Genomic DNA, 57,671 nt, shown 5'->3' on the forward strand with positions numbered 1-57,671 from the left:
CTAGCTAATGCGCCGCGGGCCCATCTGTAAGTGTCAGCCGAAACCGACTTTCAGCTTTTCCTCATGAGAGGAAAAGGATTATCCGGTATTAGCACCGGTTTCCCGGTGTTATCCCAGTCTTACAGGCAGGTTGCCCACGTGTTACTCACCCGTCCGCCGCTAGACTCCGAAGAGTCTCGCTCGACTTGCATGTATTAGGCACGCCGCCAGCGTTCGTCCTGAGCCAGGATCAAACTCTCCAAGAAAGTTGATTAGCTCATTTGTTACGTTGGCTTAGCTTCTTAAAAGAAACTAAAATTTATTGTTTGTTTGCACGATTTTGTTTGTTTAGTTTTCAAAGAACAATTTCTCCATCGCCCGTAAGCGACTTAATAAATATACCATCCGTAAAAATAAAAGTCAACGATTTTTCTATTCTTTTTTTACTATAAGTATCTTTTAAATATTTTATTCCGATAACATTATTTCCACCGACCAGAGAATATAAAAAAGGGAACACACCTAGTGTGTCCCCCATCCAAACTTATTCTTCATCCTCTGTAGTTATCACATCGGAATGTTCTTCCACAGTATCGGTAGAATCATGTTCAAGGTTTTCTTCTTCCTCTTCTTTTTCTACCTTAGCCACTGTAGCTACAAATTCATCTTCACTTTCCTTCATGCTTATAAGCTTCACACCTTGAGTGTTTCGGCCCATCTTAGAAATTCCACCAACATCCATCCGGATAAGCACACCGCCAGTGGTAATCAGCATGAGATCCTCTTCACCAGTAACCGCACGCATCGAAACAAGATCACCATTTTTTTCGGTCACGTGGCAGGTTTTGATCCCTTTTCCGCCTCTGCCTTGGATACGGTATTCAGATGCAGTTGTCCGTTTTCCATAACCATTTTTGGTAACAATAAGGACATCATTGGTTTCCTCTAAAACTTCCATGCCAACCACTTCATCATCACTAGCTAATGAAATACCTTTCACGCCTGTAGCAGTTCTACCCATCGACCGGACATCTGTTTCAGGGAAACGAATAAGCATTCCCTTTTTGGTACCAATAATAATATCCTTACTGCCATCCGTTAAGCGAACAGAGATTAATTCATCTCCTTCGCGCAGACTTAAAGCAATTAAGCCATTGTTACGGATATGGGCAAACGATGTTAATGGGGAGCGTTTTGAGATTCCTTCTTTGGTTGTAAAGAATAAGGACCAGTCATCCACAAATTCCTCCACTGGAATGATGGCATTGACCCATTCTCCTTTTTCAATCCCAAGAAGATTAATAATCGGAATTCCTTTAGCTGTACGGCTGAATTCCGGTATTTCATATCCTTTTGAACGATATACTTTACCTTTGTTAGTAAAGAATAGGATGGTATCATGTGTTGAAGTTGTCATTAAGTGTTCAACAAAATCATCCTCATTGGTTCCCATTCCTTGGATTCCACGACCGCCGCGTCGTTGGGCACGATAAGTGGAAACTGGAAGTCTCTTAATATAACCATTATGAGTCAAGGAAATGACGATATTTTCTTGTGGGATTAAATCCTCATCCTCAATGTTTTCAATTCCACCTGAAACAATTTCTGTCCGGCGTTTATCATTGAAGCGCTCTTTGATTTCCAACAATTCTTCGCGGATAATTTCAAGAACTTTTTCATCATCAGCTAATATAGCTTTTAATTCAGCAATCAACTTCACCAGGTTTTGATATTCTTCTTCAATCTTTTCTCTCTCTAAACCTGTTAAACGCTGTAAGCGCATATCAAGGATAGCTTGAGCTTGCTTTTCAGAAAGATTAAAGGTAGTCATCAAGCCTTCTCGAGCGATTTCAGTCGTTTGTGAACTACGAATCAAATTAATTACTTCATCCAAGTGATCTAACGCAATCCTTAAACCCTCTAAGATATGAGCACGTGCTTCCGCTTTACGTAGTTCAAATTCAGTTCTCCGGCGGATAACCACATTTTGATGGTCTAGGTAATGGACTAAGCATTGTTTAAGTGTCAACACTTTTGGATGTCCATTAACTAGGGCAAGTGTGTTAATTCCGAAACTAGTTTGTAATGCTGTATGTTTATATAAATTATTTAAAAGAACGTTGGCATTCGCATCTTTACGAACTTCAATAACAATCCGCATACCATTACGGTCGGATTCATCTCGCAAATCAGTAATGCCTTCGATTTTTTTATCGCGGGCTAATTCAGCTATTTTTTCAACTAATCTCGCTTTATTTACTTGATATGGTAATTCATTAACAATGATAACTTCTTTACCATTTGCTTTTTGTTCAATGACTACCTTAGCACGAACTGTAATGGACCCTCTGCCTGTTTCATAGGCTTTACGAATACCGCTTCGGCCTATGATAATACCTCCGGTAGGAAAGTCTGGACCAGGAATAATTTCCATGAGCTCTTGTGTAGTAATTTCAGGGTCACGACTAATCGCTAACACTCCATCGATTACTTCTCCAAGTTGGTGCGGCGGGATATTGGTTGCCATTCCAACAGCGATTCCTGTTGTTCCGTTAACTAAAAGGTTAGGGAACCTGGCTGGTAGAACAACTGGCTCTCTTTCCTCTCCATCATAGTTATCTTGATAATCAATTGTATCCTTGTTTATATCTCGTAATAACTCCATCGAGATTTTCGACATTCTTGATTCTGTATAACGCATGGCAGCAGCAGAGTCACCATCGACAGAACCGAAGTTTCCATGTCCATCGACAAGCATATAACGATAGTTAAAGTCTTGTGCCATCCGAACCATTGTTTCATAAACAGCAGAGTCACCATGTGGATGATATTTACCGATTACATCCCCAACGATACGAGCTGATTTTTTATAGGGCTTGTCTGAATGCATTCCAAGATCGTGCATAGCATATAGAATACGGCGATGAACTGGTTTCAATCCATCCCGAACATCTGGAAGGGCACGAGAAACGATAACGCTCATCGCATAGTCAAGAAAGGAAGCTTTCATTTCCTTACTGATATTAATCTCTGTTACTTGAGAATTTGGTGTGTCAGCCATACTTGTTACCTCCTTTCACCTTTGCTTTATATATCTAAATTCTTCACGTATTGGGCATTTGCCTCAATGAAATTACGACGTGGTTCTACTTTTTCGCCCATTAACATATCAAAGGTTTCGTCCGCTTCAATCGCATCTTCAAGGCTGACCTGCAGCATACTTCTTCTAGCAGGATCCATCGTTGTTTCCCATAATTGTTCAGGATTCATCTCACCTAAACCTTTATATCGTTGAATATTGGGCTTTGGTGAAGCTGGCAGCATCGCAAAGATTTGTTCGAGTTCTTTATCATTATAGGCATACTCAATTCGTTTACCTTGCTGAACTTTATATAGCGGCGGCTGGGCAATATAAACATAACCAGCCTCTAATATTTTTCTCATAAAACGGTAAAAGAACGTTAGAAGGAGCGTCCGAATATGGGCACCATCCACATCAGCATCAGTCATAATAACAACTTTGTGGTATCGTGCTTTCGAAATATCAAAATCTTCACCGATTCCTGTTCCAATTGCTGTAATCATCGCTCTAACTTCATTGTTAGATAGGATTCTATCCAGACGGGCTTTCTCCACATTAAGAATTTTCCCCCGAAGTGGCAAAATTGCTTGAAAGTGGCGATCACGGCCTTGTTTTGCCGACCCGCCAGCGGAATCACCCTCAACGATATACACTTCACTTTCGGCAGGGTCTTTTGAAGAACAGTCAGCTAATTTTCCAGGTAAACTAGAAACCTCTAATGCGCTTTTTCGGCGGGTCAGTTCCCTAGCTTTCTTTGCCGCAAGCCTTGCACGCGCAGCCATTAGACCTTTTTCGACGATTTTTTTGGCCACTGCTGGATTTTCCAACATGAATTTATCAAAGGTACTAGCAAAGACGGCATCAGTGATGGCTCTTACCTCAGAATTCCCTAACTTTGTCTTGGTTTGCCCTTCAAATTGTGGATCAGGATGTTTAATGGAAACGATCGCCGTAATTCCTTCACGAACATCTTCCCCAGAAAGATTGGTATCATTGTCTTTAATTAAGCTGTTTTTACGCGCATAATCATTGATCACTCTTGTTAAAGCCGTTTTAAAACCAGATTCGTGCGTTCCGCCTTCGTACGTATGAATGTTATTGGCGAAGGAATAAATATTCTCTGTATAGCCTTCATTATATTGGAGTGCGACTTCAACACTAATTCCATCGCGTTCTCCCTCCATGTAAATCGGTTCTTCATGGATTACTTCTTTTGTACGGTTTAAATGCTCTACATATGATTTAATACCGCCTTCATAGTAGTATTCATTCCGTTTATTTTCAACACGCATATCTTCAATTGTTATTTTTATTCCCCTGTTAAGGAATGCAAGTTCACGAAGACGAGTAGCAAGAATGTCATATTCATAGACCAAGGTCTCCGTAAATATCTCACCATCTGGTTTAAAGTGAGTAATCGTACCCGTTTTATCAGTAGTCCCAATTACCTCTAATTCAGAAACAACCGCGCCTCGTTCAAATTTAATACGATGGATTTTCTCATCACGGTGGACAAAAACCTCCAGTTCCGTAGACAGGGCATTAACCACGGATGCACCTACCCCATGCAGTCCTCCAGAAACTTTATAGCCTCCGCCGCCAAATTTACCTCCTGCATGAAGAACAGTCATAATAACTTCAACTGCAGGTCTGCCCATCTTTTCTTGAATATCAACCGGAATCCCACGGCCATTATCTTTAACTGTAATGCTATTATCGTCCTCAATGATGACATTGATTTCATCACAGAAACCTGCTAATGCCTCGTCAATACTATTATCTACAATTTCCCAAACAAGATGATGAAGCCCTTTACCGCTTGTTGAACCAATATACATCCCTGGTCTTTTTCGAACAGCTTCAAGTCCTTCAAGAACCTGTATTTGATCCGCACCATATGCTTGTTCCACAGCCTTTTGTTCCAAAGTCATGCTTGTTCACCTGCACCTTCTGACAAAAATATATCTATATAATCATTATAAAACATGTAATAAACTTCAAAATTCATTTATAGTCATTTGATTTGAACGTTTCTTTAAAGTACCAGAAGAAATCGGGGATAAGTAAACATTGTCATTTGTGACAATGACTGATTTAAAGGGGTTTTTAGATAGATTAATTACCTTTTCCTTTCGAGACTTGAGGAATTCTTCAACGAGCGGCGAGTTGTTAACACTCTCTTTATCCAAGATAGAAATAATATCCCTTGCTCTAATATTAATATCTTCCCCGATATGGATATACATGGTTCACCTCAATTAACTTTCTTCATCCTTCCGGCTTCAACGATAAATGTTGAGGCCTCCTTTAATGTTTGATGATCTATTCCCTCGACACTTGTGGTTGTCACAAATGTCTGTACCTTCCCTTGGATCGTGTTAAGCAAATGAGATTGCCGGAAATCGTCTAACTCTGATAAAACATCGTCTAAAAGTAAAATTGGATATTCTCCAATCTCAGCATATATTAATTCAATTTCAGCAAGTTTCAAGGATAATGCCGTGGTACGCTGCTGACCTTGTGAACCAAAGGTTTGCACATCTCTACCGTTGACAGTAAAAATAAGGTCATCCCGATGGGGACCAAACAGGCTTGTTCCTCGTTCAATTTCCCTCGTTCTAACCTTGCTGAATTTTTCTTCAAAGCATGCTATCATCTTCGACAAATCTTGCTCTTCTAATACCTCTACAGACGGTTTATAGGTAATTTCGAGTGTTTCCAGACCTCTTGATATTCCTTGATGAATAGGTTTGGCCCAATTTTGTAAGAGACGGAGGAATTCAAACCTTTTTGTGACAATCTTCACAGCCATCCCTATAAATTGTTCCGTTAAGATTTCCAGCATCGTTTGATCTGTCTGTTTTTTTATCTGCAGCATTTTTAGATAATGATTGCGCTGCTGAAGTATTTTTTGATACTGACTCATATCATGTAAATAAATCGGCGAAACTTGTCCAATTTCCATATCAATAAAACGCCTGCGGACTTGCGGGCTGCCTTTTACTAAGTTAAGGTCCTCTGGAGCAAACATAACCACATTCATATTACCTACATATTGACTTAATTTCCGCTGCTCAATATGGTTGGATTTCGCTTTTTTTCCTTTTTTGGAAATAATTAATTGCAAAGGTAATGAACCGTGTTGTTTTTGAACCCTACCCTCTATTTTAGCATAATCTTGGTCCCAGCGAATAAGTTCTTTATCATTGGAAGTACGATGTGATTTGGCCATCGCTAAAACATAAATGGATTCCATCACATTGGTTTTTCCTTGGGCATTTTCACCCAGAATCACATTTACTTTGTTTTCAAATTCTACGAACAACTCTTCATAATTTCGATAATTGGTGAGCGCTAATTTTTCAATATACATAGGAAAACATCCTTTAGCTGAGCTATTCAATAAATTACTTTGTAATTTACTCAATAAATTACTTCTTAATTTACTCGGTAATGACAAACTCTCCAAAGCCAGGAATCTTGATTTTGTCACCGGAGCGCAGCTTTCTTCCTCTTCTTTGATCTTGTTCACCGTTAATAAATATTTCATGTTCGCTTAAAAACCATTTTGCCATGCCGCCAGTTTGTATTACATCAGCCAGTTTTAAGAATTGACCTAAGGTAATAAATTCTGTATCAAGCTTAATTTTTTCAGGCAAATCGTCACCCTCGTTTCTAAAATGGTCTCAATACTTTATTTTACTAAAAAATTGACAGAGTTACAAAGAAAACTAAAAGAAAGCCACCATAGTTTGGTGGCATGGAGTATTAAGTATATAAAATTAGTATGTTCGGACTGGTAAGATTAATTGTAAAATCGTTTCGTCATGAAGCGGGCGAATAACGAAAGGACGCATAGCACCAGTAAAGCTCACCCTAACATCTTGCCCTTCAAGTGCTTTTAAGGCATCCATCATATATTTTGCACTAAAGGAAATCTTTAATTCCTCTCCTTCAATTGCTTCACTTTGAATCTCTTCGACAACTTTCCCAACCTCTGGAGTGTTTGAAGAAATTTCAATGAGTCCACCTTCAATTGTCGAAAGTTTGACAACATTATTTCTTCCTTCCCTTGCTAATAGAGACGCACGATCGATTGCATGTAAAAATTCCTTTGTATTAACAGTCACATCCGTTTTACTTTCACTTGGGATCAGTCTCGACGTATCTGGATAATTTCCTTCTAACAATCTTGAGAAAAATAACAAGTGCTTCGCTTTAAATAAAATTTGATTTTCAGTGATAACAATATCAATTAGTTCATTGCTATCATCAATAATTTTACTAAGCTCATTTAAGCTTTTTCCTGGAATTACGACATTATAATTTTCGTTAGTAGGCGTTTCAATCTTCGCCTTCCTTAGGGCAAGACGGTGGCTATCTGTTGCAATACAGTTTAACTCCCCATTTTCAACGCGCCAGTTTACACCTGTCAAGATGGGGCGTGTTTCTGAGGTGGACACTGCGAAATGTGTTTGTCTGATCATCGCTTTTAATAAATCGGTGGCAATATGAAATTTATTATTTTCTTCTATTTGTGGCAGGTGAGGATATTCTTCTGCATCAAGACCGATTAAGTTAAATTCAGATTTCCCTGAGCGAATGACCGTTTGAAGAGAGCCTAGTACTTCAATTTCTACTGAATCAGTCGGTAGTTTTTTGACGATTTCACTAAAGACTTTCGCTTGAAGTACAATCGAACCTGCTTGTTTGACTTCAATAATTTCATTACCAGCATCCTCTTTAGGAATAAACGATTCAATCGAAATATCTGAATCACTTCCTGTAAGGGTAACACCTTCAGTTGTCGCTGTAATTTTAATCCCCGTTAAGATTGGGATGGTGGTTCTTGATGTAACAGCCTTCATCACATCTTGAACACTCTGGACTAATCGATCTCTTTGGATGATAAATTTCATCGCCTTTAATCCTCCGTTTTAAGCATATTTTTGTTATTAAAAACATAATATATTTTTTAAAAAAAAGAGTAGAAGTACTAGTAGGGCCTGTTAGTATGTGGATAACTCATTATTTCAACGGAAACACAGCCTATCCACATGTGGACAGACTGTGTGTAAATACTAAGAAGTTATGCACATAATTCAGTCGTGTTTTAGACCTTCAAAAGTTCATGAAGTTCTTTCATTTGTCTTTGCAGTTGGGCATCAGATTGGAGAAGCTTAGAAATCTTTTCGTGCGCATGAATAACTGTAGTATGATCGCGCCCGCCAAACTCTTCTCCTATTTTCGGTAAAGAATAATCCGTTAATTCACGAGATAAGTACATCGCAATTTGTCTAGGAAACGCGAGAGACTTTGTCCGTTTTTTTGCTTTGAAATCTTCCAGTTTAATACTAAATAGTTCCCCAACCGTCTTCTGAATATCCAAGATTGTGATCACTTTAGGCTTAGAACTAGGAATGATGTCCTTTAAAGCTTCTGCTGCAAGATCCGCATTGATATCCTTATTGATTAAGGAAGAGTAGGCAACCACGCGGATTAGCGCACCCTCAAGTTCACGAATGTTGGAGTCAATTTGATTAGCAATATATAGCATGACTTCGTTCGGAATATCCAGACCTTCTGCCTTTGCCTTTTTTCTAAGGATGGCAATCCTGGTTTCTAAATCAGGCGGCGTAATATCAGTTATCAAACCCCATTCAAATCGGGACCTGAGCCTGTCCTCTAATGTTGGAATTTCTCTTGGCGGCCGGTCGCTTGAGATAATAATTTGTTTACTTTCCTCATGGAGTGCATTAAACGTATGAAAAAATTCTTCCTGGGTTGATTCTTTTCCAGCTAAGAATTGAATATCATCTATAAGTAAAATGTCAACATTTCGATATTTATTGCGAAAATTCTCCGCTTTATTGTCTCGAATCGAGTTAATAAACTCGTTAGTAAATTTTTCGGATGATAAATAAACGACTTTTGCTGCAGGGTTATGATCTAAAACATAATGGCCAATTGCATGCATTAAGTGCGTTTTTCCTAATCCCACTCCTCCATAGATAAAGAGGGGATTGTATGCTTTTGCAGGTGCTTCAGCTACGGCGAGTGATGCGGCATGGGCAAACCGGTTGCCTGAGCCAATTACAAATGTATCGAAGGTATATTTTTGATTTAAAATACCTTGAGGAAATTCCCCATGGTCATCGTCCTTTTTTACCTTTTTGGGAGGTAATTGCACATCATTATCTGCATCTTTTTGATTTTGCGGAATTATAAACTTAACAGAAAGCTCTTCGCCGGTAATTTCATAGAGAATTCCAGAGATCAGCTGCGAATATCGCTCTTCCAGCCAATCACGAGCAAACTCATTGGGAGCAGTTATGATCAGCAAATCACCTTGAAGGGAATGGGCCTTGGTGGACTTAAGCCAGGTGTCAAAGCTTGGTTTGCTAATCTTTTTCTCTATATTGGCTAATGCAGCATGCCAAAGATCCGCAATATTTTCCAAATAATATCCCTCCTTTGTTGCTTTTTTTTAAATTTATCAAAACTGGCACTTTCGGCATTACTGTCTAACTCCAATAAATATCTTTTATGACGGAGTATTCTCATCGTAATCGGGAAACTCATCGACTTATCGTCCGGGTAAAATACGGTTTATACCTGCAGTACAACCTATTAATTTATAAATATACGAATTATTGAATGTGGATAATAAATAATAAGGAAGTAAAATGGAGTTTCGACAATATCCACTTCTTGTGGACAACTTTTTTAAGTACCGTCGGATAAACTATCCACATGATATCCACAATTTGTGGATAACGTATTAGTGTGGATAAAGTTATTCAGAGTGAAAACACAAATATAATATCAAATAATTGCCTAAGGCGCAATGCCTTTTCGTAGTTTATCCACAACTCTAACAATATGTGCACAGAAATTGTCCACAAATAGATATTTTGTGCAAAACCTGTCAATATCTTGTGTGGAGAGTGAAAAAAATGTCGAAAAATTATCCACAAGATATCGGTACCCTTCTGGGGCAGGGCTGGATAAATTATCAGAGTCAAAACTTTAGAATTTCTCTTTCATGGATCAGACCATTTCTTATAGGTATAGAATTTCTGGAAATTAGCAATTTCATGTTCAATAAAATTTGGAAATGGAAACAATAGTGAAGAGTAGTTGACAATTTTATGGTGACGTCTTTATAATAAGTAGGACTGTCATTTAAACTTGATAGCTATTCCTCAGGGAGGTGTCATATAATGAAAAGAACATATCAACCAAATAGCCGTAAACATAGTAAAGTTCATGGCTTCCGTAGTCGCATGAGCTCTGCTAATGGCCGTAAGGTTCTAGCACGTCGTCGTCTTAAAGGAAGAAAAGTATTATCAGCATAGACCACTGAAAAGTCAGTGGTCTTTTTTCTAATCCGACTGAGGGTGTTTTTTATGAAAAAAGAGCTACGTATTAAAAAAAATAAAGAATTCCAAGCAGCATTCCAAAAGGGTTACTCTTTTGCCAATCGGCAGTTTGTTGTCTACTCCTTAACAAAAGAGGGACAAGATCATTTTCGAATCGGTCTGTCTGTAAGTAAGAAGATTGGAAATGCTGTAACAAGGAATCGGATCAAACGGTATGTAAGACAATCTATCTTTGAGTTGAATGAGCAGTTGGCGACAGGAAATGATTATGTCATTATTGCCAGGAAACCTGCAGCTGAAATGGATTTTTTTGAGGTGAAAAAAAGTTTAACCCATGTTCTTAAAGTCGGGAAGGTTTTGAAAAAGTGACGGTAAGGACATAAATGCGAAGGAATTCGCCTGAAAATTTGCATCATTAATGAAGACAATTCCTTTGCGTAAGTGATAAAATACCTTTGAAATCTTACAAAAAAATAATACATAGAGTGGTTTTACTATCTTTATTGTAAGGAGGAAATTTTGGTTGAAAAGACGAATATTACTAGTGATTGGCTTACTTTCTGTCTTTATCCTGCTGACAGGATGTAGTGAAATAAAGCAGCCGATTACTTCGGAGAGTACAGGCTTTTGGAATGAGTACATTGTGTATCCATTATCCTGGTTGATTAAAGAAGGGGCACTTATTCTTGGGGGAAGCTTTGGGTTATCGATTATTGTTGTAACGATTGTCATCCGCCTTGCCATCTTGCCGCTTATGATCAAGCAGACAAGAAGTTCGAAAGCGATGCAAGCCTTGCAGCCAGAAATGAAAGCACTTCGTGAAAAATATAGCTCTAAAGATCAAAAAACGCAGCAAAAATTACAACAGGAAACGATGGCCCTATTTTCAAAACATGGTGTCAATCCAATGGCTGGCTGTTTTCCATTAGTCGTGCAAATGCCAATTTTAATTGGTTTTTACCATGCAATCTCACGAACAAGAGAAATTGCTTCAGATAATTTCCTCTGGTTTGACCTAGGAGATAAAGATCCATACTATATTTTGCCAATTGTTGCAGGTATCACCACTTTTATTCAGCAAAAATTGATGATGGCTGGCCAAGAGCATAACCCACAAATGGCGATGATGCTTTGGATGATGCCGATTATGATTGTTGTTTTTGCCTTTAATTTCCCTGCTGCACTTTCCTTATACTGGGTAGTCGGAAATATTTTTATGATTGTGCAAACTTATTTTATTAAAGGACCGGATCTGAAAACGGCGAAAGCATCCGGTAATGCGGGAGGAGCAAAAAAGTGAAACAGGTAACTGCTACAGGACAGACTGTCGAAGAAGCAGTAAAATCAGCTTTAGCTCAATTACAAACCAGCAAAGACCGCACAGATATTGATATTATTGATCAAGGTAAAAAAGGGATTTTCGGTATTTTCGGTTCACGTCCGGCTGTGGTAAAAGTAACTGTCATCATTGACCCCATTGAGGAAGCAAAGAATTTTCTTACTCAAGTAAGTGAACAAATGGGGGCCCCTGCGGAAATAGAAATCAAACGTGAGGGGAAACATGTTCATTTGATCATGACGGGAGAAAAGATCGCCTTATTGATTGGAAAGAGAGGGCAAACGTTAAATTCGCTTCAATATTTGACACAATTAGTCCTCAATCGTTTTTCAAATCATTATTTAACCGTGATTCTGGATGCGGAAGATTACCGGAAAAGAAGAAATGAAACACTTGTTCAATTAGCTCATCGACTAGCCGGGAAGGCTCTTAAGTCGGGAAAAGATGTAACTTTAGAACCAATGCCTTCTTATGAGCGGAAAGTTATTCATGCTGCATTATCAGATAACAAACGTGTGAAAACATTTTCTGATGGATCGGAACCACATCGCTTTATTGTGATTTCTCCAGCGAAAAGGTAATATGATAAGTCATCTAAACATCCTATCGAATGATAGGGTGTTTTTTTGCTGCTGTAAAAGATGCCGAAAAAAGAAGTTGTTGATAACTTAAATCTTCTCTCGTTTTTCGTTTTATTGTTATTCACATGTGGATAAGTTAAAATAATAATGGGATAAAAGTGAATTGTGGATAGTTTAAGGTCGAGAAGGTTTACTTTTTCAACAGATAATGATGTGGTATTCTAGTGTTTTGGCGAAAAAAATCATTTTTTATATAGATAACAGTTTTTAGTGTGAGGTGAAGGAAATGGAATATGATACGATTGCGGCCATCTCCACTCCGATGGGGGAAGGAGCGATTGCCATTGTCCGCTTGAGTGGGGATGATGCGTTTGAAATTGCAGACAAGCTATTTAGAAGTATCGGTGGGAAGAAGCTGACTGAAGCAGCCACCCATACGATTCACTATGGACATCTGATCGAACCAAAATCGAAACAAGTGGTCGAAGAGGTTATGGTTTCTGTGATGAAGGGTCCGAAAACTTTTACAAAAGAGGATGTAGTGGAAATAAACTGCCATGGCGGAATTGTTTCTGTGAATAGAGTCCTTCAGTTAGTGTTAACGAATGGAGCGAGACTTGCTGAACCAGGCGAATTTACAAAGAGGGCTTTTTTGAATGGACGAATTGATTTATCGCAAGCGGAAGCAGTCATGGATTTAATCAGAGCAAAAACAGATCGGGCGATGAATGTAGCGCTAGGACAAATGGAAGGCCGCTTATCGAAGTTGATTCAGAGACTCAGACAGGAGATTTTAGAAATCCTGGCTCATGTTGAGGTTAATATTGATTATCCGGAATACGACGATGTGGAAGAAATGACCCATAAAATGCTGTCAGAAAAAGCACATTTTGTCAGGGAGGAAATCAAAAAACTGTTACAAACATCGGAACAAGGGAAAATTTTACGAGAAGGATTGTCAACGGCGATTGTTGGCCGCCCAAATGTAGGAAAGTCTTCGCTCTTAAACAGCCTTGTTCATGAAAATAAAGCGATTGTAACGGATATTCCTGGAACAACAAGGGATGTCATTGAAGAATACGTGAATGTTCGCGGCGTCCCCCTTCGGCTTTTAGACACTGCAGGGATAAGAGAAACAGAGGATATTGTCGAACGAATTGGAGTTGAGCGCTCCCGTCAGGTTTTACAAGAAGCAGATTTGATTTTGCTAGTGTTAAATTATGCGGAGCAACTGAGTGCAGAAGATGAAAAGCTTTTTGAAGTAGTCAAAGGAATGGATGTCATCGTTATTGTTAATAAAACAGACTTGGAGCAAAAAATCGAGTTTGAGAAGGTATACGCTTTAGCGAAAGAACACAAGGTTGTTACCACTTCCTTACTTGAAGATCGTGGTGTCGATGAGTTAGAGGAAGCCATTGCTTCATTATTTTTTGCAGGATCGATTGAAGCTGGTGATATGACCTATGTTTCCAATAGCCGCCATATCGGCTTATTAAGCCAAAGCTTACAGTCAATCGAAGAGGCGATTGAAGGAGTAGAAATGGGGACACCGATAGATATTGTTCAAATTGATTTAACGAGAACATGGGAATTACTTGGCGAAATCATTGGTGAAAGTGTTCATGAAAGCCTGATCGACCAACTATTCTCGCAGTTCTGTCTAGGTAAATAGAAAGAGGAGTGACAACATGCAATACGAAGCAGGAAATTTTGAAGTCATTGTCATCGGGGCAGGACATGCCGGTTGTGAAGCGGGCCTAGCTGCCGCTCGAGTTGGCGCAAAAACATTGATGATCACCATTAATCTCGATATGGTAGCCTTTATGCCATGTAACCCATCAGTTGGAGGCCCTGCTAAGGGAATCGTTGTTCGTGAAATTGATGCGCTTGGCGGAGAAATGGGTAGAAATATTGATAAAACCTATATCCAAATGAGAATGCTGAACACAGGTAAAGGGCCGGCCGTACGAGCATTACGGGCCCAAGCGGATAAATTTGCTTATCAGCATGAAATGAAAAAAACCATTGAAGAAGAAGAAAACATGACCCTCATCCAAGGGATGGTTGAAGAATTAATCGTTGAGGATGGCGTTTGTACCGGCGTTATTACTAAAACGGGAGCTGTATACCGTTCTAAAACAGTCGTTATTACAACCGGCACATTCTTACGTGGTGAAATTATTATTGGTGACTTGAAGTATTCGAGTGGTCCGAATAATCAACAGCCATCAATCAAATTATCTGAGCATCTAGAAGCACTAGGATTTGACCTGGTCCGCTTTAAAACGGGAACGCCGCCGCGCGTCAATAGTAATACCATTGATTACAGCAAAACAGAAATCCAACCGGGTGATGATCAACCTAGAGCATTTTCTTATGAAACAACGAAATATATTACGGACCAACTGCCATGCTGGTTAACCTATACAAACGAAGAAACGCATCAAATTATTGATCAGAACCTCCATCGCTCACCAATGTTTTCTGGAATGATTAAGGGAACAGGTCCGCGTTACTGTCCGTCGATTGAGGATAAAGTGGTCCGCTTTAATGATAAGCCGCGCCATCAAATTTTCCTTGAGCCTGAAGGAAGGAATACGCAGGAAGTATACGTGCAGGGGTTGTCAACAAGCTTACCGGAGGATGTTCAGCAGCAAATTCTAAAATCAATTTCCGGACTAGAAAATGTGCAAATGATGCGTTCCGGTTATGCGATTGAATATGATGCGATTGTTCCTACACAGTTGTGGCCAACACTTGAAACAAAGGTCGTTAAAAATTTATATACCGCCGGTCAAATTAATGGGACATCTGGCTATGAAGAAGCGGCAGGTCAAGGCTTAATGGCCGGGATTAATGCGGGCTTAAATGCACTTGGCCGTGACCAGTTAGTATTAAGTCGTTCCGATGCGTATATTGGGGTGTTAATTGATGATTTAATTACAAAAGGGACAAATGAACCTTATCGTTTGTTAACATCACGCGCGGAGTACCGCCTGCTTTTGCGCCATGATAATGCGGATTTACGGTTAACTGAAATCGGCCATCAAATTGGACTGATTCGTGACGACCGTTACGAAAGATTCTTGGCTAAAAGAGAGGCCATTGAGACGGAAAAGCAGCGCCTAGAGTCGACGTTCCTAAAGCCAACTCCAGAGGTTCAAGAAATGATCCGAAGCATTGGCGGCAGTGAATTAAAGGATGGAATCCGGGCCTCTGATTTATTAAAAAGACCAGAGATGTCCTATCATCAACTTGAAACCATTTTCCCTAGTGAAGTTGCGTTAGATGAAGATGTAAAGGAACAGGTGGAAATTCAACTAAAATATGATGGATATATTACCAAGTCCTTGCAGCAGGTTGAACGATTAAAGAAAATGGAAGATAAGAAAATTCCCGAGAATATTGATTATGATGCCGTCTCCGGACTTGCGACGGAAGCTAGGCAGAAATTAAAGTTAGTCAAACCGCTATCCATTGCCCAGGCATCCCGGATTGCCGGTGTAAATCCGGCCGATATTTCCATCTTGCTTGTCTACCTAGAACAAGGCAAGATCGCAAGGGTTTCGAATGAATAATTATGTGAGGAAGATAACTGAATGATCATCGAACAATTTGCAGCAAATTTACAGGAAAAGGGGATTACCCTTACAAGTGTGCAGCTCGACCAATTTGAGAAGTATTTTGAAACATTGGTTGAATGGAATGAAAAAATGAACCTTACAGCGATTACCGATAAAGCGGAAGTGTATTTAAAGCATTTTTATGATTCCATTACCGCTTCTTTCTATTTTGATTTTACAAGGCCGTTCCATCTTTGTGATGTTGGAGCAGGTGCAGGGTTCCCGAGTATTCCATTAAAAATTGTTTACCCTCATATTGAGGTGACGATTGTAGATTCATTAAACAAACGTATTTCTTTTTTAAATCATCTAGCTAAAGAATTAAATTTAGAAAACGTTCATTTTATTCATGATCGTGCGGAAACCTTCGGGGTCAATCCGGAGTTCCGTGAAAATTTTGAGGTGGTAACGGCAAGAGCGGTAGCAAGAATGTCTGTGTTGAGTGAGTTTTGTTTACCCCTCGTCAAAGTAGGCGGTCATTTTATTGCCATGAAAGCTGCCCATGCCAAGGATGAATTAGGAATGGGCCAAAAGGCAATCACCACGCTTGGCGGAAGATTAGAGGAAATGTTTACTTTTACGCTGCCAATGGAAGAAAGTGAACGGAATATTCTCATCATAAAAAAGGAGAAACAAACACCAAAGAAATATCCGCGTAAGCCAGGGACACCAGGAAAGACACCGATTGAGTAAGAAAAACAATTTTGGAAAACTAACAATTTTTAGAGCAAACATGTTATTCTAGGCAGGAAGAATTGAACTAGGTAGAGAATTAGTAATAGGGAGTTTCGTAAAGGTGGTGTTGGGGATGAAACAATCATTTACACGCTTTTTTGGCCTCGGCGATAAGGGACAACCAGAGGTTGAACAAGAACTTGAAAAAGAGCTGATTACGGAAAAAAACGAGGAAATAAATAAAATACCAATTGACCATATAGTTCCAAACCGCTTTCAGCCTCGGACGGTTTTTGATGAAGAGAAAATTGAAGAATTAGCGCGAACCATTCACATTCATGGTATTATTCAACCGATTGTTGTGAGAGAATTTGCCATTGGGCAATATGAAATTATTGCTGGAGAACGCCGTTTTCGGGCGATGAAAAAGCTCGGTTGGACCGAAGCCCCGGCGATTATCAAAAATTTATCGGATACAGAAACAGCCTCTGTTGCATTAATCGAGAACCTGCAGCGAGAAGAGCTATCCCCCATTGAAGAAGCGATGGCCTATGGAAAATTGCTGGAATTACACAACTTGACCCAGGAGGCCTTAGCACAACGTCTTGGGAAAGGGCAGTCAACGGTGGCTAACAAGCTCCGTCTTCTTAAATTACCGCAGCCGATTCAAGAGGCATTATTATCGAAGGTAATTACAGAGCGGCATGCCCGTGCCTTAATCCCTCTAAAGGATCCTGAAAAACAAGTTGCATTGTTAGCAGAAATTATCGAAAAGAACTTTAATGTTAAGCAAACCGAGGAACGTGTCGTTAAACTGCTGGAACAAAAAAATGAAAAGCCAAAACCGAAACGGAAGGCTTTCAGTAAAGATATGAGAATTGCTGTCAATACAATTCGCCAATCCTTATCAATGGTAACGGACAGCGGAATTAACCTCGATGCTGAGGAAGAAGAATTTGACGAATTCTACCAATTTACAATCCGTATTCCAAAGAAAAAATAATAGATAAATAGATACAAGAACCAAGCATTCCGAATGTTTGGTTCTTTTTATTTGAGGAAGTTTCCCTATTAGTGGTAATGTTTGGATATGAGGTGTCCTCTACCCGCCAATCTAGCGACCTGCCAACAAGTAGACATTTGAATAATTTAAGAAAAAATCCAACAACCTAACTGTTTCATGCTAAAATAAAGGAATGGAATTTTACTTTTGCAATCAAGGTTAAATTAGCCAAATGAACAATATTTTTATAAAATTTAAGAGAATAGCAGAATAAAACTTTGAGAGAATAAAAGGGTAGGTGACATCGTGGGCAAAATTCTTGCAATCGCGAATCAAAAAGGCGGAGTCGGAAAAACGACTACCTCTGTCAACCTAGGTGCCTGCTTAGCATATATTGGAAAACGTGTCCTGCTAGTAGACACGGACCCGCAGGGAAACGCAACAAGCGGGATTGGTATTGAAAAGGCAGAAGTTGACCAATGCATATATGATGTTTTAGTAGATGATGTAGTAGCAAATGATGTCATTAAATCTACATCAGTCGAAAATTTGTATGCAATCCCAGCCACCATTCAGCTGGCAGGAGCAGAAATTGAATTGGTACCGACCATTTCAAGAGAAGTTCGTTTGAAGCGTGCACTAGAAGAAGTGAGAGACCAATTTGATTATATTATTATTGATTGTCCGCCATCGTTAGGTTTATTGACCCTTAATGCCTTAACAGCTTCTGATTCCGTCTTAATTCCAGTTCAATGTGAGTATTATGCGTTGGAAGGCTTAAGTCAATTATTAAGTACGGTAAGACTTGTTCAAAAGCATCTGAATCAGGATTTAAAAATTGAAGGCGTTTTATTAACCATGCTTGATGCACGGACCAATCTAGGCATTCAAGTCATTGAAGAAGTGAAAAAATATTTTCAAGATAAAGTGTATAAAACCATAATTCCAAGAAATGTACGTCTAAGCGAAGCTCCAAGTCATGGTGAACCGATTATTACCTATGATGCCAAATCCCGTGGTGCTGAGGTGTATTTAGATTTAGCAAAGGAAGTGGTCTCGAATGGCTAAAGGTTTAGGAAAAGGCCTTAATGCATTTTTTGCGGATGCTAGTACAGAGGAAGTCGTTCTAGAAATCAAACTGAGCGAATTGCGTCCCAATCCATATCAGCCTCGTAAAACCTTCCAACAAGAGACAATCGATGAATTAAAAGAGTCGATCATCGAGCATGGAATCCTGCAGCCACTCGTGGTTAGAAAAAGTATTCGTGGCTACGAAATAGTAGTAGGTGAGCGGCGTTTCCGTGCAGCGAAAGAGGCAAAACTTGAAACTGTCCCCGCTGTAGTCCGGACACTTTCGGAACAGCAAATGATGGAATTGGCCGTCCTCGAAAACCTGCAAAGGGAAGATTTAAATCCGATTGAAGAAGGACTAGCCTATCAATTGTTAATGGAAAAGTTAAAGTTGACACAAGAAGAGGTAGCGAAGCGCCTAGGGAAAAGCCGACCGCATATCGCCAACCATATCCGTCTCCTATCCCTCCCTCAAAAGATTCAAGAATTAATCTCAGGCGGGAAAATATCGATGGGCCATGGACGTGCCTTATTAGGACTTCGCCAAAAAGAGAAACTGCCAAGCCTAGTCGAAAAAGTAACCAAAGAAGCATTGAATGTCCGTCAGTTAGAAAAACTGATTCAACAAATAAATGAAAATGTTCCACGTGAAACGAAAAAGCCAGAACCGAAGAAAGATGTGTTTATCAAGGAACGGGAACATGTCTTGCGGGAACGGTTTGGGACGACGGTTAATATTAAACAGAACAAGAATAAAGGTAAAATTGAAATTGAGTTCTTCTCTAAAGAGGATTTAGAACGAATTTTAGAGATGCTCCATCAGGAGGATCCTTTATTATAAACCATCGAACGGTGGTTTATTTTTTTTTACTTATATGATAGTTTAAAAGAAATATATTTCGAAGGTCGAAAAAAGGTGGATGTAAGATGTTTTTATTAGGAACACTGGTCAATGGGCTTTTAATAGTTGTAGGCACACTTCTTGGAAAGTTGTTAAACCGGATTCCAGAAGGAATGAAAGTCACTGTCATGTATGCCATCGGCTTATCTGTCATGGTGTTAGGCTTACAAATGGGTTTAAAGAGTGAAAATTTCCTCATTGTTATTATTAGCCTCGTTGTTGGAGCGGTGGCTGGTGAAGCGTTAAAACTGGAGGATAAATTAAATGATTTAGGATTATGGCTGGAAAAGAAAGTCGGCCCTTCTAATGGTAAAGGCAGTATCTCAGAAGGATTTGTTACAGCGACATTAATCTTTGTGATTGGGGCAATGGCGATTATTGGCGCGCTTGATAGCGGCATCCGCGGTGATCATGATGTGTTGTACACCAAATCGTTAATCGATGGATTTACGGCGTTAATTTTAACGACAACATTGGGAATTGGGGTTATTTTTTCAGCGATTCCGGTTGTCCTCTATGAAGGGGGCATTGCCCTATTTGCGACCCAGATTGACCGATTTGTCCCGCAGGCATTAATGGATCAGTTTATTGTTGAGATGACAGCAACAGGCGGTATCATGATTTTTGCGATTGGCTTAAATTTAACGGGCATGGTGAAAATTAGAGTAGCCAATCTCCTGCCTGGAATTGTCGTCACGGGGCTGATTGTATCAGTTCTTTATAATTATCATTTGTATGTTCAATAAATGAAGCAAAAAAAGAGCATTCGGTCTGATCCGGTTTGCTCTTTTAATTTGTCTTCTCTTCTTCGAGCCAATTTAAGTTTAATTCTGTCCAATTTTGCTTAGAGTAGAGCAGACTTGCTTGATAGATGCCATTGGCGATGGTTTTTGCCATTTTCATCACAAGATTTAAGCGGGTGTTTTGTAAGACAAAAAACTCCATAAAGCCGCTGACATTGACGATGCCTGTGATATGTATATCACCGACCGCTGGCAGTTCCTTGTTTACTCCTGCCCCTGGTTTGACAGGACCATTCCCTACTTGAATCACGCCGACATTTTTAACCCTTCCCAAACAAGCATCAATACCAATGATGTAGGGGTCATCATGTTTTGCTTGGATTTCTTTTAATTTATCAGCCAGATTTACGGCGTGAATCGGTTCATCTAATGTCCCGTACACATAGAATGCTCGCAGGTCCTTTTCTTCTAGAAGTGTTCCAACAAGCGGCCCTAATGAATCTCCCGTGGAACGGTCGGTACCAATACAAACAAAGACAATTGGGCGGCTTGTCACAGTAGGAATAGTAGCAAGTAATTCCTCAGCGAGATTTTCAGCCGCATGTAAATCATCATGGCTGATTCTTGTCTTTGTCCTTCTGTCAAAAAAACTGGTCTTTAGATTCATTAAGTCACTCCCTAACCGTAATAAGTCTTACTATTATACGGAATTTTCAGTAAATCTATACATAAAGCGGGTAAAAAAGGAAAATTCATAATGCTATTAACTGCATAAAATAATTGCTAAAATAGAAATGGCAAAAAGGTTTTAGAGGATGGTGTCTAAATGACTCTTACACAAAAGGGAATGCAAAAATTACTTGATAAATTTCAAAATGAAGATACATGGCTGGCTCTAGGCGAAGGGCTGTTAAAAATTATTGCGATTTTAATAATTACCAATATCTTGATTCGTATTGGAAAATTAATGATCCATAATATTTTTAAAATTAGAAACCTCTCCCCGCTTAGTACTTCTGAACGGCGAGAAGAAACACTCTCCCGGCTGCTTGATAATGTCCTTTCTTATGTCGTTTATTTTATTGCTTTTATGATGATTCTTTCTGTGTTAGGAATTGATGTAAAAGCACTAATTGCCGGGGCTGGAGTGGTTGGTTTAGCCGTAGGTTTTGGAGCGCAAAGTTTAGTCAAAGATGTTATCAGCGGTTTTTTTATTATTTTTGAGGATCAATTTTCCGTAGGTGACCATGTTCGCATCGGTCAATTTGAAGGAAATGTCGAAGCAATAGGGTTAAGAACGACAAAAATTAAAAGTTGGACCGGGGAACTGCATATTTTACCAAATGGCAGTATTATTGAAGTAACCAACTTCTCCATTAATAACAGTATCGCCGTTGTAGATATTGCTATCGCCTATGGGGAGGACATTGCTAAGGCAGAAAAGGTAATTGAGGAAGCAATTCAGTATATGCAAGCTCAATATGAGGAGTTAGTTAAGCCTCCTGAGTTATTAGGAATTCAAACAATGGGCGCAACAGAGATTGTCTTACGCGTTGTCGCCGAAACGCAGCCAATGAAGCAGGCTGGCGTTTCCCGCATGATTCGCAGGGATATTAAGCTTCAATTAGACGAAAATGGCATTAAGGCTCCAGATCCCAAAGTGGTCATGTATGGCTCTGGACAACCTAAATAAGGGGTGGATGTGGCATGGAAGAAAAGGAATTTGCTTTAAATGATGTTGTTGAGATGAAGAAACAGCACCCTTGTGGAACAAATCGCTGGAAAGTCATCCGCATGGGGATGGACGTTCGCATTAAATGTGAAGGATGCGGTCATAGTGTCCTCATTCCGAGGCGAGAATTTTCAAGGAAAATGAAGAAAATTTTGGTGAAGCATGAAGAGTAGTTCATGCTTTTTTTATGAAAAGCGGAAGTGCCCGTCTAGCGAAGTACACTAGCTGCTGGGTACTGGAGCCAGACAGTATTCAAATTTCAAAGAAAAGTAGAAATAGAGTTTTTGCATATAGGGGGTGGGAATAGTGGCACAAATACGTCAAGCAGCATGTCCATTAAATTGCTGGGATAGCTGCGGATTTCATGTAACAGTCGAAAATAATCGCGTCACAAAAGTCGAAGGAGATCCCTCTCATCCAATCACCCAAGGAAAAATTTGTGGGCGGGGACGGATGCTTGAAACAAGGACAAATTCCGGGCAGCGGTTGCTGCATCCATTAAAAAAAATCAACGGCCAATTCGAGCAAATCTCTTGGGAGCAGGCACTGAATGAGATAGCGGATAAACTCAGGGACATAAAAGAAACACACGGATCAACGGCCGTTTTACACAGCCATGACTATGCAAATAATGGATTATTAAAAAACCTCGACCAGCGTTTCTTCAATTGCTACGGCGGTGTTACTGAGCTTTACGGTTCACTTTGCTGGGGGGCAGGCATTGAAGCGCAGCAATGGGATTTCGGGAATGCTTATAGCCATGGACCTGATGATGTTTACAATAGTAAAAATATTATCGTCTGGGGACGCAATGTTGCCCGTACGAATATGCACTTTTACGAAAAGCTGCTAAAGGCGAAAAAACGCGGTGCAAAACTGTTTGTAATTGATCCCATTTTTAATGCCACAGCAAAAATTGCTGATGAATATATCTCGATTAAACCTGGAATGGATGGGTTATTAGCAGCAGGAATTATCAAAGAGTTGCTTCGCTTAAGGGTAGAGGATCGGAAGTTTATTGAGGAATCGACCGTTGGCTTTGAGAATGTGCATCAACTCCTGGGCAGTGTTACTTTAGAAGAAATAAGTGAAATGACTGAAGTGCCTTGTGAAGTGATGACCCACTTAGCGCATGTCTATGCGGACAAACCCACTGCAACGTTCATGGGCCTTGGCTTGCAACGTTATCAAAATGGAGGCAATACGATTCGGCTGATAGATGCCCTTGTCGCATGCAGCGGAAATATTGGTATTGCGGGCGGAGGCGCCAATTATGCGAACCTTCAAGTGGGCCAGAGTTTTGTGTTTGAGGAGTTAACCCTCCCTCATCGCAGGCAAAATCAGCGCCAGTTTTCCATTATGAAACAGGCCGAAGAAGTGCTGAAAGCAACAAATCCAGAAATACAAATGATTGTTGTCACATGCGGGAATCCAGTCACGCAGGTGCCTGACACCAAAGTGGTTGAAGAAGCCTTCTCATCTGTAGGAACATTAGTGGTAATTGATCAATTCATGACAGATACTGCTCAGCTTGCTGATTATGTGTTACCAACAACTACAGCTTTTGAAGAAGAGGATATTTATTATTCTTCGATGTACCATCATTATGTGAATTATGGACCGAAGTTGGTATCCGCACCAGGTGAAGCCAAACCCGACTTATGGATTTGGACAGAATTAGCGAAACGGCTTGGTTTTGGGGCTGATTTTGATTTTACACGAAAACAATTCCTTCAGATGGGCTTTCAGGCATTGGATAGAAAGGGTGTTTCACTGGATACGTTAATGGAACATCATACGCTAGAGTTGCCGGTCACAGCAGTCCCATGGCAGGACCGAAAGTTTACTACTCCTAGCGGCAAGTATGAATTTACAGCACGGACTGGTCATGAACGGTTAACCTTAGCTGTACCGGAGGAGTCTAGGTGGAGGAATCCACAGTTGGCTGAAAAGTACCCTTATAATTTGCTGACGATTCATCCGATGCGTTCCAATCACTCGCAGAACTATCATCTGTTAGGTGGAAATTTGAGGTTGAAAGTCGAAGTGGCTCAAAATATTGCGGATGATCTCGGTTTGCAAAAAGATGACATGGTAAGAGTTTGGAATGATCGCGGCTTCGTTACAGGCTATCTTTCCATCCTGCCATCCTGCCATCCGAATACGATTAATATCGATGAAGGCATATGGAAGAAGTTTGGCGGTTCGGTGAATCACCTGACATCAAGCAGTGAATCCGATAATGGAATGGGAAGCACGTTATATGATTGTCTCGTTAATATCGAAAAAATAAACTAACTGCCGCAATCATGCGGCAGTTGTCTTTTTTTATATAAATCTCTATAATTGTGAAAGACTTGTCTTTTTATTATTGGAACTAATTTTATTTAAAATAGATCTTATTTTTTGAGGAGTGAAATAAATGGCATTAACAGCTGGTATCGTAGGATTGCCGAACGTTGGTAAGTCTACTTTATTTAACGCAATTACCCAAGCAGGGGCAGAATCAGCCAATTACCCTTTCTGTACGATTGACCCAAACGTCGGTATCGTTGAGGTACCTGACCACCGTCTCCAAAAATTAACGGAACTGGTCCAACCAAAAAAGACCGTTCCAACCGCTTTTGAATTTACTGACATTGCTGGGATTGTTAAAGGAGCAAGCAAAGGGGAAGGTTTAGGGAATAAATTCCTCTCACATATCCGCCAGGTTGACGCAATTTGCCAAGTAGTTCGTTGCTTTGCTGATGAAAACATTACCCATGTATCAGGAAAAGTGGATCCAATCGATGATATTGAGGTCATCAACTTAGAGTTAATTCTTGCCGACATGGAATCAGTAGAAAAGCGGATTAGCCGCGTCGAAAAATTAGCTAAGCAAAAGGATAAGGAAGCAGCAGCTGAATTCGAAGTGCTTGCGATGCTGCGTGATGCCTTTGAAGCAGAGAAACCAGCACGTACTGTTGATTTTACTGAAGAGCAAATGAAACTTGTCAAAGGACTTCACCTCTTAACGATTAAGCCTGTACTTTATGTGGCTAACGTAAGTGAAGATGATATTGCTGATCCATCTGATAATGAATATGTTCAACGGGTACGCGAATTTGCGGCTGCCGATAATGCCGAAGTTATCGTTGTTTGTGCAAAAATTGAAGAGGAAATTGCTGAACTCGAAGGTGAAGAAAAGAAAATGTTCCTTTCAGAGCTAGGGATTGAAGAATCTGGTCTTGATCAGTTAATCCGTGCTGCCTATCATTTATTAGGCTTAGCTACTTATTTTACTGCAGGTGTTCAAGAAGTTCGCGCCTGGACATTCAGAAAAGGAATGAAAGCTCCGCAATGTGCTGGAGTTATTCACTCTGATTTCGAGCGAGGCTTCATCCGTGCCGAAACAGTTTCCTATGATGACCTACTAGCTGCCGGCAGTCACACAGCCGCCAAAGAAGCGGGGAAAGTCCGCCTCGAAGGAAAAGAATACGAAGTAAAAGACGGCGACGTCATCCACTTCCGTTTTAACGTATAATAGTTCAAGCTCTGCACACTTTGCAGAGCTTTTATTATTAGTAAAAAGAACCATGCAAGTATACCAGCACAAAACTGGAAAAATCTCATTTCTGTGAATGACATTGCAATTATTTTATTTGTATGCTATAATTTCAACTTGTGAGTAATTAATAATTGCTCCTTGCCCAAACGGGCCGTTTAGACCAAAAGGAGGTGACTGTGATGAATAAGTACGAAATCATGTACATCATCCGCCCAAATATTGAAGATGAAGCTAAAAAGGCTCTTGTAGAGCGTTTTAATACAATTCTTCTTGAAAACGGTGCGGAAACTGCTGAAACAAAGGATTGGGGTAAGCGTCGTTTAGCATATGAAATCAACGATTTCCGCGACGGATACTACGAAATCACTAAAACAACATCTTCAGCTGCTGCAGTACAAGAATTTTCTCGTCTTGCAAAAATCAGCGAAGATATCATTCGCCACTTAGTAATTAGAGAAGACGCTTAATATAGATCTTGGTAGAAATGTTTCACGTGGAACATTTTTCCAAATAAAAAGGAGTTGATTCTGATGATGAATCGTGTCGTACTTGTTGGCCGTTTAACAAAAGATCCTGATTTGCGTTATACACCAAATGGGGTCCCTGTTGCTACCTTTACTTTAGCAGTTAACCGTACATTTTCTAATCAGCAAGGTGAACGTGAAGCAGACTTTATAAACTGTGTGATTTGGCGTAAACCAGCTGAAAATGTCGCGAACTTCTTGAAAAAAGGAAGCCTCGCAGGTGTCGATGGCCGAATTCAAACCCGCAACTATGAAGGACAAGATGGTAAACGTGTCTATGTTACAGAGGTTCAAGCAGAAAGTGTTCAGTTCTTAGAACCTAGAAACGCATCTGGCGGCGGTGGAAGAAGCGATTACGACCAATTCGGTGCTCCACCAAGGGAACCACAAGGTAATTCTTATGGCGGTGGCAATCAGAATCAACGTCAAAATCAAAACACGAATAAAGGTTACACAAGAATGGACGAGGATCCGTTTGCTGGTAATGGTCAAATTGATATTTCCGATGACGACCTTCCATTCTAACCAACCTTAATTGAACGATAATATCAATATTGAAAAAGGAGGGAATTTTCATGGCAGGAGGACGTAAAGGCGGTCGCGCAAAACGTCGTAAAGTGTGCTATTTCACTTCAAATGGTATCTCTAAAATCGACTATAAAGATGTAGATCTACTTAAGAAATTTATCTCTGAGCGTGGAAAGATTTTACCACGTCGTGTAACTGGTACTAGCGCTAAATACCAACGTAAATTAACAGTTGCAATCAAACGTTCACGTCAAATGGCATTACTTCCATTTGTTGCAGGTGAATAATAAATAGATGAAAAAGGCAGTAAGGGTTCTCCCTGCTGCCTTTTTCTTATACTCGTAAACTTGTGTCGAAATGAATATCTCGGGTAAAATAAAGATTAGTGTTGTAAATGTTTAGGGGTGAAAGTGTGAAAGATGTACGCAAGTTAACGGAGGGTGCTATCCTTTTGGCGGCTTTTGCTGCGCTGCTATTAATAAGCATTTACGTTCCCGTTGTTGGGGCGATTGTAAACCTGGTATTGCCGCTTCCATTTATTATCTTTGCTTTTAAAAATAGTCTGAAACTGATTGCCGCTTTCGTGGTAGCAGCCATTTTTATTTCGTTTATTGCCGGTTCGTTGATGGGGTTAGGTTTTATGCTTATTTATGGGTTGGCTGGTGTGCTGATAGGTTATTTGCTCCAAAAAGGCAAGAGTCGGACGTTCATACTGATCGCTAATTCGCTCACGCTTCTGGTTGGTCTAGTCATTATGTATGGTGTCGTCGTTGCTTTTATGAAAATAGATATTATCCATGAACTAACAGTGGCCTTAAATGAATCAGTTAAAGCCTCTGAGGAAATGCTGAAGGCAATGGGTAGAGAAGACCAACTTGAACGTATAAAAGAGCAAAATGCCCTCATGCTAAAACAAATCACAACGCTAGCTCCAAGTGCGCTTATTTTTGCATCTGTGTTGCTAACTTTTATGATCCAATGGGTTTGTTTTCCGATTGCCAAGAGATTTGGAGTGAATGTGCAGCCATGGGGCCATTTTCGAAATCTTGACCTCCCTAAAAGTCTTTTGTGGTACTATTTAATTTCCTTGGGAGCAATGCTCTTATTTCAGCCACAGGAGGGAACTTACATATATTCTGCTTTAGTCAATGCCAGATCGGTATTAGAGACGTTTATCCTCTTGCAGGGAGTTGCGCTTTTATTTTTTCTTTTCCACCAAAAGTCCATTGCGAAGGGACTTGGCGTGTTTGTAGTAATTCTTACTTTCATGATTCCGTTGGTCCGTTATATAATAATGTTATTAGGCATTACTGATTTAGGCTTTAACTTTCGGAAGCAATTTGAAAAGAAAGAGTAAGATTCACGACTAGGAGCTGAAAATTTTGCCTGCATTTTTAGAAAAGCGGTCCATTCGTTACCCTTTTTATGGGTTAATTGCTGTCACAGTGGTACTGCTCATTGTCCTGTATTTATATAACAGGATATTAAGTGTAGCAGGGCTATTATTAATGTTTTTCCCTATTTACTATATGTTTATGGTCGATCGGCGCCAACGAAAAGAAATGGAAGAGTATATCTCAACTCTTTCCTACCGCGTAAAACGAGTTGGTGAAGAGGCGCTGATGGAAATGCCAATCGGGATTATGCTCATTAATGATGAGTATTATATTGAGTGGACCAATCCATTCCTGGCCTCTTGTTTTGATCAGGATACCTTGGTGGGAAGATCACTGTATGATGTCGCCGATACCCTGATACCGCTAATTAAACAGGAAGTAGAAACAGAGATTATTACCCTTCATGAACGGAAATTCCGCGTCATCCATAGACGTGAGGAACGGCTCTTATACTTTTTTGATGTGACAGAACAAAAAGAAATCGAGAAAATGTATCACAATGACAGGACGGTTATTTCAATTATCTTTTTAGATAATTATGATGACCTTACCCAGGGAATGGATGACCAAATGCGTGGCAGCATCAATAATTTGGTGACGTCTATCCTTAATAAATGGGCCCAAGATAATGGGATATTTTTAAAAAGAATTTCCTCCGAGCGGTTTATTGCTGTGTTCAGTGAAGGAATTCTCCAAAAGCTAGAAAAAGGGAAATTTACTATTCTTGATGAAGTCAGAGAAATGACTTCTAAGCAAAATGTATCATTTACCTTAAGTATTGGTGTCGGAACTGGAGTAACTTCCCTGCCAGAATTAGGTGGGTTAGCCCAATCAAGCTTGGACTTGGCCTTAGGCAGAGGCGGAGACCAAGTAGCGATTAAATTGCAAAGCGGTAAGGTGAAGTTTTATGGCGGCAAAACCAATCCAATTGAAAAGCGCACGAGAGTCAGAGCACGAGTGATTTCACATGCCTTAAGGGATTTAATTATCGCCAGTGATAAAGTGATTATCATGGGTCATAAAAATCCGGACATGGATTCGATTGGTGCCAGCATTGGTATCTTTAAAGTTGCACAAATGAATCAGAAAGATGCCTATATCGTTGTCAACACGCAGGACATGGAAAATGGAGTTAAACGGTTAATGGCAGAAATACGACAGCAAGAGCAGTTGTTTGCCCACTTTATTGGATCAGAAGAGGCGCTGGAAATTGCTATGGATAAGACCTTACTTGTTGTCGTTGATACGCATAAACCGTCCATGGTCATTGAAGAACGGCTTCTCAATAAAATTGACAATAAGGTTGTCATTGATCATCATCGCCGCGGTGAAGATTTTATTGCCAATCCCCTCCTTGTTTATATGGAGCCTTATGCCTCTTCGACATCAGAACTAGTGACAGAGTTCCTTGAATATCAGCCAAAACGAGGTAAAATTGAAATGATTGAAGCGACGGCCCTCTTAGCAGGAATCATCGTGGATACCAAAAGCTTTACCCTCAGAACAGGCTCAAGGACGTTTGATGCGGCCTCCTATCTACGAGCACACGGAGCAGATACCATCCTCGTTCAAAAGTTTTTGAAGGAAGATGTGGATACATATATTAAGAGGTCCAAGTTAATTGAGTCTGTCATCTTTTACCGCGAAGGGGTTGCCATTGCGAAAGGCACAGAAAATGAGTTCAATGATCAAGTGATTATTGCCCAAGCAGCAGACACCTTATTAACAATGGATGGTGTGATTGCCTCCTTTGTTATTTCAGCACGCAGTGAAGGCGTGATTGGCATTAGTGCAAGATCGCTTGGAAACATCAATGTCCAAGTCATCATGGAAAGTCTAAAAGGCGGCGGACATCTGACGAACGCAGCCACACAACTGACTGGTTTATCAATTGCAGAAACAGAAAACCAATTAAAGCTAGCAATAGATGAATATTTTGAAGGAGTGAAAAAGGAATGAAAGTAATTTTCTTAAAAGACGTAAAAGGTAAAGGGAAAAAAGGTGAAGTTAAGAATGTAGCAGACGGTTATGCTCATAATTTCCTTCTTAAACAAGGTTTAGCGAAAGAAGCGAATAATGCCAATATCAGTACGCTTGATGCTCAAAAGAAGAAGGAAGCAAAGCAAGCAGAGGAAGAATTAGCGGAAGCCCAAAAATTAAAAGAAGTATTGGATCAAATCACGGTTCAATTAACTGCTAAAGCAGGTGAAGGCGGCCGCTTATTTGGCTCTATTACAACAAAGCAAATTGCAGAAGAATTACAAAAGAAACATGGGATCAAAATCGATAAACGTAAGATGGAATTAGCAGATGCAATTCGTACGCTTGGCCATACAAAGGTTCCAGTGAAACTGCATCACGATGTGGTTGCGACATTAACTGTTTCTGTGACTGAAGTAAAATAAAAATTTTCCAATGTGAAATGGTTCAGGAACATGATAGAATAGGAAAGTAATCAACGCGATGTGATCGGTTTTAACTGGTCACTTTTTTCTTTTGTTTTTAGGGAAATGATAGTTTTTGATAATAATAAATCATCCTCTTCATGATAGGAGGTTTTTGATATATGAATGACTTATATGCAGATCGCATGCCACCACAAAATATTGAGGCCGAGCAGGCCGTTTTAGGGGCTATTTTTTTAGAGCCTTCCTCTCTCGTACTAGCTTCTGAAATTTTAATCCCTGAGGATTTTTATCGTGCGGCCCACCAAAAAATATTTAACGTGATGCTTACTCTTAATGATCAAGGGAAAGCAGTTGACCTTGTAACGGTAACAGAGGAACTTTCAGCTGCCAAACTGATTGAAGATACAGGCGGAGTTAGTTATTTAGGGGAATTGGCCGCCTCTGTTCCGACGGCTGCTAATATTGAATATTATGCGAGAATAGTAGAAGAGAAATCCTTACTTAGAAGATTAATTCGCACGGCTACAAATATTGCATCTGATGGATATTCCCGTGAGGATGAGGTTGAGGCGCTTTTAAGTGAAGCAGAGAAAAATATTATGGCCGTGGCGCAGCGAAAGAATGCCGGTGCTTTCCATAATATTAAAGATGTACTTGTTCGGACGTATGACAATATTGAGGAAATGCACAACCGCGTCGGAGACATTACGGGGATTTCCACCGGATTCGCTGAACTAGACCGAATGACAGCTGGATTCCAGCGAAATGATTTAATCATTGTTGGAGCCCGTCCTTCCGTGGGTAAAACGGCCTTCGCCTTAAACATCGCAGCCAATGTAGCGACAAAAACGGGTGAAAATGTAGCGATTTTTAGTCTTGAGATGGGTGCCGAACAGCTGGTTATGCGTATGCTCTGTTCGGAAGGAAACATCGATGCCCAGCGGCTTCGTACCGGTTCCCTTACTGATGAAGATTGGGGCAAGTTGACGATGGCGATGGGAAGTCTTTCGAATTCAGGGATTTTTATTGATGATACGCCAGGGGTTCGCATCAGTGATATTCGTTCGAAATGCCGTCGCTTGCAGCAAGAGCATGGTTTAGGGATGATCCTAATCGATTACTTGCAGCTAATTTTAGGAAGCGGCCGTTCAGGTGAGAACCGTCAGCAGGAAGTTTCCGAGATCTCTCGTTCCTTAAAGCAGTTAGCCCGTGAACTGAAAGTACCGGTTATTGCCCTTTCTCAGCTATCCCGTGGTGTGGAACAGCGTCAAGATAAGCGTCCGATGATGTCCGATATTCGTGAATCAGGGAGTATCGAGCAGGATGCCGATATCGTAGCGTTCTTGTATCGTGATGACTACTATGATAAGGAATCAGAGAATAAGAACATCATTGAAATCATTATAGCTAAGCAGCGTAATGGTCCAACGGGAACGGTATCGTTGGCCTTTGTAAAAGAATACAATAAGTTCGTCAACCTCGAGACAAGGTATGAAGATGCTCCAGGTGCGTAGTGGCTAGCCAAATTTATTTGGCTAGCCTTTTTTGCTGGTACCTCGTGAAGGCAGAAAAAAGAGTTTAGCGGTAACTAGTGGAAGCGACTAATGCCTGTTGAGGGTGAAAAATGAGGTCAACGGTAACTAGTGGAAGCGACTAATGCCTGTTGAGGGTGAAAAATGAGGTCAACGGTAACTAGTGGAAGCGACTAATGCCTGTTGAGGGTGAAAAAAGGGTTCAACGGTAACTAGTCAGGGCGACTAATGCCCGCTGAGGGTGAAAAAAGGGTTCAACGGTAACTAGTCAGGGCGACTAATGCCCGTTGAGTAAAAAAAGGGTTCAACGGTAACTAGTCAGGGCGACTAATGCCTGTTGAGGGTAAAAAAAGAAGTCAACGGTAACTAGTCAAAACAACTATTGTTGTGAAGTGGAACAAGAGATAATATTTGAGAGTTGTTACCAGTCTAATCATTCCAAGGGACATAATGTGAAGATACACTAGACCCAACTCGTTTATAGTGCTTCCCCAGTATCCTCCTAATAGTCTTCTCAGATTGAATAATCTCACACCAATCACGAACAATCTTTACAGTAATTTTTTGATTAGGAAATAGAAGCACCAATTCAGTGACGCTCCTTAACACCGCTGACTCCACCCCCTCTGAACAGCCGCATTGGCCACACATCAAAATAGAACCGTGAATTTTAGAAAAAAGGGAGTAACACTTTGGACAAAGAATTCCTCTTTTCAGATCTTCATAATGGTAGGCTGGTAAGTGTGGATAAGGTGATTCTACTATATGAAGAGCAACTAATTGTTCAGCTAATTTGTAGTGTCCTTTATTCAGTTTTACGGGTCTTGTATTGAGTTTTTTCAAAAAACGGTTCAATTGTGAGTGGAAAACAAGAGATGGATTAATCGTAGTTATATATAAATGAAATTCGGAGTTAATGAAGATGAGATAGGGTTCAAGCGGATAATGGGAGCCAAGATTACGGAGTAATGAACGAAGTAAGATGACACAACGATCCTGTTGGTGTACAGGATTCTTCATATCTTTTTTAGTACTCGTATACCATTTTTCATCCTCAATAAAGTAGTCGCCTTCAAAATTTTTTATATCCAAAGGGTAAATTTTATCGTGGGATATAAGTAACGTATCAATTTGGAATTTAGAATTGTTATATTCAAGTAATAAATCATGGATGATCAGCCAATCCTCTGAGAGCCCTTCCAACCATAGATCACTCTTTTGCTCACCTTCAAATCCCTTTCTGAGCCTTGTATAGTTACTAACATCCTTATCGGATAAATGCATTCGAGCATTTAATGATCGCAACAGAGTAATTTCCAATAGTTCCACGCGAGATTTAAATAGCATATTCCACATCCTATTCATTATTTTGATAAAACTATAATTCTATTTTATGGAAAAAATTTAAATCTTACAAGGTAGTTTCATAAATTAATACTTTACGAACATAATATAACATTTTAATAGAAATGTTCGTGTTTAGTTTGCTTTTAGTTATAAAAATTGGTAAAATGATGTGTGGAAAATAGTAAAGCGTATTTAATTTGGAGGTGCCTTATATGTCATCAGTAGTAGTTGTTGGAACTCAATGGGGAGATGAGGGTAAGGGGAAAATCACAGATTTCCTTTCTGAAAATGCCGAAGCAATCGCCCGTTATCAGGGAGGAAATAATGCAGGCCACACCATAAAGTTCAACGGAGAAACGTACAAATTGCACCTAATTCCATCTGGAATTTTTTATAAAGAAAAGGTTTGTGTCATCGGAAATGGAATGGTTGTTGATCCCAAAGCACTTGTTGCAGAACTTGCTTATTTACATGAAAAAGGTATTACAACCGATAATCTTCGCATTAGTAATCGTGCCCATGTCATTCTTCCATACCACCTAAAACTTGATGCGGTTGAAGAAGAAAGTAAGGGTGCGAATAAAATCGGTACAACCAAAAAAGGAATTGGACCAGCCTACATGGATAAAGCAGCACGCGTAGGAATTCGAATTGCTGACTTGCTTGAACGCGATGTGTTTGAAGAGAAGCTTGAACGTAATTTGGAAGAGAAAAACCGTTTGTTTGAACGTATTTATGAAACAACAGGATTTACGAAAGAAGAAATCCTTGACGAGTATTATGAATATGGTCAACAAGTAAAACAGTATGTTTGTGATACATCCGTGGTCTTGAATGATGCCTTGGATGAAGGCAAACGAGTTCTTTTTGAAGGGGCTCAAGGGGTTATGCTTGATATTGACCAAGGTACTTACCCATTTGTAACCTCATCTAATCCAGTAGCTGGCGGTGTTACAATTGGCTCAGGAGTTGGTCCATCTAAGATTACCCATGTAGTTGGAGTGTGTAAAGCTTACACCTCTCGTGTGGGTGACGGGCCATTCCCGACAGAATTAAATGATGAAATTGGCCATCAGATCCGTGAAGTTGGACGTGAATATGGCACTACAACTGGCCGTCCTCGTCGAGTTGGTTGGTTTGACAGTGTCGTTGTTCGCCATGCACGTCGTGTGAGCGGATTAACCGACTTGTCGCTTAATTCAATTGATGTTTTAACAGGGATTGAAACATTAAAGATCTGTACTGCGTATAGCTACAAAGGTGAGCTTATTACGGAATACCCAGCAAGCTTGAAGGTATTAGCACAGTGTGAACCTGTTTATGAAGAGCTTCCAGGCTGGACAGAGGATATTACGGGGGTTAAAACTTTAGACGAGTTGCCTGTAAATGCCCGCCATTATGTAGAACGCGTGACCCAGCTAACTGGAATTCCATTAACGACGTTCTCTGTAGGACCAGATCGTAATCAAACAAATGTCGTCCGCAGCCCGTGGAGACAAATATAACTTTGAACTTACCAAATGAAGCCCTCATTTTTGAGGGCTTCAAACTTTTTTAAAAGTTTTTTTTAAAAAGTATTGCGTTTAGTCCCAAGTCCGTGCTATTATAAAAAGCGTCGTCACGATACGACAACAAGTACGAGCCATTAGCTCAGTTGGTAGAGCATCTGACTTTTAATCAGAGGGTCGAAGGTTCGAGTCCTTCATGGCTCACCATAGTTTTTTGCCTTAGCAGAATAACTTTCAATATATGGCCCCTTGGTCAAGTGGTTAAGACACCTCCCTTTCACGGAGGTAACACGGGTTCGAATCCCGTAGGGGTCATGGCTTTTGATTGTCAGCAAATGGCTGGCAAGGACGGTCTCCTTGCTGACAATCAATTTAATATTGGTCTGGTAGTTCAGTTGGTTAGAATGCCTGCCTGTCACGCAGGAGGTCGCGGGTTCGAGTCCCGTCCAGACCGCCATATAAGTGGCTCAGTAGCTCAGTCGGTAGAGCAAAGGACTGAAAATCCTTGTGTCGGCGGTTCGATTCCGTCCTGAGCCATAAAAAAAGAAAGCTTGCAGATGCAGGCTTTCTTTTTTTTATGTATATACCTTATTTTTACCAAAAAGAACAATTCCTCCCTGCTAAAAATGTCAGCAATTATACAGTTTTGTTACAGTATAAAGACTATTAATCTATTTACAAAAAGGTATGGTAAAGTGGAGAAGGTCTAAAATTCTGGGGAATTCTTTAATTGTAAAAACAATAGATTAAGAGGGTTTAACCGTGGTTTAGGGAGGAAAAATGTTATTTTTAGATAAAATATCTCAAACAAAAAAGTTATTACTCAAAACGACCATTGTGACTACCATGGCATCATCACTGATTGCCTTTAGTAACGGTCCGGTTGCATTTGCTGATACATCAGAATCATCGAAGGATTATCATGTCTATCTTGAAGGTACATATATAGGTAATGTTACGGATAAGAATGTGGTGAATAAAATCATTGCTGAAAAAGCCACTGATACCGATCTTATGCAGCAAATTCAAGACGTTCCATATCAAGTATTTCCAACGGCTGAAACGGAGACAGAAACAGTTCAGACCATCCGAAATATCTTCCAGCTTCAAACAGAGGCGTCTGCCATTGTGATTGACGGGAAACCAGTTGCTTATGTAGAGAATCAAAAGACAGCGGAAGAAGTTATGAAGAAACTGATTCAACACTATGTGCCTGAGGATCAATTAGCTGAACTTAAGGAACGAAAAGCTTCAGACAATACGAACTTACCAGCATTAAAAGAAAATGAGTCTCGCTTATTAGACGTACGACTTTCTAAAAATGTTTCATTTTCAAATGAAAATACAGTTCCAGAAAAAATCATGTCAGTCGAAGAAGCAGTTACCTTTTTACAAAAAGGGACGCTAACAGAAACGAAATATACAATCCAAAAAGGCGATGTACTTGAAATCATTGCCCATGATCACCGTATGAAGCTGGCGGACATCTTAGCGGTGAATCCTGGACTGGCTGAAGATAAACTCCTAAAGATCGGCAAGAACATTAATATGACTGTTCCAAAACCGTTTATTGAAGTGATTGTGGATAAAGAAGTAAACAAAAAGGAAGAAATTCCTTATAAAAAGAATGTGATTAAGGATAAAACTCTGTTAAAAGGAAAAACAAAGGTCAAACAAGAAGGAAAAAGCGGTGCTCGCTCCGTAACCTACAAAATTTCCGAACAAAATGGTGTCACTGTAAACAAGGATGAGGTAAATGAAACGATTCTTGAACAGCCTGTTAATGAGATTGTCATCAAAGGAACAAAGGTAATCCCATCACGCGGCGACGGTACTTTTGCCTGGCCAACCGTTGGTGGTTATATTTCAAGTAAGCAAGGTCCTAGATGGGGAAGAATGCACAAAGGGATTGATATTGCTAGACCAAGCAACAGAACCATCAAGGCAGCTGATAATGGCGTAGTTGTTTCTGCAGGCTGGGGAGGCGGTTATGGTAATAAAATTGTAATTGACCATGGAAATGGTTACCGTACTCTATATGGCCATATGTCTTCGCTTAAGGTTAGAGTAGGTCAGAAGGTTTCCAAGGGTTCCGCCATTGGAATTATGGGGGCTACAGGAGATGCTACAGGTGTTCACTTGCATTTTGAAGTCTATAAAAACGGCAGCTTGGTAAACCCACTTTCTTATTTAAGATAAAAGATGAGTCTCTAGCTTAAAGCTAGAGGCTTTTTATTCTTCCAGCCTTACCAATTGGTTATAGGTGAATTTATGTGAATAACATGATACAGTAAAATAGTATAGTTATGACTTCTAGTCCTATTTTATTAAATAGATGAAAATGAAAAATTGAAAAGGAGCAATGGTATGGAAAAGAAAATTCTTGTTGTTGATGATGAAAAACCAATTGCTGATATTCTCCAGTTTAACTTAAAAAAAGAAGGATACGTTGTCTATTGCGCTTATGACGGGAATGAAGCAATTGAATTGGTTGAAGAAATACAGCCAGATTTAATCCTTTTAGATATTATGCTTCCCTTACGTGATGGAATGGAAGTATGCCGAGAAGTACGAAAGAAATATGAAATGCCGATTATCATGCTGACAGCAAAGGACTCTGAAATTGATAAGGTCTTAGGACTTGAGTTGGGTGCCGATGATTATGTGACGAAACCGTTTAGCACTAGAGAACTAATTGCCCGCGTCAAGGCTAATTTACGTCGTCATCAACAAATTCTGACACCGGCAGATGCTGAATCTGAAACGAATGAAATTGAGATAGGATCACTGACCATTCATCCAGATGCCTATATCGTTTCAAAACGCGGTGAAACGATTGAGTTGACCCACCGTGAATTTGAATTGCTATTCTATTTAGCAAAACATATCGGCCAAGTGATGACAAGGGAACATCTCTTACAAACCGTTTGGGGTTACGATTACTATGGTGACGTCAGGACAGTCGATGTAACAGTGAGAAGATTGCGGGAAAAAATTGAGGACAGCCCTAGCCATCCAACGTGGATTGTGACACGGCGCGGGGTAGGATACTATTTGCGCAATCCTGAACAGGAGTAAAAGGAATGAAGAAGGTTGGTTTCTTTAGCTCTATACACGTAAAGTTCGTTATCATCTATGTCCTCCTTATATTAGTGGCCATGCAAATTATCGGTGTTTATTTTGTCAAACAGTTGGAGGAAACATTACTGTCCAACTTCCAAACATCGTTAAAACAGCGGGTTGATTTGCTTGCCTATAATATTGTCGAGGAAATGGAGAAGGAGAGAACGCCTGAAGATCCAACACTCGAAGAAGATATCAAAAAAATCCTTAGGGACTTTGATGCAGGTGATATTTCAGAAGTTCAGGTAGTTGAAAACAACTCCCTGAAAATTCTTGGTACCTCCCATCCTAGTAACCAAGGAGTGGTTGGTCAACGAACCACCAAACTTCAAGTGAAGCAATCGATGGTATTAGAAGAGAACCAAAGTTCCATTAATATCGATAAACAAACCGGACATCGGATTTGGGTCCTCTCTAAACCAATTAAGTCGGGGAAAAAGGTTATCGGTTCCATTTATTTGGTAGCTAAAATTGAGAATGTCTTTGAACAAATGAAAACAGTCAATAAGATTTTTGCTACTGGTACAGCGATTGCTTTATCCATTACCGCTCTGTTGGGTATTTTGTTAGCCCAAACTATCACCAGGCCGATTGCTGATATGAAGAAGCAGGCGATAGCGATGACCAAGGGGAACTTTTCAAGAAAAGTTAAGGTCTATGGCAATGATGAAATTGGGACACTGGCGATTACTTTTAACAATTTAACGAAGAAACTGCAGGAAGCACAGGCTATGACCGAAGGGGAACGAAGAAAACTTTCCTCTGTTTTGTCTTATATGACCGATGGTGTAATCGCCACCGACCGAAAAGGCCGAGTCATTTTGATCAATGAACCGGCGGCTGAAATGCTGAATGTTTCACGTGAAACAGTGCTGACACAGCCTATCGTTTCGTTACTTGATTTAGATGATACCAATTCCTTTGAAGACTTATTGGAAGAAAAGGATTCAATTATTTTAGATTATAGTACTAAAAAGGAACGCTATTTTCTGCGTGCCAATTTCTCCGTGATTCAAAAAGAGACAGGCTTTGTCAATGGTTTAATTGCCGTTCTGCATGATATTACCGACCAAGAAAAAATTGATGCGGAACGGAGAGAGTTTGTCGCCAATGTATCCCATGAACTGCGGACACCGCTGACAACGATGAGGAGTTACTTAGAGGCCCTCGCAGATGGTGCCTGGCGGGATGAGGAGATTGCTCCGAACTTTTTAGAAGTGACGCGGACTGAAACAGAACGAATGATTCGTCTAGTGAATGACCTGCTCCAGCTTTCAAAAATGGATAGTACGGATTATCGACTGACGATTGAGTGGGTTAACTTTGTTGATTTCTTTGACCGCATTATTGATAGGTTTGAAATGTCTAAGGAGCAAAACGTTACCTTTAAGCGAAAGCTTCCAAAGCATGCTATCTTTGTTGAAGTGGATGAAGATAAAATGACACAGGTTTTATACAATATTATTTCTAATGCCTTAAAGTACTCACCAGAAGGCGGCCAAGTCACTTTTTCGATGAAAGAAATGGACGATAAAATTATTGTGAGCATTTCAGACCAAGGGGTCGGAATTCCAAAAGAGAATATTAAAAATATTTTTGACCGTTTTTATCGTGTGGATAAAGCGAGAACGCGGAAATTAGGCGGTACAGGCCTAGGTTTGGCGATTGCAAAGGAAATGGTTAATGCTCATGGCGGGGCAATCTGGGCAACAAGTGAGGAAGGAAAGGGAACAAGAATCTCCTTTTCACTCCCATATGAACGTTCTGAAGAGGATGAATGGTCATGAGATACGAGAATATTAAATCAGGAATTCTAATCGTACTAGTTTCGGTCAGTATCTTGCTAACTTGGAACCTTTGGACGTACCAACCGAATTATGAAACGATGAAAAGCAACGACTATGTAAAAGAGGTCTCGTTAAGTGAAAAACAAGAGGTTCAAAAAATTGTCAGACCTGACCAGCTGCTTTACCATGTCAAAGGTCAGCATTACGGGACCAATAACACAGATGAAATGGAAAAGGTGATTAAGGAACTCAGCCGTTGGACCTTTTTTGATGTGAAAAAGTATACGAACGAAGTCAAAAGCATCAAGGAATTAATCCATGGCAGCGGCAATACGGAAATTATTTTTCCGGGTGATGTCCCGATTGAGTTATATCGCAGTGTATTAAATATTGAAGGAAAAAAAATACCTGCCTTCAACTTCAATCGAATCATTATTAATACAGAGAATTCCGCAAAGGAAAATGGGATTGTTTATTTTGTTTCCACCGAGAGCCAACAAGTTTATATTAGTCACATCTCTTCTGCAAATTTAAATGAGTTTAACCGCAATTTTTATTCGAAGGCAGCAAAATATTCGCGTTATTTTGCTTATCAAGCATCTGAAAAACGGACCATTTTCCTGCCGGAGGCGGCCACAGAGATGACTACCTATAAATATTTGCCTGTTACCCTTGATTCTGAAGAATTCAAAGAAGCCCTTTTTAGCGACCCTAGTTTTGTCCAAAAGAGCTTTGTCCCATCAGGTGAGGAGTACACAAACGATTCTAGTAAAATGACGGTGAATTTTGAAAGTAATCTCCTCAGATACGTCAATCCGACTGTAGAAGAGAATTTTATCGACACTTCTTATGATTTAGTGAAACGAAGCATTGATTTTGTCAATCAACATGGCGGTTGGACAGACCCATATCGCTATGTTGATAAAAATGAGTATACCCATACCGTCACCTTCCGTTTATATAGTATGGACGGCTACCCTGTCTTTAATGGAAATGGCATGACTGAAATTAGTGAGGTTTGGGGCCGCGATGAGATCAATAAGTATATTCGTCCAAACATAGCCTTAGAACTCCCATTAACCACAGAGATGGTAAAGGTGACTCGTCCTTCAGGTCACGATGCTTTGAAATTCTTACAAAATAAAAAGAATTTTAAGCCGGGCCTACTTGAGGATATGATCTTGGGCTATCGGATGGAACGGGATTCAAAGGAGAATAAACTAATCGTCTTAGAACCTGCCTGGTTCTATCGCTATGATAATTCATGGGGACAGATTACGATGGAAGATCTAGGAGGATCACAGCATGGATTGGAGTAAGATAAAAACGATTTTTATTATCACCTTCTTAATCTTAGATGTGTATCTCTTATATCAATTCATGAAAATCCGTGATGCTAATAAATATGAGGTCATTTCTGAGGCCTCGTTTGAAGAAAAGTTAAAAGCAGATGAAATCACGTATAAAAACTTTCCTAAGGATCCGATTAAAGCACAGTATCTTAGTGCCAAGCCCAAGGTGTTTACTCAGGTTGATACGGATAAGCTGAAAGGGAAATCTGAGGACATAAGGGGTACGGGAACGACAACGCTCCATGTCACACTAGAAAAGCCAGTTAAGATTACGGCAAAGTTTGAACCGGCCGAGTTGTCTACTTTTATGAAAGACAATGTCCTTTTTGGTGAGAATTATCAATTTGGGGAGAAAAGTGACAAGGATTATTCAATCACTTACTTTCAGACCTCAGAGAATGTCCCTTTATTTAAAAATATAAATGGGATGATTACATTTAAAATCGGTGATAAGAACCAAATTGTCTCCTATGATCAGACCTACCTGGTGGAGATGGAAAAGTTAACGGCCAAGGAAGAAATTTTGGCGCCGTTAAAGGCGATTGAAACCTTACATCAAAAGGGGATGTTGAAGTCGAAGAGCAATATCACCACGATTGAACTTGGTTATTCCACACTCATTCAGTTGGCAGCTTCCCAAGTATTAGCGCCCACATGGCGCTTTGAGGTCGATGGCAAGGAGAGCCTATTTGTGAACGCATTTGAAGGGCAGATTATTCAATTTAACAGCGATGAAAAAAGTAAAGTGGAGTGAAATCGTATGTCTTTAAGTTATAGCATTCTTGCAAGCGGGAGTACAGGAAACGCTCTATATGTAGAGTCTGATGAGCATTCGTTTCTTGTGGATGCGGGGTTTAGCGGCAAGCAAATGGAGGCACTTTTTGGACAAATTGATCGTGATATTAGTAAGCTTTCCGGAATATTTGTGACGCATGAGCACAGTGACCATATTAAAGGGATTGGTATTCTTGCTCGTAAATACCATTTGCCTGTGTATGCGAATGAAAAAACATGGCGGGCCATGGAAAGTTCAGTCGGTGCTATTCCAACGGAACAAAAATTTGTTTTTAATATGGAAACAGTGAAGAGTTTTGGTTCTGTTGATATTGAGTCATTCGGGGTATCCCATGATGCGGCGGAGCCCATGTTTTACGTATTCCACCATTCTGGGAAAAAACTCGTCCTTATCACGGACACGGGCTATGTTAGTGACCGAATGAAGGGTACTATTTCGAATGCCGATGTTTATATTTTTGAATCTAACCATGATGTGCAGATGCTGCGGATGGGTAGATACCCTTGGAATATTAAGCGTAGGATTTTAAGTGATGTCGGCCATGTTTCCAATGAGGATGCAGCTTTGGCAATGAGTGATGTCATTGGCGATCAAACCAAGCGAATTTACCTTGCCCATTTAAGCATGGATAATAACATGAAAGACTTAGCCAAAATGGCAGTTTCCCAAACCCTTCAGGAGCGTGGTCTAATTGTCGGCGAACAATTCGGACTCTACGATACAGACCCGAAAATACCAACAGCATTAACTGCTGTGTAGCATTTTAAAAAGAATGAGGAGCCTTCTTATAGGCATCTCATTCTTTTTTTTAGCTATGCTAAGGATTAGTCTAATGCCAAAAACAGTGGCTGCCGGGCTTTTTGATTCCTATTTCATAAAGCCTGTTTGCGCTATTAGATCGCAGAAGAGGTTAATAAGGACGGCTCATAAAGCCTGACGGTGCTAATAAATCATTAAAGAGGTTAATAAGAATGTGTTTTTGAGCCGTCTTAAACATCCCAATTCACATGCCGTGCAAAGAAAGCGCGCTTCTTGTTAAAAATCTATGAACAAAGTCGTAAGTTTTTATTAATACATGGTAATACATTAGTAATTTAAAGATGAGCGAGTATAATTGTAATTATAAGCCAAAATAAACGGTAGCAATCTTTCGGAAAGTGAGGAATGGTGTATAGTGGGTTATTATGATGATCAATCACAAAACCGCTTCAGGGAACAGAAAGGAAATCGAGGCGGGGTTTTCCTTGCCAGTATCGTTGGGGCCATCCTTGGAGCCATTCTAGTTATAATTTCTATTCCTGCCCTATCAAATCGTGGCATTCTTCCCTATCAAATTGAAACAAATCAAAACAATGCTGTAGAATCAACTACCAATAATAATAATCAGAATCAGAATTTCACTCAAAAACAGATTTCCTATGATGTGAACACAAACACAACGAAAGCAGTTGATAAGGCTGCGGATGCCGTTGTCGGAATTAATAATATCCAGTCATCAAACTTTTGGTCCGACGATGAAGCGGCTTCAGAAGAAGAAGCAGCCGGAACTGGCTCTGGCGTGGTCTATAAGAAAGCAGGCGGAAAGGCTTACGTTGTCACGAATCACCATGTGGTTGAAGGAGCAACAAAGCTAGAGGTAAGCTTTAGTGATGGGACAAAGATTCCAGCTAAACTGCTCGGCAGTGATGTTTGGACGGATTTAGCGGTGCTTGAGGTTGATGCGGCCAAGATTAAAAAGGTGGCTGAGTTTGGTGATTCGGATAGTTTAAAAATGGGCGAACCGGTCATCGCCATCGGAAATCCGCTTGGTGCGACTTTTTCTGGATCGGTTACCCAAGGAATCGTCTCTGGTCTAAAGCGGACGATTCCCGTTGATATTAATCAAGATGGCTTAATTGACTGGAATGCAGAGGTACTGCAAACAGATGCCGCAATCAATCCTGGTAACAGCGGCGGGGCATTGATTAATATTGCAGGACAGCTTGTTGGAATTAACTCCATGAAGATTGCCCAAAATGCTGTAGAAGGAATTGGTTTATCGATTCCTATTAACTCGGCACGGCCGATCATTGATGACCTTGAAAAGTTTGGAACGGTTAAGCGTCCTTACATGGGAGTTGATTTAAAATCAGTCTCTGAAATTCCTGCCTACTACCAAGAAGAAGCATTGAAATTACCTCGAGATATCAATTACGGCGTTGCCTTAAGACAAGTTGTACCGAATTCGCCAGCAGCGCAAGCCGGTTTGCAAGAGTTAGATGTTATTGTCGAGATGGATGGGGTAAAAATGAATGATGTCATTGATCTTCGGAAGCATTTGTACCAGAAAAAGAAAATTGGCGAGCAATTGAAGATTAAATATTACCGTGATGGAAAGTTGAAGCAAACGACTTTAACATTATCAGGGGATACAACCCAATAATATTCGATAAAAAACAGGAAGGTGAACAAGTCACTTTCCTGTTTTTATTTGTGGTATTATGTATAAGTTATTGAGGGATCTTGTATGACAGTCGATTATCGTGCAAACAATAATATTAAATAATAAGTGTTAGAAAGGTTGACGGATGAAAATGATTTATAGCTGTGAGGAACATGTGGATATTGCTTTAGATGATATTGTGGATGAATTCGAGACATTTCCGGTTTTATCGAAAATAGATGGGGATAACTTATCAACACACTGTGAATATTGTCAAAATCAAGCTACATATGTTGTGGCGAACAAGTGATTCCATACAAGATGTGGATAAAAAATGTGAATATGTGGATAACTTCTGTGGATATCTTGTTTGTAAACTGTTTGTAATAAAGTTGAAAAGGGCTGTGGATTGTGAATATCTCCATTATTACGGTTGGCAAATTAAAAGAGAAATATTTAAAGCAGGGTATTGAGGAATATTTAAAACGGCTGACGGCTTATGCAAAGGTCGACGTGATTGAAGTTCCTGATGAAAAAGCACCAGAAATATTAAGTGAGTTGGAAATGGTGCAAGTAAAGCAAAAAGAAGGCGAACGAATTTTAGCAAAGATTAGCCAAGATACATATGTTATTGCCTTAGCGATTCAAGGAAAATTAGGATCATCCGAAGAACTAGCGGATTCACTAGATAAACTTGCGACCTATGGAAAAAGTAAAATAGCTTTTGTAATTGGCGGATCGCTGGGGTTGAGTGAGGAAGTTATCAAACGATCGAATGAGCAGCTTTCCTTTTCACGGATGACCTTCCCCCACCAACTGATGAGACTCATCCTCGTTGAGCAGATTTATCGAGCGTTTCGGATTAATAGGGGTGAACCTTATCATAAATAGCCTTTCTTCTTTATTAGAGTGTGTTTATTTTATTTGAAAGTTACCCCAAAAAACCCGCTTGAAACTTATGCGGGTTTTGTTTGTTTTTGGTCTAAGTGATGGCTTAGAAAAGTTAGCAGACTTGCAAAGATAGCAATCAACCCGCCGACCCATGTTACACTCATCAAATTCCCTTGATGGTAAACCAGTCCACCCACTGCGGAACCCAAGGCAATACCGACATTGCTTGCGACTGGCATCAGAGAAGCAGCGAGGCCTGTCGCTTTTGGTTGATAAATGCCTGCAAGGTCAATCAAATAAAGCTGGGTAGATGTTGTTAGAAGGATGGCCATTAATGACATCAAGCCAATGTTAATCAATCCAAAGAGCAAATTATTTGTCGTCCAATATAAACTGACCAGAACAATGGCTTGGACAAGAAAAACAATGCGAAGGCGCCCAATCGCATTGAAGCTGGCGATTTTACCAGCAAGTATGTTGCTGAAAATCGAAATAAATCCGTAGCCAAACAATATCAAACTGATTGAATTACTCGGTGCTTCCATTCCATTCAGGATCGGTACAAGGTACGTATAAACGGCATACGTCGCTCCAAATCCTAAAGATGGAATGAAAAATGCCATTAAGATTCGCGGGTGTGTCAACAAAGAAAATTGATCACGCATGGAACTTCGATATTGACTGAGCTTCTTAGGCAAAACGAAGAAAGATGCCAAAAACGCAATTCCCCCCAGAAAGGTTGTTAACAGAAAGGTTGCATTCCAGTTATACCATTCAGCGATGGCAGTGCCAATTGGTACTCCAACCACGTTTGCAAGAGTAAAACCACCGAAAACAAATGATATGGCAAGTCCTCGTTTGGCGCTTGGAATGGTTTCACTTGCAACAATCATGGCAAGGGAGATTAAAACTCCTGTTACAATCGCCGTCATCATCCGAAGTACAAGAAGCATGATGTAGCTCGTCGAAATCACACAGAAAGCATTCAGGATGATGAACGATCCTATCAAAAACAACATCCATTTACGCTTAGGAAAATGACTTGTTGCGCTCATCACGAGTGGTGTGGCAATGGCAAATGTAATGGCAAACGCAGAAACGAGTGTGCCTGCTTTTTCATTTGCTATATGGAGACCGGAGGAAATATCGGTTAAAATCCCGACGATAACAAATTCGCTTGTTCCGAGAACAAATGTTAATAAAGAAAGTGTAAAGATGAGCAACCAATGTCGCTTGGATAATTTAGTAGAGTACATAAATACCTCTTTTCCTAGATGAATGTAAATGTGAAACAAGGTAGTAAACAATTTAATCATCATACCATAAAACATTTTTACTAGGAAAGCTCATACTTTTTACCAGTCGTTTATTATCTACAACCTTTAAAGACCAGCTATGGTTGTTTTTAGATATCGTATATATTTGCACGTTATGTATAAAATAATGTGCATATACTTAAAGATGGTGTCTAATATGAAAACAGTGTTGCTTTTCTTTATTTTAGCAATGGTATCCTTTATTTCCTTGTACATTTTGATGAAGAAAATGAACGTCACGAACGTCCTGGGCTGTTATTTTTTATCCAATATTCTAATTACAAATACAGGTGTAATTATTAATTTAAATTTAAAATTCACAAAGCAAGATCCAACAAGTCAGTTAATTTTTTGGACACAAAAAATTCCTGAGTTATCACTCAAGCCAGCCTTACTTTTATGGTTAATTTATATTTTGTTCTCTAAGAGAACCTTTTTTAGTAAATTTATCCATCTTTTCATATTCTTAACGGCACTTATTTCTATTGAAATATATTTCGTTCAAATTGGATATTTGGAATGGGTAAATTGGAATGTATTTTATGGATATTTGAGATACAGTCTAATTATTTTATTATTGGCTATTTACTCCTTTTATTTAGAAAAACTTATTAATAGAGACAAAGAGGTGAAGACTAGATGATTTTACCTCTACCTAAGCAATTTGATGCAAATGAAATATTTATTATTATTTCCACAGTTTTATCTTGGGTCCTCATGTTTAAATTACCTAGACACTTATCTGCCGTAACCATCACTATTATTTGGACATTTAATGTCTTTCTTGCCTTGTTGGCCGATATTACCATTGGTGTAGAACCAAATGACTTTTACTATACAATCGATCATAAGACACATGAACTATTTGATGTATTATTGCACTTTGTAACTTACCCTACTATTCCTTACTTTGTAGTAAACTTCTATCAACATAATAAACCCAAGGGTTTAAAGCTTCTATTTTATATTATTTTTTGTGCAGGGGTAGCGATTGCTCTTGAATGGATTTCATTGAAATTTCATGTTTTTACATATACGGGCTGGAAATTGTATTTATCCTTTTTCACTTATTTAATTGTATTTGCCGCTAACATTTGGCTTTCGAACTTTATTGAAAAGAAACACCCTTATAAAGGGGCTTCAACTAATTGATGTAACCTTTTTCTCTTGAGGAGGAATGGGTATGGATGAAATTGACTCTCAAATTATTACAAGAAAACTCTCGAAGACAATGGAAGGAAATCCGAGGGTCCGCTCTTATCGATTGGGGAATCAGGTTCAGCACCCGATCTGATAAATAGACGGAAAAATTTCGCTTACTTAGTAATTATCATTAAAAATAGCCTAAATAGAAGGAGAAATTCCGCCTATTTACTAGAAAAACTTGAAAATGGGGGATTTTGCACTGCATAGCCGGAAAAAATTCCCTTATTTCCCCCGAAACGAGCTCCATTCTGAATCTAACCGGAAAATGTCCGCTTATTTTACTTTCGCTGGTTAATTAAAAAAGGACAAGTCGTTAGAATGTCAATTGGCAACTAACGACTTGTCCTATTTTAAATATTTTAAGCTGCTTCCTGCTGGAAGCAAGGATCATTGAAGTATACAACTTCAGATAGAATTTTACTACCCTTCATATGTTTGAGAGCCTCTCTTGCTGCATCTTCAGTTTCATATTCAAACATGGAAATATTTGAATCTAAATAACGAGTGATAATCCACATAAAAATTCCTCCTATTTTAAAATTCATTTCTGTCCTACAGACAGACGTCTAAAACTTGGCTAAAGATATATAACCTCAAGGATGATTTAGCATGATGGATTTAAAAAGGTAATTATTCATTTGCTCATACCTATGATAATTCAATAATGGAAAAAAATAAAATGCTATAAAATTATAATTACAAATAAAAAAAACTAATATGGTAAAATTTAGGTAATAAAGTGCCTGTCGCCACCCGCATTTTGTCAAATTTATCGATATTATTCGGGGCGTGACAGACACTGTTCATTATTACCAATTACTTTATACTTACTCCTAATCTATCCCTAATTATGATAGAAACATAAACTAGTAGTTGTGGATTCGATCGTTTTTTTCTGTTGTTGTTCTGATGAGCGTTCTTGCAACGGGCCATTCGACGGCTTGGGCGTATGGACTAATGCAGCCAGCGACAAGCGCAAATTTAAAAGGAATTGATGTATCACATTGGCAAGGAACCATTGACTGGAATCAGGTTAAAAACTCTGGAATAGCCTTCGTGTATGCAAAGGCCTCCAAAGGTACAACAGTTACCGACGAAATGTTTTCTGCTAATGTTCAGGGAGCAAGGGCAGCATCACTGCCAATCGGTGCATACCACTATGCAACTCCGAGTGCACCATATAACCCTGACCAAGCAAAAGCTGAAGCGCAATATTTTGTTAGCGTGATGCAGAATGGAGGAATGGGCGATTTTGGGGATATCATGCCTGTTCTTGATTTAGAAGAACCTGCCGCAACTGGAACACTAACCTCCGATGAAATAGCCAGTTGGGCCAGAGTCTTTGTCGATACGGTGAAGTCACTGACGAATCGGCAGGTAATGGTCTACTCAGGTGATTGGTTTGCAGAGCAGTACAACGATTTTGGAGGTCAGCTTTCAGATCTTCCCGTTTGGATTGCCGCATGGACACGCTATGGCAATACTCAACCACCGGCAGTTGGCGGGTGGACCGAGTGGACGGCTTGGTAGTATAGTGACCAAGGTAAAGTTCCAGGAATAACGGGATATGTAGATTTAGATTATGGTCCAGTGTCGATCGACGCTTTGCGGGGGAACCTGACAACACAGACTACTGCACAAACTGTGACCAATGTGGTGGCCAGCAGCAGCCAATTTAACACGGGCAATTATGCAAAACTAACCACGACAGTGAAAGACGGCAGCGGTAACCCTTTGAGTGGTGCAACGGTAGCATTGACCGTGAAAAATCCAAGAGGCAGCGTTACATCGGTTTCTGGTAAAACGGATGCTAATGGTACGTATTCCTATAGTTACTTCATAGCCAAAAATTTACGTGGAACATTTAATGTTACCGCAACTACTACAATAGCAAGTTACAATTCAAGCAGTGCAAGCACAACGTTCAACGTTGTAAAGTAAATTAAAAAAGTGCCTGTCACCACCCGTATTTTGTCAATTACATCGACATTATTCGGGGAGTGACAGGCACTTTTCATTACAACAGTTTTTTAATCGTAAAATTGTCCCTTAATAATGCCCAGTTCTCTGGATAAGGATAACCCAATGCCCAGTAACTGACGCCTCGCAAGTTGTAGTCTTTTACCATATTGAATTTTGCTTGAGCACTTCGGGCGTCTTCGAACCAAACCTCATGTCCTTGACCTTTTTCATCCACATAGCGGAAGAATGGAGATTGGGCCGTTGTGTCATATTGGATGGAGGCTCCATATTTTATGGCACGTTTTAGGGCTTCCTGCGGGCTGAAGGTTTCCGCTTCTTGACCTTGAACATGTGGAAGTTTCCAATCCCGGGCATAAATTTGGAAGCCTAAAAAAATTTTTTCTGCCGGCATAACCGTCAGCGCATATTCTACTACTTTTCTCATTTCATTAATAGGAGATATCGCCTGCGGCGGCCCTAGCCGGTATCCCCACTCATACGTCATCAGCACGACGAAATCGGCAATTCTTCCATGTGCCTCGTAATCGTGCGCTTCATATAATAGACCCGCTTGAGTGGCACCCACTTTAGGTGCCAGCGCCGTTGATACAAAATATCCTTTTGGATGGAGACGATCTACTGTCTGCTGTAAGAACTGGTTATATAGCTCGCGGTCTGCTGGCAATACATTCTCAAAATCAATGTTTACTCCTTTATATCCTTTGCTATCCATGACTTGAAGAATATTGGTGAGGACCTTTTCTCTTATTTCTGGAGTAGCCAAAATAGTATGCGCGACATTTGATCCGGCGTGGGTTGAAGTGAAGTTGGTAACAGACATCATGGGTACGACATTATTGGACAATGACGCTTTAACCATGACTTCATCATTTTTTACGGGATTTAAGGTTCCATCTTCCGCAATGAGATAGGCAAATGGACTAAAATAAGTGAGCAAATTTCCTATTTCAGTAAGGGTTTGAACTACTCCTTCACTCGGTTGATACGAGTACGCATTGACTTCAATGGTTCGTTTTGCTCTCGGAATGACCAGTTGCTGACCGGGAGAAATTAAATTTGGATTTACAATTTGGTTTTCAGTAATGATTGCCTGAACCGTGGTTCCGTAGCGGCTGGCAATTTGCCATAAAGCCTCACCGGATTGGACAGTATGAGTGATTAAGGGGATGTAGAGAGTGGTCCCTGGATATATAAGATTCGGATTCGTTAATTGGCTTGCCTGAATAATCGCCGGAATCGTAACACCGTATTTTTGGGCGATAGACCATAATGTTTCCCCATATTTAACAACATGAGTCGTAACCGACTTTGGAATCACTAAAGCCTGGCCAACCACTAACTGATTGGCGTTTGGCAATTCATTTAGTTTAACAATGGAATTCATATTTACAGCATAACGATTGGCAATCTGCCAGAGCGTCTCGCCGGCGCTAACAACATGTATAATCATAATTAACCTCCATGGGCATTTTCGCTAGATTACTATATGTTTTGTAGCGAGAAAATGTGTAACCATTTGGGGGGCATTTAGCATATAAGCAAGAGTAAAACATTGAAAAAAAGCCACAATTTGTGGCTTTTTTATACTGTTATTAAACGTTAATCAATATTGTAATAACCACAAACGACTGTTCCAACTGCTTTTGCTGCTACTAAAAGAGCGTCTTCATCTATATCAAATTTAGGATGGTGGTTGAAGTATGGTTTTTCAATCCCTTTTGGTGTGCAGCAAATGTAGAAGAAGCAAGCAGGGAATTTTTTTGCATAATGGGCAAAGTCCTCTGAGGGAGCCATTGGTGCGAATTCTTGAACCTCCCTAATGTCTTTATCATTTGCATTTTTTAAGTAAGAAGCAACCATTTCAGTCACTTCAGGATTATTGTAAAGTGGTGGATAGTCCGGTGCATAGGTTAAGTCGCAGGTAACATTGAATTCTTCTTCAATTCCTTTTGCAATACGGCGAATTTCTTGTTCGATCGTTTCCCTCGTTTCTTCAGTCATCGCGCGGACGTCGCCTTCGATTTCAACGCTATCTTTAATGACATTAAATGTTCCTTTTCCATCAAATGAACCAATTGTTACTACACCCATATCAAATGGATTTAATCGGCGGCTAACAACTGTTTGAATCGCTGTAACAAAGTGAGCACCTGCAACGATGGAGTCATTTGCCAAGTGCGGTGAAGAACCATGTCCGCCAACACCTTGAACTTTTAATTTAAAGTAAGCCCGGCCCGGGAATACGTACCCGCTGTTATACCCTACTAAACCAGAGGGTCCAAGTGGTAATAAATGAATACCGAAGATATTGTCTAAATCATCTAATAAACCAGATTCAATCATGCCGATGGCACCACCTGGTGGTACTTCCTCGGCGGGTTGGTGAATAATTTTGATTGTACCAGCTAGTTCATCCTTTAATTGAATCAAACAATCTGCCAAAACTAACAGGTATGCTGTATGCCCATCATGGCCGCAGGCATGCATAACACCTGGATTTTTCGATCTAAACGGTACATCTGTTTCTTCTTCTATTGGAAGTGCGTCAAAATCTGCTCTCAGCCCAATGGTTTTCCCTGGTTTCCCACCTTTAATGGTGACTATCAATCCATGGCCTCCGCCTACTTTTGTATCCATATGAACATCTTTGCCTTTATAAAAATCCTCAATGTATTGGCTGGTTTTTTCTTCTTGGAAAGAAAGCTCAGGATGTTCATGCAAATGACGGCGTATCTGAATGATTTCTTCTTTGCGTTCTTCAAGCATTTGCATTAATTGATTTTTCATTGTAATTTCCCCCATTTAAAATTATGCGGCATGATCTTCTATTGTTTCATGACCTTCTTTACCTGCATTTTTAGGAACCATAAAGATAATTGATAGAAGTGCTAATACACCAAAGATAACATTGGTAATAATCCCCCAAGTTGCACCCAGCTCTAGGCTATTGGCTGACATGATGCCATAAATAGTGGCAGAAATCGCTACTCCAAAAGCGCTGCCTAGTGAACTTGCCATTTTATAAATACCAGCTGCTTCACCGACTTTATTTGATGGAGCATTTGATACGGAAGTATCAGTAGATGGTGTCGCATAAACCCCTAGTCCGAGACCGAATAAGGCGTATCCAATAAATACAACAACTGTATATGGTAAATCTGGTAAGAAAGTTAAGCCCATGATTGCGACACCAATTGTCGTAATCATTGTTCCCCATATCATCGGTTTTTTAGCACCAATTCTTTGCAAAATCTTCTCTCCGACACGAATCATAGCTAAAACGGCCACTAAGTAACCAAGTGATAACATTCCAGATTGAAAAGCACTAAATCCTCGACCAACTTGTACATACGTATTGGCAACAACCATTGTACCTGCAATGGCATTTAGCAAGAAGTTTGAAAATGTTGCACCAGCATATGGCTTATTTTTAAATAAAGAGAAATCGATAAGTACAACTTTTTTACTTTTTTCTACTTTTATAAAGATAATTGCCCCAACAATCATCACTACAGCCAAAATAAGGGAAATTGGGCTTGTCCAACCTAAATCAGATCCGTAGTTGATTAAAATGTTTAATACAAGCATTACAATAATAAAGATACCTAACCCAACAAAATCGAATTTGAATTTTCCTGTAGTTTCTGCTTTGCTCTCTGGAGTATCTTTAATTAAAAACATACCGAGAATGGCAAAAACAATAGAGAAAATGAAAATCCATCTCCAACCTAAGTAGGTAGCAATTAAACCACCAGCAAATGAACATACACCAGACCCACCCCAAGAACCGATAGACCAGTAACTGAGTGCACGTTGACGATCTGCACCTTCGTAATAAGTTTTTACTAAAGCAATCGTTGCAGGCATAATACATGCGGCTGAGAAACCTTGAATAATACGACCAATAATGAGAAGAGTTGCACCATTAGCAATTACTAAACAAAGAGAACCAATGATACTTAAAATTAGCCCAATATTGGTAATCTTCTTTCGACCTATTTTGTCAGCTAAACCACCCATTGCTACAATAAAGATACCTGAGAATAATGCTGTTAAACTTATACCTATATTTAAAGTCCCAAGGGAAATTCCTAAATCTTCTTGTACTGCAGGGACTACATTGACTAAAGATTGAGCAAATAGCCAAAATGTAATAACACCAAAGACAATCCCTGTGATTAATTTATTTGTTCCTTTATAGCTGTTTTCCATGTTTCCTACCTCCTGAGTAGAACATATAGGTTATTTTATAATTCCAAATAAGAGTAGATGTTAGAACATGAAAAGATTAGGAAACTACCGGTGTTTGTTCTTTTCGTTGATTATTATAAAACAAAGCCCCCTTTTATAAGGAGGCTTTGTTTGTTGTATATTATCCATTCCTACATGAAATTCTTAACACATGGAAATAGGCGATAAAAATGTACGGTATTTTTTTTACCTTAGAGTGTCCCGAGTCCACTAAAACTAGAAGAATACCTTTCGTATTTCAAAAAAGTGAATGGCATTGACAGTTAAGTATGAATACATGGTCCATACCCCGTCAATTGTTTCATCAAATACTTCTAATGATGGGTGACTTGAACGTGTAATATAGTCAATAATTTCCCGATCAATCCCAAATTCACTGTTGTTTTCCCACCACAGCTTATATAATGCACCATGGTTTTTATCAAAAATAAATTTCCGAATTTGATATTTCCCGCTAGGAATACCGTTAATCGTTACTCTCATTTCTTTCATTAATTTCTGAAGAAACGAATCTTCAATGGATAAAAAAGGGTTGATAATAGTTGAGTTCATTAGAACAAGCTGATAACCTAATTCGTTTTCTGTCATTATAAATAATGGTCCTCTAGCTATGATATTCCCGCGTAATCTGTTGAAAAATGACATAGCGAAAAATACCGGCCGTTTACCGTTAAAATAATGGAACATTTCCATTCCTTCTAATGGAATACTATTCATATCCAAGCTCTTTTCATGTGTCTCCGTGTTGATCCAGAAACCGAGCGTTTCAATCGTATCTGAAATACTAATCGCATCGTTAAAAACTAAAGCCCCGCGAAAAAAAGTACCATTAGTATAACGGGTATTACCCGAAATCGTGTTCCAAGTAATTAAATGAAGAGGTTTTTCGATAGAATGATGTTTTAAATATCGTTTTAATTTCTCCGTCTTTTCTTTAATGAAATCTTTTGCTAAATCAAAGCTCGTGTCATTTAGTTCTTGATAATCAATGATTTCATGTGTATTTGCTTGAAATGCAATAAAATCAAGATATTCACTTTGATGGAGGACCCAATGATAATGACTGTTTATAGCTGCTTGTTTAAATGAGAAGGGTAAAAAAACGCCTAGTCTAAGGTTAGGCATCATGGATTTTAGTAATCCATGTATTTTAAAATAAAAAAGTTCTAGTTCCTTCTGATTTGGATGGAAATCTAAAGCGTCATTAATCATGATGCACCACGATTCTACATAACTGTATCCAAACACTGTTACACAATGTTTAAAGAATCTCTGTAATTTTTCCAAATAGGCCTCTTGTTCAGCAGCAATCGGGTTATATCTAACATGAACATATAAAGATAAATGATTGGCTTTTAAAAATTCAATCGCCGCATCTGAATTATAATAAGGTGATGTAGTTGGAATTAATTCATCCGTTTCTACATCAGGGGCAATGGTTCTTCCCGTTAGCAGTTTATGTATCCCAATATATTTTATTTGTAAATCCTCTTTTGCTAATAATACTTGATTTCGTACGCTTTCTTTCTGCAGCTCCCTAAGTTCACCAATCATTAAAAGATTGTCTGGATGATGTAATTTCCGTTTAGGGGGAGACTGGATATCAATCGTTATGGATTCAAAATTTGTTTCAATATCACTAATCGTTTTTGTATCTTCACCTTTTGCAATTAAAAGTCTGAGCTTTATTAAAATTTCAGGTGAACTTAGAAGAGTTTCTTTATCTTCAATATGATAATTTTGGACGATTTTCACGTGTTCTTTCGCATTTTTTTCACGATATGAAAAAGGCGTTTCCCCATAGACCTCTTTAAATAAATTGGTAAAGGCTTTTGCGTTAGGAAACCCATGCTTCAATGCGATATAAGTAATGGAATCGTTTGTGTATAATAAATCCTTTAAGCTGTGTTTTAAGCGAATATTCATCATATATCGGGTAAACCCAATCCCTAATTGCTTTTTGAAATAACGTGAAAAGTAACTGAATGATAAATAAAACTTATTTGCGACTTCTTCTAATGTAAGCGGCTCATCATAATGCTGTTCAATGAATGCTATAATTCCTTTTAATCGCTCATCCTCCACATCTACATCAACATCGATTGTTTCATCTGCTTTAAATCGCCGAATCAAGATAAGTAAAATTTTAGAAATCCGTTCACTCATCTCTAGTTTATACCCTTCTTCTTTTCGAAAATAGATGACCATTATTTCAGCTAGAAGCTTTCGTAATTCTGTAATCGTATTTTCTTTTCCTCTATCAATTTCAGGAGAAAATAAATTGAAGGTATAGAAGCGATATTCAGGATAAAAGTGGGATAGAAATGAATCTGGAATACTCATTTTCAGTACAGTATTTTTTTTGATAGCGCGAATTTCATAAGGTTGGTTACGATTAATGACAAATAAATGATCGACATGTAACTGGTGCATGGATCGATCTGTTTCAACAACTAGTTCACCATCTAATACAAGGAGAATTTCAAGACCGGAGTAAATAGTTGTGGATGAATATTCAATATTCTGTATACGTAGCTGAATATCACTTAAAGATGGCATTTATTCCCCTCCTAAGCATTAGTTTTACTATCTAAATTAACATTTATTACAGTAACAAACTGAAAAAAATAAAAACTAAACGTTAATAAAAGGTGACCTCAAAATAAAAAAGCCCATTTAGGGCTTATCTCGATTCACTCTTTGTTTTTAAAGTGCTGATTGATAGTCTTACAAGTTTCGAGAAGGGCAGCCGCTAGCTTTTCTTCGTTTCCATAAAAGCGAGTAGATGGGAGCGGAATGGAGACAGCACTTAAATTTCCCATACCGTCCTTAATAGACGCACCTACGGCACAAATCCCATCAATATGCTCTTCCTTTGCAAATGCAACTCCTTTTTTATGAACCACTTCCAACTCCTTTAATAATTCATCCCGACTCGTAATGGTATTAGCAGTATAATGCAGCAGGTGCTCAGGTAACATTTTCGCCACTTCATCTCTAGGCATGGAGGTGAGAATGGCTTTTCCGTTTGCCGTGCAATGTAAGGGGAAGGATGCACCGGGTTGGGAAGTTGCCTGTAACGGATGCGGAGCGATAATTTGATCGACAAATAGCACCTTACCGTTATCCAAAACGGATAAATCTACCGTTTCATTGACTTGCTGCGATAGTTTTACTAAAAATGGCCTGATTTCTTCTCTTAAATCACTGTGAACAGCAGAAGCAAGCATGGCAATTTCAGGTCCAAGACGGTAACCGCCATTAATAGAAGATGCCGCCACAAACCGCTCCTGTTCTAGTGTTGTAACAATTCTTTGAACTGTAGACCGGGCCATGCCAACCTCTTTGGCAATTTGCGATAAGCTCAATCCTTTTCGGTGAACCCTAAGAGCCCTCAATATGTTAGCCGCTCGAGAGATTACCTGAACATTAGATGTTTTAGTTTGTTCCTGTCTGTCGTTGTTCATAGGTCTATACTCCTCCCTCAATATCTCCATTTTATAATAACAGCTGAAAGTTTCAAAAGTGTAGCTATCCATTGACAAATGCTTTTAACATTCATTATTATGGTATTAACCGTTATGCGATACAAGTGTATCACAATGTGGTCAAACAGTGAACTTACGATTCGCAAAACTAATG

52 protein-coding genes, 4 tRNA genes and 1 rRNA gene (1 of these 57 running past the window's edge) are annotated in these 57,671 nt (G+C 39.5%); 40 read left to right on the forward strand and 17 right to left on the reverse strand.

Annotated elements, in window-relative coordinates:
- The 8 genes from BR30_RS0128700 to dnaA form a co-directional block, all read right to left on the reverse strand.
- A 16S ribosomal RNA gene (locus BR30_RS0128700) occupies nt 1-245 on the reverse strand; the annotation flags it as partial.
- A 278-nt stretch (nt 246-523) separates the two neighbouring features.
- The gene (gene gyrA, locus BR30_RS0128710; RefSeq protein ID WP_026568042.1) at nt 524-3,040 is read right to left on the reverse strand and encodes a DNA gyrase subunit A; all 2,517 of its coding nucleotides are present in this window, start codon (nt 3,038-3,040) and stop codon (nt 524-526) included.
- Between the two features lie 26 nt (nt 3,041-3,066).
- The gene (gene gyrB / locus BR30_RS0128715; RefSeq protein WP_442853010.1) at nt 3,067-4,992 is read right to left on the reverse strand and encodes a DNA topoisomerase (ATP-hydrolyzing) subunit B; all 1,926 of its coding nucleotides are present in this window, start codon (nt 4,990-4,992) and stop codon (nt 3,067-3,069) included.
- 66 nt (nt 4,993-5,058) lie between these two features.
- Nucleotides 5,059-5,307, reverse strand: coding sequence for an extracellular matrix regulator RemB (remB, locus tag BR30_RS0128720; RefSeq protein ID WP_026568044.1), 249 nt, complete (start codon nt 5,305-5,307; stop codon nt 5,059-5,061).
- A gap of 8 nt (nt 5,308-5,315) precedes the next feature.
- Complete coding sequence (recF, locus tag BR30_RS0128725) at nt 5,316-6,434, reverse strand: DNA replication/repair protein RecF (protein ID WP_026568045.1); 1,119 nt, start codon at nt 6,432-6,434, stop codon at nt 5,316-5,318.
- 70 nt (nt 6,435-6,504) lie between these two features.
- Entirely contained in the window at nt 6,505-6,720 is a 216-nt protein-coding gene (yaaA, locus tag BR30_RS0128730; protein WP_026568046.1) for a S4 domain-containing protein YaaA, read from the reverse strand.
- Nucleotides 6,721-6,843: 123 nt separating this feature from the next.
- A complete protein-coding gene (gene dnaN, locus BR30_RS0128735; RefSeq protein WP_026568047.1) occupies nt 6,844-7,980 on the reverse strand; it encodes a DNA polymerase III subunit beta in 1,137 nt (378 codons plus the stop codon).
- Between the two features lie 194 nt (nt 7,981-8,174).
- Nucleotides 8,175-9,521, reverse strand: coding sequence for a chromosomal replication initiator protein DnaA (gene dnaA / locus BR30_RS0128740; RefSeq protein ID WP_026568048.1), 1,347 nt, complete (start codon nt 9,519-9,521; stop codon nt 8,175-8,177).
- 763 nt (nt 9,522-10,284) lie between these two features.
- Between dnaA and rpmH the strand changes: the two genes are divergently transcribed.
- From rpmH to BR30_RS0128800, 11 genes are all read left to right on the forward strand, one after another.
- Complete coding sequence (gene rpmH / locus BR30_RS0128750) at nt 10,285-10,419, forward strand: 50S ribosomal protein L34 (protein ID WP_035446353.1); 135 nt, start codon at nt 10,285-10,287, stop codon at nt 10,417-10,419.
- A 51-nt stretch (nt 10,420-10,470) separates the two neighbouring features.
- Entirely contained in the window at nt 10,471-10,812 is a 342-nt protein-coding gene (gene rnpA, locus BR30_RS0128755; RefSeq protein WP_026568050.1) for a ribonuclease P protein component, read from the forward strand.
- A gap of 154 nt (nt 10,813-10,966) precedes the next feature.
- Nucleotides 10,967-11,743: a YidC family membrane integrase SpoIIIJ gene (gene spoIIIJ, locus BR30_RS0128760; RefSeq protein WP_026568051.1), complete on the forward strand. Its 777-nt coding sequence runs from the start codon at nt 10,967-10,969 to the stop codon at nt 11,741-11,743.
- Nucleotides 11,740-12,363, forward strand: a complete 624-nt coding sequence (gene jag / locus BR30_RS0128765) for an RNA-binding cell elongation regulator Jag/EloR (protein ID WP_026568052.1) — start codon at nt 11,740-11,742, stop codon at nt 12,361-12,363. Before spoIIIJ ends, jag begins: the two co-directional genes overlap by 4 nt.
- Nucleotides 12,364-12,649: 286 nt before the next feature.
- Entirely contained in the window at nt 12,650-14,035 is a 1,386-nt protein-coding gene (gene mnmE / locus BR30_RS0128770; protein WP_026568053.1) for a tRNA uridine-5-carboxymethylaminomethyl(34) synthesis GTPase MnmE, read from the forward strand.
- A 16-nt stretch (nt 14,036-14,051) separates the two neighbouring features.
- Entirely contained in the window at nt 14,052-15,941 is a 1,890-nt protein-coding gene (mnmG, locus tag BR30_RS0128775; RefSeq protein ID WP_026568054.1) for a tRNA uridine-5-carboxymethylaminomethyl(34) synthesis enzyme MnmG, read from the forward strand.
- Between the two features lie 21 nt (nt 15,942-15,962).
- On the forward strand, nt 15,963-16,679 hold the full coding sequence (gene rsmG / locus BR30_RS0128780) for a 16S rRNA (guanine(527)-N(7))-methyltransferase RsmG (protein WP_026568055.1): 717 nt from the start codon (nt 15,963-15,965) through the stop codon (nt 16,677-16,679).
- Between the two features lie 115 nt (nt 16,680-16,794).
- Nucleotides 16,795-17,664 (forward strand): nucleoid occlusion protein, encoded by an 870-nt coding sequence (noc, locus tag BR30_RS0128785; protein ID WP_026568056.1) that lies wholly within the window; start codon nt 16,795-16,797, stop codon nt 17,662-17,664.
- A 306-nt stretch (nt 17,665-17,970) separates the two neighbouring features.
- On the forward strand, nt 17,971-18,732 hold the full coding sequence (locus tag BR30_RS0128790) for a ParA family protein (RefSeq protein WP_026568057.1): 762 nt from the start codon (nt 17,971-17,973) through the stop codon (nt 18,730-18,732).
- Complete coding sequence (locus BR30_RS0128795; protein ID WP_026568058.1) at nt 18,725-19,576, forward strand: ParB/RepB/Spo0J family partition protein; 852 nt, start codon at nt 18,725-18,727, stop codon at nt 19,574-19,576. The genes BR30_RS0128790 and BR30_RS0128795 overlap by 8 nt, the downstream gene beginning before the upstream one ends.
- Nucleotides 19,577-19,662: 86 nt before the next feature.
- Nucleotides 19,663-20,382, forward strand: a complete 720-nt coding sequence (locus BR30_RS0128800; protein WP_026568059.1) for a DUF554 domain-containing protein — start codon at nt 19,663-19,665, stop codon at nt 20,380-20,382.
- Between the two features lie 43 nt (nt 20,383-20,425).
- Here BR30_RS0128800 and yyaC read toward each other — a convergent pair whose 3' ends face one another.
- The gene (yyaC, locus tag BR30_RS0128805; RefSeq protein ID WP_026568060.1) at nt 20,426-21,046 is read right to left on the reverse strand and encodes a spore protease YyaC; all 621 of its coding nucleotides are present in this window, start codon (nt 21,044-21,046) and stop codon (nt 20,426-20,428) included.
- A gap of 159 nt (nt 21,047-21,205) precedes the next feature.
- Between yyaC and BR30_RS0128810 the strand changes: the two genes are divergently transcribed.
- From BR30_RS0128810 to dnaB, 11 genes are all read left to right on the forward strand, one after another.
- Nucleotides 21,206-22,072 carry a mechanosensitive ion channel family protein gene (locus tag BR30_RS0128810; protein ID WP_026568061.1) on the forward strand — a complete coding sequence of 289 codons (867 nt, stop codon included), beginning with the start codon at nt 21,206-21,208 and terminating at the stop codon, nt 22,070-22,072.
- A gap of 14 nt (nt 22,073-22,086) precedes the next feature.
- Nucleotides 22,087-22,284: a DUF951 domain-containing protein gene (locus BR30_RS0128815; RefSeq protein ID WP_026568062.1), complete on the forward strand. Its 198-nt coding sequence runs from the start codon at nt 22,087-22,089 to the stop codon at nt 22,282-22,284.
- A gap of 133 nt (nt 22,285-22,417) precedes the next feature.
- On the forward strand, nt 22,418-24,409 hold the full coding sequence (locus BR30_RS0128820; RefSeq protein ID WP_026568063.1) for a molybdopterin-dependent oxidoreductase: 1,992 nt from the start codon (nt 22,418-22,420) through the stop codon (nt 24,407-24,409).
- A gap of 124 nt (nt 24,410-24,533) precedes the next feature.
- Nucleotides 24,534-25,634, forward strand: a complete 1,101-nt coding sequence (ychF, locus tag BR30_RS0128825; RefSeq protein ID WP_026568064.1) for a redox-regulated ATPase YchF — start codon at nt 24,534-24,536, stop codon at nt 25,632-25,634.
- 203 nt (nt 25,635-25,837) lie between these two features.
- Nucleotides 25,838-26,125 carry a 30S ribosomal protein S6 gene (gene rpsF / locus BR30_RS0128830; protein ID WP_026568065.1) on the forward strand — a complete coding sequence of 96 codons (288 nt, stop codon included), beginning with the start codon at nt 25,838-25,840 and terminating at the stop codon, nt 26,123-26,125.
- A 63-nt stretch (nt 26,126-26,188) separates the two neighbouring features.
- Complete coding sequence (ssb, locus tag BR30_RS0128835; RefSeq protein ID WP_026568066.1) at nt 26,189-26,707, forward strand: single-stranded DNA-binding protein; 519 nt, start codon at nt 26,189-26,191, stop codon at nt 26,705-26,707.
- A 50-nt stretch (nt 26,708-26,757) separates the two neighbouring features.
- On the forward strand, nt 26,758-26,997 hold the full coding sequence (gene rpsR, locus BR30_RS0128840) for a 30S ribosomal protein S18 (protein ID WP_026568067.1): 240 nt from the start codon (nt 26,758-26,760) through the stop codon (nt 26,995-26,997).
- Nucleotides 26,998-27,122: 125 nt separating this feature from the next.
- Nucleotides 27,123-28,067, forward strand: coding sequence for a YybS family protein (locus BR30_RS0128845; protein ID WP_026568068.1), 945 nt, complete (start codon nt 27,123-27,125; stop codon nt 28,065-28,067).
- Between the two features lie 25 nt (nt 28,068-28,092).
- Complete coding sequence (locus BR30_RS0128850; RefSeq protein WP_026568069.1) at nt 28,093-30,066, forward strand: DHH family phosphoesterase; 1,974 nt, start codon at nt 28,093-28,095, stop codon at nt 30,064-30,066.
- The gene (gene rplI / locus BR30_RS0128855; RefSeq protein ID WP_026568070.1) at nt 30,063-30,512 is read left to right on the forward strand and encodes a 50S ribosomal protein L9; all 450 of its coding nucleotides are present in this window, start codon (nt 30,063-30,065) and stop codon (nt 30,510-30,512) included. Before BR30_RS0128850 ends, rplI begins: the two co-directional genes overlap by 4 nt.
- A gap of 161 nt (nt 30,513-30,673) precedes the next feature.
- Entirely contained in the window at nt 30,674-32,029 is a 1,356-nt protein-coding gene (gene dnaB / locus BR30_RS0128860; RefSeq protein ID WP_026568071.1) for a replicative DNA helicase, read from the forward strand.
- A gap of 447 nt (nt 32,030-32,476) precedes the next feature.
- Here the strand turns inward: dnaB and BR30_RS0128865 are convergent, their stop codons facing one another.
- The gene (locus BR30_RS0128865; protein WP_026568072.1) at nt 32,477-33,394 is read right to left on the reverse strand and encodes a nuclease-related domain-containing protein; all 918 of its coding nucleotides are present in this window, start codon (nt 33,392-33,394) and stop codon (nt 32,477-32,479) included.
- 212 nt (nt 33,395-33,606) lie between these two features.
- Here BR30_RS0128865 and BR30_RS0128870 point away from each other — a divergent pair, with 212 nt between their 5' ends.
- The 14 genes from BR30_RS0128870 to rlmH all read left to right on the forward strand — a co-directional run bounded on the left by BR30_RS0128870 (nt 33,607) and on the right by rlmH (nt 45,273).
- On the forward strand, nt 33,607-34,899 hold the full coding sequence (locus BR30_RS0128870; RefSeq protein ID WP_026568073.1) for an adenylosuccinate synthase: 1,293 nt from the start codon (nt 33,607-33,609) through the stop codon (nt 34,897-34,899).
- 134 nt (nt 34,900-35,033) lie between these two features.
- Nucleotides 35,034-35,109 (forward strand) — tRNA-Lys (locus BR30_RS0128875).
- Between the two features lie 36 nt (nt 35,110-35,145).
- A tRNA-Glu gene (locus tag BR30_RS0128880) sits at nt 35,146-35,217 on the forward strand.
- A gap of 65 nt (nt 35,218-35,282) precedes the next feature.
- Nucleotides 35,283-35,359: transfer RNA gene (locus tag BR30_RS0128885), tRNA-Asp, on the forward strand.
- A gap of 7 nt (nt 35,360-35,366) precedes the next feature.
- Nucleotides 35,367-35,439 (forward strand) — tRNA-Phe (locus BR30_RS0128890).
- 243 nt (nt 35,440-35,682) lie between these two features.
- Nucleotides 35,683-37,101, forward strand: coding sequence for a peptidoglycan DD-metalloendopeptidase family protein (locus BR30_RS0128895; RefSeq protein WP_026568074.1), 1,419 nt, complete (start codon nt 35,683-35,685; stop codon nt 37,099-37,101).
- A gap of 168 nt (nt 37,102-37,269) precedes the next feature.
- Nucleotides 37,270-37,980, forward strand: coding sequence for a response regulator YycF (gene yycF, locus BR30_RS0128900; protein ID WP_026568075.1), 711 nt, complete (start codon nt 37,270-37,272; stop codon nt 37,978-37,980).
- 5 nt (nt 37,981-37,985) lie between these two features.
- Nucleotides 37,986-39,812: a cell wall metabolism sensor histidine kinase WalK gene (gene walK, locus BR30_RS0128905; RefSeq protein WP_026568076.1), complete on the forward strand. Its 1,827-nt coding sequence runs from the start codon at nt 37,986-37,988 to the stop codon at nt 39,810-39,812.
- Nucleotides 39,809-41,131 carry a YycH family regulatory protein gene (locus BR30_RS0128910; RefSeq protein WP_026568077.1) on the forward strand — a complete coding sequence of 441 codons (1,323 nt, stop codon included), beginning with the start codon at nt 39,809-39,811 and terminating at the stop codon, nt 41,129-41,131. Before walK ends, BR30_RS0128910 begins: the two co-directional genes overlap by 4 nt.
- Entirely contained in the window at nt 41,118-41,918 is an 801-nt protein-coding gene (locus BR30_RS0128915; RefSeq protein WP_026568078.1) for a two-component system regulatory protein YycI, read from the forward strand. Before BR30_RS0128910 ends, BR30_RS0128915 begins: the two co-directional genes overlap by 14 nt.
- A 6-nt stretch (nt 41,919-41,924) precedes the next feature.
- Nucleotides 41,925-42,719, forward strand: a complete 795-nt coding sequence (locus tag BR30_RS0128920) for an MBL fold metallo-hydrolase (RefSeq protein ID WP_026568079.1) — start codon at nt 41,925-41,927, stop codon at nt 42,717-42,719.
- A 415-nt stretch (nt 42,720-43,134) separates the two neighbouring features.
- On the forward strand, nt 43,135-44,382 hold the full coding sequence (locus BR30_RS0128925) for a S1C family serine protease (RefSeq protein WP_026568080.1): 1,248 nt from the start codon (nt 43,135-43,137) through the stop codon (nt 44,380-44,382).
- Nucleotides 44,383-44,527: 145 nt separating this feature from the next.
- A complete protein-coding gene (locus BR30_RS36325; protein WP_373561756.1) occupies nt 44,528-44,692 on the forward strand; it encodes a CxxH/CxxC protein in 165 nt (54 codons plus the stop codon).
- Between the two features lie 101 nt (nt 44,693-44,793).
- A complete protein-coding gene (rlmH, locus tag BR30_RS0128935) occupies nt 44,794-45,273 on the forward strand; it encodes a 23S rRNA (pseudouridine(1915)-N(3))-methyltransferase RlmH (RefSeq protein ID WP_026568081.1) in 480 nt (159 codons plus the stop codon).
- A gap of 65 nt (nt 45,274-45,338) precedes the next feature.
- On the opposite strand, the gene BR30_RS0128940 is transcribed toward rlmH, so the two are convergent.
- A complete protein-coding gene (locus BR30_RS0128940; protein WP_026568082.1) occupies nt 45,339-46,529 on the reverse strand; it encodes an MFS transporter in 1,191 nt (396 codons plus the stop codon).
- Nucleotides 46,530-47,228: 699 nt separating this feature from the next.
- Between BR30_RS0128940 and BR30_RS0128950 the strand changes: the two genes are divergently transcribed.
- Nucleotides 47,229-47,741, forward strand: coding sequence for a hypothetical protein (locus BR30_RS0128950; RefSeq protein ID WP_026568084.1), 513 nt, complete (start codon nt 47,229-47,231; stop codon nt 47,739-47,741).
- Between the two features lie 413 nt (nt 47,742-48,154).
- Here BR30_RS0128950 and BR30_RS37535 read toward each other — a convergent pair whose 3' ends face one another.
- Entirely contained in the window at nt 48,155-48,313 is a 159-nt protein-coding gene (locus tag BR30_RS37535) for an RNA-binding protein (RefSeq protein ID WP_197032433.1), read from the reverse strand.
- A 391-nt stretch (nt 48,314-48,704) separates the two neighbouring features.
- Between BR30_RS37535 and BR30_RS34820 the strand changes: the two genes are divergently transcribed.
- A complete protein-coding gene (locus tag BR30_RS34820; RefSeq protein WP_081825623.1) occupies nt 48,705-49,325 on the forward strand; it encodes a glycoside hydrolase family 25 protein in 621 nt (206 codons plus the stop codon).
- A gap of 114 nt (nt 49,326-49,439) precedes the next feature.
- On the forward strand, nt 49,440-49,736 hold the full coding sequence (locus BR30_RS35500; protein ID WP_051633839.1) for an Ig-like domain-containing protein: 297 nt from the start codon (nt 49,440-49,442) through the stop codon (nt 49,734-49,736).
- A 76-nt stretch (nt 49,737-49,812) separates the two neighbouring features.
- Here the strand turns inward: BR30_RS35500 and BR30_RS0128970 are convergent, their stop codons facing one another.
- The 5 genes from BR30_RS0128970 to BR30_RS0128990 form a co-directional block, all read right to left on the reverse strand.
- The gene (locus BR30_RS0128970) at nt 49,813-51,228 is read right to left on the reverse strand and encodes a glycoside hydrolase family 18 protein (RefSeq protein WP_026568085.1); all 1,416 of its coding nucleotides are present in this window, start codon (nt 51,226-51,228) and stop codon (nt 49,813-49,815) included.
- 149 nt (nt 51,229-51,377) lie between these two features.
- Nucleotides 51,378-52,565 (reverse strand): amidohydrolase, encoded by a 1,188-nt coding sequence (locus BR30_RS0128975; RefSeq protein ID WP_026568086.1) that lies wholly within the window; start codon nt 52,563-52,565, stop codon nt 51,378-51,380.
- A gap of 21 nt (nt 52,566-52,586) precedes the next feature.
- Complete coding sequence (locus BR30_RS0128980; RefSeq protein ID WP_026568087.1) at nt 52,587-53,990, reverse strand: MFS transporter; 1,404 nt, start codon at nt 53,988-53,990, stop codon at nt 52,587-52,589.
- 255 nt (nt 53,991-54,245) lie between these two features.
- Nucleotides 54,246-56,588 (reverse strand): helix-turn-helix domain-containing protein, encoded by a 2,343-nt coding sequence (locus BR30_RS0128985; RefSeq protein ID WP_026568088.1) that lies wholly within the window; start codon nt 56,586-56,588, stop codon nt 54,246-54,248.
- 134 nt (nt 56,589-56,722) lie between these two features.
- Nucleotides 56,723-57,496, reverse strand: a complete 774-nt coding sequence (locus BR30_RS0128990) for an IclR family transcriptional regulator (RefSeq protein ID WP_026568089.1) — start codon at nt 57,494-57,496, stop codon at nt 56,723-56,725.
- Nucleotides 57,497-57,574: 78 nt separating this feature from the next.
- On the opposite strand from BR30_RS0128990, the gene BR30_RS38250 reads away from it, so the two are divergent.
- Nucleotides 57,575-57,671, forward strand: the 5' portion of a protein-coding gene (locus BR30_RS38250; RefSeq protein WP_231507851.1) for a hypothetical protein. The gene runs 80 nt beyond the window's last position; only the first 97 of its 177 coding nucleotides appear in the window; it begins with the start codon at nt 57,575-57,577; its stop codon lies beyond the right edge, outside the window.

It is taken from the genome of Bacillus sp. UNC41MFS5 (assembly GCF_000686805.1).

Bases quoted from the DNA above. Each gene is read 5' to 3' on its own strand.
- yycF (WP_026568075.1), top strand. From the start codon at position 37,270: ATGGAAAAGAAAATTCTTGTTGTTGATGATGAAAAACCAATTGCTGAT.
- BR30_RS0128795 (WP_026568058.1), top strand. From the start codon at position 18,725: ATGGCTAAAGGTTTAGGAAAAGGCCTTAATGCATTTTTTGCGGATGCT.
- mnmG (WP_026568054.1), top strand. From the start codon at position 14,052: ATGCAATACGAAGCAGGAAATTTTGAAGTCATTGTCATCGGGGCAGGA.
- BR30_RS34820 (WP_081825623.1), top strand. From the start codon at position 48,705: ATGAGCGTTCTTGCAACGGGCCATTCGACGGCTTGGGCGTATGGACTA.
- BR30_RS0128940 (WP_026568082.1), bottom strand. From the start codon at position 46,529: ATGTACTCTACTAAATTATCCAAGCGACATTGGTTGCTCATCTTTACA.
- noc (WP_026568056.1), top strand. From the start codon at position 16,795: ATGAAACAATCATTTACACGCTTTTTTGGCCTCGGCGATAAGGGACAA.
- rsmG (WP_026568055.1), top strand. From the start codon at position 15,963: ATGATCATCGAACAATTTGCAGCAAATTTACAGGAAAAGGGGATTACC.
- gyrB (WP_442853010.1), bottom strand. From the start codon at position 4,992: ATGACTTTGGAACAAAAGGCTGTGGAACAAGCATATGGTGCGGATCAA.
- BR30_RS0128980 (WP_026568087.1), bottom strand. From the start codon at position 53,990: ATGGAAAACAGCTATAAAGGAACAAATAAATTAATCACAGGGATTGTC.
- BR30_RS0128920 (WP_026568079.1), top strand. From the start codon at position 41,925: ATGTCTTTAAGTTATAGCATTCTTGCAAGCGGGAGTACAGGAAACGCT.
- BR30_RS0128815 (WP_026568062.1), top strand. From the start codon at position 22,087: ATGGAAGAAAAGGAATTTGCTTTAAATGATGTTGTTGAGATGAAGAAA.
- rplI (WP_026568070.1), top strand. From the start codon at position 30,063: ATGAAAGTAATTTTCTTAAAAGACGTAAAAGGTAAAGGGAAAAAAGGT.
- BR30_RS0128910 (WP_026568077.1), top strand. From the start codon at position 39,809: ATGAGATACGAGAATATTAAATCAGGAATTCTAATCGTACTAGTTTCG.
- ychF (WP_026568064.1), top strand. From the start codon at position 24,534: ATGGCATTAACAGCTGGTATCGTAGGATTGCCGAACGTTGGTAAGTCT.
- BR30_RS0128970 (WP_026568085.1), bottom strand. From the start codon at position 51,228: ATGATTATACATGTTGTTAGCGCCGGCGAGACGCTCTGGCAGATTGCC.
- dnaB (WP_026568071.1), top strand. From the start codon at position 30,674: ATGAATGACTTATATGCAGATCGCATGCCACCACAAAATATTGAGGCC.
- BR30_RS0128810 (WP_026568061.1), top strand. From the start codon at position 21,206: ATGACTCTTACACAAAAGGGAATGCAAAAATTACTTGATAAATTTCAA.
- walK (WP_026568076.1), top strand. From the start codon at position 37,986: ATGAAGAAGGTTGGTTTCTTTAGCTCTATACACGTAAAGTTCGTTATC.
- rpmH (WP_035446353.1), top strand. From the start codon at position 10,285: ATGAAAAGAACATATCAACCAAATAGCCGTAAACATAGTAAAGTTCAT.
- ssb (WP_026568066.1), top strand. From the start codon at position 26,189: ATGATGAATCGTGTCGTACTTGTTGGCCGTTTAACAAAAGATCCTGAT.
- BR30_RS0128800 (WP_026568059.1), top strand. From the start codon at position 19,663: ATGTTTTTATTAGGAACACTGGTCAATGGGCTTTTAATAGTTGTAGGC.
- BR30_RS0128865 (WP_026568072.1), bottom strand. From the start codon at position 33,394: ATGCTATTTAAATCTCGCGTGGAACTATTGGAAATTACTCTGTTGCGA.
- BR30_RS0128915 (WP_026568078.1), top strand. From the start codon at position 41,118: ATGGATTGGAGTAAGATAAAAACGATTTTTATTATCACCTTCTTAATC.
- BR30_RS0128975 (WP_026568086.1), bottom strand. From the start codon at position 52,565: ATGAAAAATCAATTAATGCAAATGCTTGAAGAACGCAAAGAAGAAATC.
- rnpA (WP_026568050.1), top strand. From the start codon at position 10,471: ATGAAAAAAGAGCTACGTATTAAAAAAAATAAAGAATTCCAAGCAGCA.
- rpsF (WP_026568065.1), top strand. From the start codon at position 25,838: ATGAATAAGTACGAAATCATGTACATCATCCGCCCAAATATTGAAGAT.
- BR30_RS36325 (WP_373561756.1), top strand. From the start codon at position 44,528: ATGAAAATGATTTATAGCTGTGAGGAACATGTGGATATTGCTTTAGAT.
- BR30_RS0128870 (WP_026568073.1), top strand. From the start codon at position 33,607: ATGTCATCAGTAGTAGTTGTTGGAACTCAATGGGGAGATGAGGGTAAG.
- gyrA (WP_026568042.1), bottom strand. From the start codon at position 3,040: ATGGCTGACACACCAAATTCTCAAGTAACAGAGATTAATATCAGTAAG.
- BR30_RS37535 (WP_197032433.1), bottom strand. From the start codon at position 48,313: ATGTGGATTATCACTCGTTATTTAGATTCAAATATTTCCATGTTTGAA.
- BR30_RS0128950 (WP_026568084.1), top strand. From the start codon at position 47,229: ATGATTTTACCTCTACCTAAGCAATTTGATGCAAATGAAATATTTATT.
- remB (WP_026568044.1), bottom strand. From the start codon at position 5,307: ATGTATATCCATATCGGGGAAGATATTAATATTAGAGCAAGGGATATT.
- recF (WP_026568045.1), bottom strand. From the start codon at position 6,434: ATGTATATTGAAAAATTAGCGCTCACCAATTATCGAAATTATGAAGAG.
- rpsR (WP_026568067.1), top strand. From the start codon at position 26,758: ATGGCAGGAGGACGTAAAGGCGGTCGCGCAAAACGTCGTAAAGTGTGC.
- mnmE (WP_026568053.1), top strand. From the start codon at position 12,650: ATGGAATATGATACGATTGCGGCCATCTCCACTCCGATGGGGGAAGGA.
- yyaC (WP_026568060.1), bottom strand. From the start codon at position 21,046: ATGAATCTAAAGACCAGTTTTTTTGACAGAAGGACAAAGACAAGAATC.
- BR30_RS0128990 (WP_026568089.1), bottom strand. From the start codon at position 57,496: ATGAACAACGACAGACAGGAACAAACTAAAACATCTAATGTTCAGGTA.
- dnaN (WP_026568047.1), bottom strand. From the start codon at position 7,980: ATGAAATTTATCATCCAAAGAGATCGATTAGTCCAGAGTGTTCAAGAT.
- BR30_RS0128895 (WP_026568074.1), top strand. From the start codon at position 35,683: ATGTTATTTTTAGATAAAATATCTCAAACAAAAAAGTTATTACTCAAA.
- BR30_RS0128985 (WP_026568088.1), bottom strand. From the start codon at position 56,588: ATGCCATCTTTAAGTGATATTCAGCTACGTATACAGAATATTGAATAT.